General features: G+C 64.7%; 49 protein-coding genes (2 of these 49 running past the window's edge). 26 read left to right on the top strand and 23 right to left on the bottom strand.

The genetic code is table 11. The annotated features are described in order from the left end of the window. The 11 genes from ACS5PK_RS13435 to ACS5PK_RS13385 form a co-directional block, all read left to right on the top strand. Nucleotides 1–893, top strand: part of the annotated coding region (locus tag ACS5PK_RS13435; protein WP_439440758.1) for a condensation domain-containing protein (this coding region is incomplete at its 5' end). 779 nt of the annotated region lie to the left of the window's left edge; 893 of its 1672 annotated nt are in view. 22 nt (nucleotides 894–915) lie between these two features. Beyond that, nucleotides 916–2226 (top strand): type III PLP-dependent enzyme, encoded by a 1311-nt coding sequence (locus ACS5PK_RS13430; RefSeq protein ID WP_439440757.1) that lies wholly within the window; start codon nucleotides 916–918, stop codon nucleotides 2224–2226. Continuing rightward, nucleotides 2223–3515, top strand: coding sequence for an efflux RND transporter periplasmic adaptor subunit (locus tag ACS5PK_RS13425; RefSeq protein WP_439440756.1), 1293 nt, complete (start codon nucleotides 2223–2225; stop codon nucleotides 3513–3515). Before ACS5PK_RS13430 ends, ACS5PK_RS13425 begins: the two co-directional genes overlap by 4 nt. 182 nt (nucleotides 3516–3697) lie before the next feature. After that, complete coding sequence (locus tag ACS5PK_RS13420; protein WP_439440755.1) at nucleotides 3698–4435, top strand: ABC transporter ATP-binding protein; 738 nt, start codon at nucleotides 3698–3700, stop codon at nucleotides 4433–4435. A gap of 55 nt (nucleotides 4436–4490) precedes the next feature. After that, complete coding sequence (locus ACS5PK_RS13415; RefSeq protein ID WP_439440754.1) at nucleotides 4491–5648, top strand: ABC transporter permease; 1158 nt, start codon at nucleotides 4491–4493, stop codon at nucleotides 5646–5648. A 30-nt stretch (nucleotides 5649–5678) separates the two neighbouring features. Then, nucleotides 5679–6995 carry an ABC transporter permease gene (locus ACS5PK_RS13410; RefSeq protein WP_439440753.1) on the top strand — a complete coding sequence of 439 codons (1317 nt, stop codon included), beginning with the start codon at nucleotides 5679–5681 and terminating at the stop codon, nucleotides 6993–6995. A gap of 151 nt (nucleotides 6996–7146) precedes the next feature. Beyond that, a complete protein-coding gene (locus ACS5PK_RS13405) occupies nucleotides 7147–8454 on the top strand; it encodes an MFS transporter (RefSeq protein ID WP_439440752.1) in 1308 nt (435 codons plus the stop codon). Between the two features lie 193 nt (nucleotides 8455–8647). Beyond that, nucleotides 8648–9403 (top strand): guanitoxin biosynthesis pre-guanitoxin forming N-methyltransferase GntF, encoded by a 756-nt coding sequence (gntF, locus tag ACS5PK_RS13400; protein ID WP_439440751.1) that lies wholly within the window; start codon nucleotides 8648–8650, stop codon nucleotides 9401–9403. A gap of 970 nt (nucleotides 9404–10373) precedes the next feature. Continuing rightward, complete coding sequence (locus tag ACS5PK_RS13395; protein ID WP_439440750.1) at nucleotides 10374–10871, top strand: YybH family protein; 498 nt, start codon at nucleotides 10374–10376, stop codon at nucleotides 10869–10871. 152 nt (nucleotides 10872–11023) lie between these two features. Continuing rightward, nucleotides 11024–11962, top strand: a complete 939-nt coding sequence (locus ACS5PK_RS13390; protein WP_439440749.1) for a GGDEF domain-containing protein — start codon at nucleotides 11024–11026, stop codon at nucleotides 11960–11962. A 202-nt stretch (nucleotides 11963–12164) separates the two neighbouring features. Then, entirely contained in the window at nucleotides 12165–12455 is a 291-nt protein-coding gene (locus tag ACS5PK_RS13385) for a flagellar basal body rod protein (protein ID WP_439440748.1), read from the top strand. A gap of 125 nt (nucleotides 12456–12580) precedes the next feature. Here the strand turns inward: ACS5PK_RS13385 and ACS5PK_RS13380 are convergent, their stop codons facing one another. Continuing rightward, nucleotides 12581–13264 (bottom strand): glutathione S-transferase C-terminal domain-containing protein, encoded by a 684-nt coding sequence (locus ACS5PK_RS13380; RefSeq protein WP_439440747.1) that lies wholly within the window; start codon nucleotides 13262–13264, stop codon nucleotides 12581–12583. An 85-nt stretch (nucleotides 13265–13349) separates the two neighbouring features. Here ACS5PK_RS13380 and ACS5PK_RS13375 point away from each other — a divergent pair, with 85 nt between their 5' ends. Next, the gene (locus ACS5PK_RS13375) at nucleotides 13350–14066 is read left to right on the top strand and encodes a hypothetical protein (protein ID WP_439440746.1); all 717 of its coding nucleotides are present in this window, start codon (nucleotides 13350–13352) and stop codon (nucleotides 14064–14066) included. A gap of 38 nt (nucleotides 14067–14104) precedes the next feature. Here the strand turns inward: ACS5PK_RS13375 and ACS5PK_RS13370 are convergent, their stop codons facing one another. Next, nucleotides 14105–15181, bottom strand: a complete 1077-nt coding sequence (locus tag ACS5PK_RS13370; RefSeq protein ID WP_439440745.1) for a phosphotransferase — start codon at nucleotides 15179–15181, stop codon at nucleotides 14105–14107. Nucleotides 15182–15262: 81 nt separating this feature from the next. Next, nucleotides 15263–15967, bottom strand: coding sequence for a Crp/Fnr family transcriptional regulator (locus ACS5PK_RS13365; protein WP_439440744.1), 705 nt, complete (start codon nucleotides 15965–15967; stop codon nucleotides 15263–15265). A 251-nt stretch (nucleotides 15968–16218) separates the two neighbouring features. Here ACS5PK_RS13365 and ACS5PK_RS13360 point away from each other — a divergent pair, with 251 nt between their 5' ends. Beyond that, nucleotides 16219–18165, top strand: a complete 1947-nt coding sequence (locus ACS5PK_RS13360) for a type IV pilus assembly protein FimV (protein ID WP_439440743.1) — start codon at nucleotides 16219–16221, stop codon at nucleotides 18163–18165. Between the two features lie 16 nt (nucleotides 18166–18181). On the opposite strand, the gene ACS5PK_RS13355 is transcribed toward ACS5PK_RS13360, so the two are convergent. From ACS5PK_RS13355 to lptF, 5 genes are read right to left on the bottom strand one after another with little or no spacing between them, the layout of a single operon-like run. Continuing rightward, the gene (locus ACS5PK_RS13355; RefSeq protein ID WP_439440742.1) at nucleotides 18182–19345 is read right to left on the bottom strand and encodes a pyridoxal phosphate-dependent aminotransferase; all 1164 of its coding nucleotides are present in this window, start codon (nucleotides 19343–19345) and stop codon (nucleotides 18182–18184) included. Between the two features lie 28 nt (nucleotides 19346–19373). Beyond that, nucleotides 19374–20318 carry a CysB family HTH-type transcriptional regulator gene (locus ACS5PK_RS13350; RefSeq protein WP_439440741.1) on the bottom strand — a complete coding sequence of 315 codons (945 nt, stop codon included), beginning with the start codon at nucleotides 20316–20318 and terminating at the stop codon, nucleotides 19374–19376. A 15-nt stretch (nucleotides 20319–20333) separates the two neighbouring features. After that, a complete protein-coding gene (locus ACS5PK_RS13345; RefSeq protein WP_439440740.1) occupies nucleotides 20334–20720 on the bottom strand; it encodes a sirohydrochlorin chelatase in 387 nt (128 codons plus the stop codon). A 7-nt stretch (nucleotides 20721–20727) separates the two neighbouring features. Then, nucleotides 20728–21840 carry an LPS export ABC transporter permease LptG gene (lptG, locus tag ACS5PK_RS13340; protein WP_439440739.1) on the bottom strand — a complete coding sequence of 371 codons (1113 nt, stop codon included), beginning with the start codon at nucleotides 21838–21840 and terminating at the stop codon, nucleotides 20728–20730. Further along, nucleotides 21837–22943, bottom strand: a complete 1107-nt coding sequence (lptF, locus tag ACS5PK_RS13335) for an LPS export ABC transporter permease LptF (RefSeq protein WP_439440738.1) — start codon at nucleotides 22941–22943, stop codon at nucleotides 21837–21839. The genes lptG and lptF overlap by 4 nt, the downstream gene beginning before the upstream one ends. 28 nt (nucleotides 22944–22971) lie before the next feature. Between lptF and ACS5PK_RS13330 the strand changes: the two genes are divergently transcribed. The 4 genes from ACS5PK_RS13330 to ACS5PK_RS13315 all read left to right on the top strand — a co-directional run bounded on the left by ACS5PK_RS13330 (nucleotide 22972) and on the right by ACS5PK_RS13315 (nucleotide 27504). After that, nucleotides 22972–24432, top strand: a complete 1461-nt coding sequence (locus ACS5PK_RS13330; protein WP_439440737.1) for a leucyl aminopeptidase — start codon at nucleotides 22972–22974, stop codon at nucleotides 24430–24432. A 107-nt stretch (nucleotides 24433–24539) separates the two neighbouring features. Beyond that, nucleotides 24540–24971, top strand: coding sequence for a DNA polymerase III subunit chi (locus ACS5PK_RS13325; protein ID WP_439440736.1), 432 nt, complete (start codon nucleotides 24540–24542; stop codon nucleotides 24969–24971). Next, entirely contained in the window at nucleotides 24968–26011 is a 1044-nt protein-coding gene (locus tag ACS5PK_RS13320; protein WP_439440735.1) for a hypothetical protein, read from the top strand. Before ACS5PK_RS13325 ends, ACS5PK_RS13320 begins: the two co-directional genes overlap by 4 nt. Before the next feature lie 350 nt (nucleotides 26012–26361). Continuing rightward, nucleotides 26362–27504 (top strand): branched-chain amino acid ABC transporter substrate-binding protein, encoded by a 1143-nt coding sequence (locus tag ACS5PK_RS13315; RefSeq protein ID WP_439440734.1) that lies wholly within the window; start codon nucleotides 26362–26364, stop codon nucleotides 27502–27504. A gap of 263 nt (nucleotides 27505–27767) precedes the next feature. On the opposite strand, the gene lexA is transcribed toward ACS5PK_RS13315, so the two are convergent. Beyond that, a complete protein-coding gene (gene lexA / locus ACS5PK_RS13310) occupies nucleotides 27768–28460 on the bottom strand; it encodes a transcriptional repressor LexA (protein ID WP_439440733.1) in 693 nt (230 codons plus the stop codon). A gap of 109 nt (nucleotides 28461–28569) precedes the next feature. Here lexA and ACS5PK_RS13305 point away from each other — a divergent pair, with 109 nt between their 5' ends. Then, nucleotides 28570–29523: an asparaginase gene (locus ACS5PK_RS13305; protein WP_439440732.1), complete on the top strand. Its 954-nt coding sequence runs from the start codon at nucleotides 28570–28572 to the stop codon at nucleotides 29521–29523. An 84-nt stretch (nucleotides 29524–29607) separates the two neighbouring features. Here the strand turns inward: ACS5PK_RS13305 and ACS5PK_RS13300 are convergent, their stop codons facing one another. Together ACS5PK_RS13300 and ACS5PK_RS13295 are read right to left on the bottom strand one after the other, a co-directional pair. Then, a complete protein-coding gene (locus tag ACS5PK_RS13300) occupies nucleotides 29608–30033 on the bottom strand; it encodes an organic hydroperoxide resistance protein (protein ID WP_439440731.1) in 426 nt (141 codons plus the stop codon). A 40-nt stretch (nucleotides 30034–30073) separates the two neighbouring features. Next, nucleotides 30074–30562 (bottom strand): MarR family winged helix-turn-helix transcriptional regulator, encoded by a 489-nt coding sequence (locus tag ACS5PK_RS13295; protein ID WP_439440730.1) that lies wholly within the window; start codon nucleotides 30560–30562, stop codon nucleotides 30074–30076. Nucleotides 30563–30728: 166 nt separating this feature from the next. Here ACS5PK_RS13295 and ACS5PK_RS13290 point away from each other — a divergent pair, with 166 nt between their 5' ends. Continuing rightward, nucleotides 30729–31079, top strand: coding sequence for a DUF1304 domain-containing protein (locus ACS5PK_RS13290; RefSeq protein WP_439440729.1), 351 nt, complete (start codon nucleotides 30729–30731; stop codon nucleotides 31077–31079). Nucleotides 31080–31781: 702 nt separating this feature from the next. Here the strand turns inward: ACS5PK_RS13290 and ACS5PK_RS13285 are convergent. From ACS5PK_RS13285 to queF, 10 genes are all read right to left on the bottom strand, one after another. Further along, entirely contained in the window at nucleotides 31782–32339 is a 558-nt protein-coding gene (locus tag ACS5PK_RS13285; RefSeq protein WP_439440728.1) for a hypothetical protein, read from the bottom strand. A 13-nt stretch (nucleotides 32340–32352) separates the two neighbouring features. Next, entirely contained in the window at nucleotides 32353–34428 is a 2076-nt protein-coding gene (locus tag ACS5PK_RS13280) for an immunoglobulin domain-containing protein (RefSeq protein WP_439440727.1), read from the bottom strand. Between the two features lie 806 nt (nucleotides 34429–35234). Further along, nucleotides 35235–37184, bottom strand: coding sequence for an ABC-F family ATP-binding cassette domain-containing protein (locus ACS5PK_RS13275; protein ID WP_439440726.1), 1950 nt, complete (start codon nucleotides 37182–37184; stop codon nucleotides 35235–35237). A 7-nt stretch (nucleotides 37185–37191) separates the two neighbouring features. Beyond that, a complete protein-coding gene (prmB, locus tag ACS5PK_RS13270; RefSeq protein ID WP_439440725.1) occupies nucleotides 37192–38064 on the bottom strand; it encodes a 50S ribosomal protein L3 N(5)-glutamine methyltransferase in 873 nt (290 codons plus the stop codon). Then, nucleotides 38061–39242: a succinyl-diaminopimelate desuccinylase gene (gene dapE / locus ACS5PK_RS13265; RefSeq protein ID WP_439440724.1), complete on the bottom strand. Its 1182-nt coding sequence runs from the start codon at nucleotides 39240–39242 to the stop codon at nucleotides 38061–38063. Before dapE ends, prmB begins: the two co-directional genes overlap by 4 nt. Nucleotides 39243–39253: 11 nt before the next feature. Continuing rightward, nucleotides 39254–40414: a PilT/PilU family type 4a pilus ATPase gene (locus tag ACS5PK_RS13260; RefSeq protein WP_439440723.1), complete on the bottom strand. Its 1161-nt coding sequence runs from the start codon at nucleotides 40412–40414 to the stop codon at nucleotides 39254–39256. A 303-nt stretch (nucleotides 40415–40717) separates the two neighbouring features. Next, entirely contained in the window at nucleotides 40718–41542 is an 825-nt protein-coding gene (gene dapD, locus ACS5PK_RS13255; protein ID WP_439440722.1) for a 2,3,4,5-tetrahydropyridine-2,6-dicarboxylate N-succinyltransferase, read from the bottom strand. 81 nt (nucleotides 41543–41623) lie between these two features. Continuing rightward, a complete protein-coding gene (gene dapC, locus ACS5PK_RS13250; RefSeq protein ID WP_439440721.1) occupies nucleotides 41624–42832 on the bottom strand; it encodes a succinyldiaminopimelate transaminase in 1209 nt (402 codons plus the stop codon). Nucleotides 42833–42857: 25 nt separating this feature from the next. After that, entirely contained in the window at nucleotides 42858–43283 is a 426-nt protein-coding gene (locus tag ACS5PK_RS13245) for an SET domain-containing protein (protein ID WP_439440720.1), read from the bottom strand. 55 nt (nucleotides 43284–43338) lie between these two features. Further along, nucleotides 43339–43767 (bottom strand): preQ(1) synthase, encoded by a 429-nt coding sequence (queF, locus tag ACS5PK_RS13240; protein ID WP_269632891.1) that lies wholly within the window; start codon nucleotides 43765–43767, stop codon nucleotides 43339–43341. 345 nt (nucleotides 43768–44112) lie between these two features. Between queF and smc the strand changes: the two genes are divergently transcribed. Genes smc through ACS5PK_RS13205 form a run of 7 tightly spaced genes read left to right on the top strand, consistent with a single transcriptional unit; the run spans nucleotide 44113 to nucleotide 55933 of the window. After that, nucleotides 44113–47625 (top strand): chromosome segregation protein SMC, encoded by a 3513-nt coding sequence (gene smc, locus ACS5PK_RS13235; protein WP_439440719.1) that lies wholly within the window; start codon nucleotides 44113–44115, stop codon nucleotides 47623–47625. A gap of 52 nt (nucleotides 47626–47677) precedes the next feature. Continuing rightward, nucleotides 47678–48748 (top strand): cell division protein FtsZ, encoded by a 1071-nt coding sequence (locus ACS5PK_RS13230; protein WP_439440718.1) that lies wholly within the window; start codon nucleotides 47678–47680, stop codon nucleotides 48746–48748. A gap of 58 nt (nucleotides 48749–48806) precedes the next feature. Beyond that, on the top strand, nucleotides 48807–50117 hold the full coding sequence (locus ACS5PK_RS13225) for a hemolysin family protein (RefSeq protein WP_439440717.1): 1311 nt from the start codon (nucleotides 48807–48809) through the stop codon (nucleotides 50115–50117). A 31-nt stretch (nucleotides 50118–50148) separates the two neighbouring features. Beyond that, entirely contained in the window at nucleotides 50149–52518 is a 2370-nt protein-coding gene (gene ligA / locus ACS5PK_RS13220) for an NAD-dependent DNA ligase LigA (RefSeq protein ID WP_439440716.1), read from the top strand. 57 nt (nucleotides 52519–52575) lie between these two features. Beyond that, the gene (locus tag ACS5PK_RS13215) at nucleotides 52576–53247 is read left to right on the top strand and encodes a response regulator (RefSeq protein WP_439440715.1); all 672 of its coding nucleotides are present in this window, start codon (nucleotides 52576–52578) and stop codon (nucleotides 53245–53247) included. Continuing rightward, entirely contained in the window at nucleotides 53244–54680 is a 1437-nt protein-coding gene (locus ACS5PK_RS13210) for a sensor histidine kinase (protein WP_439440714.1), read from the top strand. Before ACS5PK_RS13215 ends, ACS5PK_RS13210 begins: the two co-directional genes overlap by 4 nt. Before the next feature lie 50 nt (nucleotides 54681–54730). Further along, a complete protein-coding gene (locus ACS5PK_RS13205; protein WP_439440713.1) occupies nucleotides 54731–55933 on the top strand; it encodes a serine hydrolase domain-containing protein in 1203 nt (400 codons plus the stop codon). A gap of 22 nt (nucleotides 55934–55955) precedes the next feature. Here the strand turns inward: ACS5PK_RS13205 and ACS5PK_RS13200 are convergent, their stop codons facing one another. Together ACS5PK_RS13200 and ACS5PK_RS13195 are read right to left on the bottom strand one after the other, a co-directional pair. Then, nucleotides 55956–56855 (bottom strand): DMT family transporter, encoded by a 900-nt coding sequence (locus tag ACS5PK_RS13200; protein WP_439440712.1) that lies wholly within the window; start codon nucleotides 56853–56855, stop codon nucleotides 55956–55958. A 4-nt stretch (nucleotides 56856–56859) separates the two neighbouring features. After that, on the bottom strand, nucleotides 56860–57311 hold the end of the coding sequence (locus ACS5PK_RS13195; protein WP_439440711.1) for an Ada metal-binding domain-containing protein. The gene runs 1087 nt beyond the window's last position; only the last 452 of its 1539 coding nucleotides appear in the window; its start codon lies beyond the right edge, outside the window — the gene reads right to left on this strand; it ends in the stop codon at nucleotides 56860–56862.

Genomic DNA, 57311 nt, shown 5'->3' with positions numbered 1-57311 from the left:
TCCTGGTCCACCACGGGCTGGTCGATGGATGGAATCTGGGTGGCATCATTAATCATGTATATGCTCGTGCGCTGGGCGTAAGTTCTGACCTCCCGAGTGCGAATAATTATCAAGAGTGGATATTGCATTGTTTGCGTCAGGCGGAAGGAAATAGCGTCGACGCAGTGAACGATAGGCAGTTTGCTAATGCAGTGGGTCTGCCATTGCCTCCTCGTTACTATCAGCGTCGCTCCCGCCTCCGTGTGCAGCAGCCAGCGTATTCGTTTGATAAGGAGACCTCTCAGGCCTTTTTCGCTGTGGCACGGCGAAACTCAGCAACGCCATACCTGCTGCTGGAGGCCGTGTGGGCAATGACATTGCAGCAACTGTCAGGCGCACTGCATGTGTCCTTTGTTTCACTGGATTCCGGCCGGGCATCTGCCCTAGCGGGGGTGGAAAGTCTGACGGCCAACACGCTGACGGAAAGCCCGGTGCTGGCTTCATTCAGCGAAAGGCCAGGCCTGGGTGGGCTGCTAAATCAACTGAAACTGCAACGCCAGGCGGCGCTGATGGGTGAGGCGAAGGTCTCTAATCAGGTGCTCGGGCGCTTCTATGACTCGCTGCTCATTTCGCGGGCCATGCCTGCGCATCATGCTGATGCGCCAAACAGTGATCAGGAACAGACATCACCGATCAGATTTATTGATCAGTACGATCCTTGCCCGTACCGTTTGGCTCTGGTGTATTACCAGTCGGAAGAAATATCTGGATTCTTTGAATACTTCACGGACGATCTGCCGTGCGAGGACTTTGATCGTATCTATCAAGTCTTCATGTCTACGGTGAAAGATGTCGCTTTCGGCAAAGTTCCTCAGTTTGTGAGTCGTGCTGAAAATGCAGGTGTTTGTGCATAGAACATAGAAACAATTGTCATTTATGAAAAATACTCCAATGGATTTGCGCGCCTTGTCTTCTGGTTTTATTGGTTTTGAAGGCATGAAGACTCCATACCTTGCAATTGACAGGGGGATGATATCGGAGCGGTATCGCCTTCTTTCTCGCTGTCTGCCAACTGTCAATGTTTATTATTCTGTGAAGGCTAATCCCGACGCTAGGATACTGAAGTATCTCGGCGAACTGGGGGCTAGCTTTGAAGCTGCAAGCTTGGATGAAATTCGTGCCTGCATTCGTGCTGGTGCAAATCCGGCGAGTATTCATTTTGGAAATCCGATAAAGATTCGGCAAGAGATCCGCCGAGCGTATCGGCTTGGCGTTAGATCGTACTCATTTGATTCAATGTCTGAGCTGGAGAAGCTTTGTGAGGAAGCTCCAGGCTCCATGGTCATTGCACGTCTTGCAACTGATGGCCGGGGAGCCGTCTGGGGGTTGACGCGGAAGTACGGAACTGATGTAGCCACAGCCACCGGGCTGCTAATTGAAGCGCATCGAAGAGGTATGGATGCTTGTGGTGTGTCATTCCACGTTGGATCCCAGCAATCAAGCCCGGATGCATGGCGGGTTGCCTTGGAAATGGCCGGTGAAGTGTTTGACGCGCTGCTAAAAGAGGATATTTCTCCTTCTGTGGTTAACTTGGGTGGAGGGCTTCCGGCTACTGGCTACCACATAAATGGTGGCGTTGAGGAATATGACTACGCCCACTATCTCGGAGAATTGGCTCAGCAGGTGGATGATTTTGCTCGGAGATTTGATCGTCCTTTCAAGTTCATTATTGAGCCAGGGCGCTTCCTTGTCGCAAATGCAGGGATGGTCGTCGCACGCGTCTTGATGGATGCATGGCGCAAGGCACCAGAAGGTCTTCAGCGCTGGTTGTATCTGGATGTTGGGAAATTCAATGGGCTGTATGAAGCTTCGGACATTCAATTGCCTTTCTATTGTGTTCGCGAGGGGTGCCGTATTGAACCAAGTGCTGGGCCAGGAACTGTACGGACAGTGCTGGCCGGGCCCACCTGTGATAGCGATGACATGCTTTTGCCGAAAGGGTCGGATGTACTGCTGGATTCGAGTATAGGTGAGGGGAGTTTTGTGGTTTTTCCAGCTGCCGGTGCCTATAGTACGAGTTATGCAACGATGTCGTTCAATGGCTTCAAGCCGATGGATGTTCATTGGATTGATGATTTGAATCCGACGAAGCTTTTGAATTCTCAACAGTCTCAGTTGTCCGTTGAACCACTTTTGTCTATTGAAGCGCCTGAATCTGTTGAGGCCGGTAAGTTAGTCGTCGCATGACGGGGGGCGAAAAAATGCAGAGAGAGCAGTTGTTGTCTCAATTGCGCATCGAGCGTGAGCCTCCAAGAGCGGGCCATTCGATATTTCGTATTTGGAAGCTTGGAATTGCGGTCGTGGCGGGCGCAGGACTGCTGAGTGCAGGGGCCTACGCCATGCTGAGCCGCCCCCAACAGGTGCAAGTCATGCGTGCGGTGCACGTGCCGGTATCCGCCAGCAGTGAGTCGGCGGTGCTGGAGGCAAGTGGCTACGTCATTGCAAGGCGGCAGGCCACGGTGTCTTCAAAGATAACAGGCAAGGTTAAGAAGGTCCTGATTGAAGAAGGACAGATCGTCCAGGCCGGCGACATCATGGCTTTGCTGGATCCCACTGATGCAGAAGACCAACGCGGCCTGGCGGCGTCGCAGCTCGCTGCGGTGGAAAGTCAGGTGGCAGGAATTGCTGCGCAGTTGCTCGAAGCGGAAGCTAATGTGCGTCGTCTGGGTGAACTGGCCGATCACCGGATGGTTTCCCGCGCGTCGCTGGACCAGGCAAGTGCTCAACGGGACAGTTTGCGCGCCCAATTGACAACAGCTGAGCGTAACGTACTTGTTTCAAGAATGCAGCTAAAAGCTACGGAGACGGCGCTTGAAAGTACCATTATCCGGGCACCGTTCACCGGGGTAGTTATTGCAAAGGCTGCCCAGCCAGGGGAGATCGTGTCCCCTCTCTCCGCAGGAGGAGGATTTACTCGCACCGGCATTGGCACCATTGTGGACATGCACTCTCTACTTGTGGAAGTCGATGTCGGTGAGGCCTATATCGGGCGCGTCAAGCCCGGTATGCCTGTGCAGTCCACGCTCAATGCGTACTCCGGCTGGAGGATCCCAGGAGAAGTTGTCCATATAGTTCCAACGGCCGATCGCGGTAAGGCAACGGTCAAAGTGCGGGTCGCGCTCCATGTTCAGGATCCGCGCGTGATGCCAGACATGGGTGCCAAAGTCAGTTTCTTTGAGGGAAAAGACAAAGATCCAGTGCAATCACAATCAGTCAATGCAGTTTCCCAAAGCATCGTGCCAAAACTTTCTATACGAGAACAGGGGAGCCAGAGTTACGCATTCGTGGCTGTTCAAAAGAAAAGTGGGTATGAGCTCGAGAAGCGATTTATCGAAGTGAAAAATGCCATTGATCAGCGTTGGCTTGTTCGTGATGGCATCGGTAGTGGAGATTTGGTCGTGGTCGACCCGGACGTAAGCCTGCGCAACGGTCAGCGAGTCCGTGTGACGTTGCTGAATGCAGTGGGAGAAAATTGACTCGCCAGGTGATTCATCGCAGCAGGGATGCAAATGATGCCAAGGAAGATGTCGATTGTGGGCAGCAATATTTGGTCGGATCTGTGTTGGGTGCTTAATTCGTGATGATGTGGAAATTTGCATCAAGTTTCTTCTCGAATTTTTGATGAAATTTTCGTGTTTAACTGATTCGGAGGTGTGAAGTGGAAAATATTATCAGTGTCGCCAATGTTGGCAAGACGTATGCCCGCGGTGGGCAGAGTGTGGAAGTGCTCAGGAATATCAACCTGGAAATTGCTGAGGGAGATTTTGTTGCGTTGATGGGGCCTTCAGGCTCCGGTAAGACAACTCTACTTAATCTGCTCGGGGGGCTTGATGAACCGACCGCCGGTGACATTCTCTTCAAAGGTGAGCGAGTCAGTTCGATGACGGCCGGTCAACTGGCCGACTGGCGAAGCCGGCATATCGGCTTTGTTTTTCAGTTTTACAATTTGATGCCTACGCTGACGGCCCTGAAAAACGTTGAATTACCGCTTTTGCTAAGCAACTTGAAAGCTGAGCAACGTAGAAAGAGCGCCCAGATCGCACTCCATTTGGTCGGCCTCGAGACACGTGCAAATCACAAGCCGTCAGAACTATCCGGGGGGCAGCAGCAACGCGTGGCCATCGCGCGTGCCATCGCATCGGATCCCGATATCTTGATTTGCGACGAGCCTACCGGCGACCTGGATCGAAGCGCAGCGGAAGAAGTGATGGCCTTGCTCGCTTCCCTGAACAGGGAGCATGGCAAGACCATCGTCATGGTGACTCATGATCCCAAAGCCGCGCAGCATGCTCGTCGAATAATCAATCTGGATAAGGGAACGCTGGCCGTCACCCAGGAGAAGCCAGTGCTGGCTGGCGAGGATCCTCGACGTTTTGCAGCAGAAGCACATGCTTGAAATGAGCATTCGCTAATTGTGGCGAAAAGAATGGCAATCAATTGAAATAGGTCCCATGAAATATCTATTCTTGCTATGGGCTGGGTTGACCAGGAGCCGTTCCAGAACTTCTTTGACCGTGGTTTCGGTGGCAATCGCTTTCATGCTTTTCGGCTTGCTTGATTCAGTGAGGGCCGCGTTTGATGCGAGCTCAAGCCTGAGTGGCCACAATCGCCTGATTGTGGCCTCGCGTACTTCAATCCTTCACCACCTGCCGGCTGCGCTTGGTGACCGGATAAGGAAGATCCCCGAGGTGTCGGCGGTCGCGCACTCAACCTTGTTCAATGGTATCTATCAGGACGTCCAGAACTTTTTCCCGAGTGTTGCAGTAGATCCCGGCTTGCTCGGTCAATATCCGGAGTATGAGATATCAAGAAAGCAGCTGGAGGATTTTGCCAAGCTTAGAGATGGCGCCATAGTCGGTGAAAGTCTTGCTCGTCAGTATGGCTGGAAGATCGGCGACAAAATCCCAATGCAGGCAGCTGAGTATCCAGCTCAAGGGTCGGCTGACTGGTCGTTTACCCTGGTTGGCACTTTTGCAGTAAAAGAGCGAAGCCGTGCTGCCGAGGAGAAACAGATGATGATTCGGTGGGACTATTTTGAGCAGGCCAATGACTATCTCAAAGGTGTGGTGGGTTGGTACACAATAACCTTACGGGAGGGGGCGGATGCCGGAAAGGTGAGCGCTGCAATCGATGCAATGACTGCAAACTCCGATCATGCCACCCGGACTCAGACCGAGCAGGCCTTCAGTCAATCCCTGCTAAAACAGATTGCTGATATTGGTCTGATTGTGACGTCGATACTATCCGCAGTCTTTTTTGCATTGATTCTCCTTGTCGCGAATACGATGGCGCAGGCCGTGCGTGAGCGCACTTCGGAAATCGCCACACTGAAGGCGATTGGTTTCCGGGATGGTCTTGTCATGCTGCTAATCATGGCTGAGTCACTGGCCATTCTTCTGCTTGGCGGTGGTATAGGCATGGCCCTGGCGACAGTGGTAACCCCGCTGCTTGGCGAAGCAAGTGGGGGCGCCGTATCCATCGCGGAAATTCCTGTGAGGACTTGGCTGAGCGCTGCAGGAATTGTCCTGATGGTTGGTTTGTTGGTCGGATTTGTCCCGGGGCGTCAGGCCATGAGGATAAATATCGTCACAGCCTTGTCCCGCCGTTGAATGTCGGGCTCACTCCAGAAAAGATAAGTCATGAAACGAATCAAAGCATATGTTCTCCGGCTGTGCGACTTGATTGCCTTGCTTGCGTTGCTGGGCGCCTGGATCGTGCTGCCATGGATGGCGCTGCTGGCAATTGGGGCTGTTGTACTTGTTCTTCTTGCTTTTACCCGACTTGGCCGCTTGGCGGGGGCTTTCGCTTGGCTAGGAATCTCTTCGATACCCATGCGATGGGGGAGCGCCACCGTCGTTGTCATGGGGACAGCAGCCGTCGTTGGTGTCATGGTAGCTATTCTTGCCATGGCGAATGGCTTCGAATCGATGATGAACCGAACCGGCAGTGAAAAATCGGCGATTATTCTGCGGCAGGGGGTTATTTCAGAGACCTCGTCAGCCTTAACGCTGGAGCAGATGCAGTTGGCATTGCAACTGCCTGGAATTGCGAAGGATGAGCAAGGAAACCCCATAGCCAGCGCTGAGTTTGGCCAAATGCTATCCATGTCCCTGGATCCTGGATCCGATGCTTCGGTCTATGTCCGCGGTATTGAACCTGCAGCCTGGAAACTTCGCCCCACTGCGAAAATTGTTGCTGGGAGGTCTTTCCGTCCGGGAACTTATGAAATTTTGGTTGGCGCGTCTGCGATGCGGAAGTTTGGTGCACTCTCCATTGGCTCGTCTGTCAATATATCAAATCAGCAGTGGACGGTCGTTGGAGCGTTTTCCACCGGGGATTCATTTGATTCAGAAATATGGACTGATGTTCATGCCCTGATGTCGGCAAACCACCGAACCAGCGTGCAGTCCATTACGGTGGGATTGGTTGATCCAGTTAAGTCGCTGGAAGCACTGCAGGTGGGGCTGCAATCTGACAAGAGGCTCAAGCTCGATGCGATGACGACCAGAGACTACTATCGAAAGCAGTCCGAGCGTTTCGTACAAATCATGTCGACCATGGGCGTCTTTGTGGCCGCCATCATGGCAGCTGGGGCTGTCTGCGGCGCCTTCAATGCGATGAGCGCAGCAATTTCCGGTCGGGCGAGGGAAATTGCAGCTCTGCGTGCAATTGGTTTCAGGGGTTTGCCGGTGATTCTTGGATTGATGGCGGAAACCCTGCTACTCGCGGCACTGGGGGGGGGGCTTGGAGCGGGCTTGGCCTGGCTTGGCTTCAATGGGTATACAGTTTCCACCCTGGGCGGAAATTTCAGCCAAGTTATGTTCCAGTTCCATGTCACCAGCGACATCATGGTGGAGGGAATGAAATGGGCGCTAGGTATCGGACTTATAGGTGGTCTGATTCCATCTACCGGCGCTGTCAGGCAACCTGTCATGAGCGCATTGCGCACTTTGTGATTCGATCTTTGCCTTGGGTTTGGTACCCGCGAACCTAGCAGTTAACGCTTCTGCATTGCAGGGTGGCTGAGTTTGGAGCAGTTTTAACGTGGCTCCTTCTCCTGAGTTGGTCGTGGGCATCTAGGGTTTAAATTTGCAAGCAAGGTATTCTATGAAATCACTATTTCTTCGATTTGGGTTCCTGCAAGCCTTCATGATGGCGATCAACGGAATTCTTGCGCCCATCTTGTACTTGCTCCTGGCTGGAAAGGGCTACTCCTTGGCGGAGGTAGGGGTATTGATTGCCATCACTACAGCCGCCACCATGCTCTGCGAGGTGCCATTCGGCATGCTCGCTGATCGCTATGGAAGAAAGATGGTTTTTCTTCTGGGGCAAACCGTACTTGTTGTCGCGACGATTGGGCTGTGGCAATCTAAATCGTTGGCATCGCTGAGCTTTTTTATGGCCTTGAGCGGTGTGAGCGCCGCATTGATATCAGGAACGCTGGATGCACTTTTCGTTCAGCAATTTCAAGCCCTTCCGCCGGATCAGTCGCCGCTCGGCCTGCAGCATGCACAAGCATATATTGGAATTTTCCAACTGCTTGGACTTGCGCTAGGGGCCGTCGTCGGAGGATGGCTGCCTGAATGGTTCCACTCATGGACGGATGCGACTCCATCTGTAGCTCTGTACGATATTAACTGCATCGTCATGGTGCCTCTGCTGCTGATCCACATCTTTGCAACCAGTCTGCTGATCAGGGATTCACGGTCGGTAGAAGGTGGAGGCGGGCAGACATCCAGCTTGAAGGTTTTTGTTTCGAACGCCGTTGAGGAGTTGAAGACGTCGCGAACCTTGCAAGTATTTATGCTCGCTCAATTGATTGGTGGAGGTGTGGCCATGAGTATCGAGACGCTCTGGCAACCTCGGGCGGCCCAATTGAGTGACGGTGCACACGGTACATGGATATTCGGATTGATGCTGATGATGAGCAGCATCGTCGGCGCAGTTGGCCAGAGCCTGTCCCTCCCGCTGGGGAAATTGGTCAAGAATCGCTATGACAAGCTGCTGCTTGCCGCGGAACTCATGCTGGCTGGGACTTTTGCCTTGCTGGCAGTGCAGCAAAGTGTTTCAGGATTTCTTGTCGCTTATGCATTGTTCTTCCTCGTTGCAGGAATTTCGATGGTGCCGTTCATGACGGTCTTTCATAGCGTGGTCTCGGAAGCCCATCGTTCAACGATGCTCTCTCTTAAATCCTTGGTAACCATGCTGGGCGGAACAATTGGTGCAGTTGTGTTTGGAAATATTGCCGGTGGCGAGGGAATCAGTACAGCCTGGATTTGGGCTGGTGGGGTCCTGCTGGTTTCTGTGCCAATATATTTGGTGCCTGCGGTTCGTGAGTTCTGTCAGAATCTCGCAACTGCCCTGAACCAAGGGGCGGAAGTGAAGGTGGAGGAATCGCAAGCAGAAACGGCATAAACAGAGTTGCCTGATTTCCCGCGATGAAGGGTGTCGTGAGTGATGTGGGGTAGGCTTTTGTCACTGTAATGCTGAAATCGCCGGAAAAAGAATATGGTGAAGGCTCGCGCTCAGTCCCGCTGTGCGAGCTTGATCACGCGGCGGAATATATATGGCATGCGTCGTCATGCCTGGGTTGATTATGCAGAATCAGATGAATGAATATGAACGGCTGTGGAATCCGTTGGATTACCTTAACCAGTACTACTCTGGTGCTCGGGTGTCTCCGGATGAGGTCGCGAATGCAAGGTTCGCAAGTAAGGTGCTGAAGTCGCTTGGGCGGGATTTCGACCGAGCACTCGAATTCGGCTGCGGGCCGACAGTGCATCATGCGGCGGCGGTCGCACCGTACGCCAAGCAGATCGATATGGCTGATTACCTCGACTCAAACCTTGATCAGGTGCGAAGCTGGAAGGAGGGGCGCAGCGGAGGGCATGATTGGGATCAGTATCTTGAAAATGTAGTTGCATCAGAGGTGATGGCGGATGCAAATGCGCTTTCAGAACGCAGGCGCCTCTTGCGCGAACGAATTGGATTGCTGCTGCAGGGTGATATAAGGTCCAAGCGGCCGATCGGTTCTGATAGCGTTTATGGGTTGGTATTTTCATACTATTGCATCGAGGCTGTTGCGGCTGACAAGCAGCAATGGTCTGAATTTTTCAGGAACCTTTGCGGTTTGGTGAAGCCGGGCGGAGTGCTCTTGCTTGGATCCATGCTTCATTGCACGGGATACAAGGTTTTTGACAGCAGCTTCAAGTCAGCGCCAATTGATGAACATGATATTGAGCGGGAGCTTGCTAGAAATGGATTCGATCCAGATCGTGCGGTATTGGAGGTCAATGCGAATGCAGGCTGGGGAACCCAAGGTTTTTCCAGCACCTGTTGTTTGCTGGCAGTCAAACAGTCCTGAGCAGGCCCTGTTGATCCCGCCGCCTCGCATGGACACTGGTGACGCAGGGCGGATGCCCATGGACAGCGTTCCCAGGAGGCTTGATCACTAGTAATTTCGAGGTGTGCGGGGAAGGCCTGCGATGGTCATGTGAGACTCTTTCAGAGCAAGGCTGGACGACATGGTTCGGCGCCAGCGCGTACCAGGATCGGTTCTTAGCCCTGCGGCACTGGCCTCGCCTGTTCGCTGCCATCGCGATGGCGGCTGACGAATGGTTTATGGATTGCGCGGCTGACGGCGCGGTGTCTAAGAACCAGAGCAGGTTCGGCGGCTTCACAGGGGACGGCTGATCAATCCTGTCCAGTAGGTGGTGCGCCTAGTTTCAGGCTCGTATCGCGCGGGACTCCCGATAAGCGATGGGCCATGCTGCATTGGCATGCAGCATGGCACGCGTGCGTCAAAATGGCGGCGGTGATGGCGGTGACCTGCAGGACGCGGCTGGAGGAGGGACTCCTGGCTGCGTGTGGCACTGGTGGAGGAGTTTCTTCAGGACCTGATGCGGCCATGTTCTGCCTGGGCAGCAAACCCGCCGGCTGGCGTTGACCTTGTGCTGCTTCACCCTGGCGCTCAGAGCTTGCAGCGTTGCAGCACACGGCCAATCGTTGCCGACGATGGATTCGATGGCGCCTCCCGCTGCAAGTCCCGCTGTAAGGATTGCTCGCCACGGTGCCCCAGTTCCAGGCTCACCGCCTGCACTCTGACTTTCGGGGGAGGGCCGTCGAAGCCTTCCTCACGGCCTCATGCTTTCTAGTAGTAGCCTCCGCCAAAGCTGGAACGGCTCACCTTTCTCAGTTGCGGGCAAGGGGCGCTAGAAGCCCTTCGGGCAGACCCGCGGCGAGCAACTGCTGAACATGACTTTCAGCCCATGCCGCGCTGTTCGAGGCATGGAATCATGCAGATCTCGTGCCACCTTGACCTAGGGAGCCTGCCAATGCGGCCACTGCTTGTGTACTCCTTGCGTCTGTGTCTCCTTGGGGGCGTGCTTGCCCCCGCCGTGCCGGCCCTGGCCGCACCGCCCGCCTCGGCTGATGTCGAACTGTGGCGCCGTGAATGCGCCTTTGCCGCCACCATGGCCCAGCGCGATCTGCAGGCCTTTGCTGGTTTCGTGGCAGACCCGGCCGTCTTTCACAGTGGCCCGACGCCCTTGAAGGGGCGGGACGCTGTCCGTACGTATTGGCAGCGCTTCTACGCCGAACCCGCCGCACCGTTCAGCTGGTATCCGGACCTGGCCGAGATGCTGGAGCCAGAGCGACTCGCGCATACCAGCGGCCCAGTCTTCGGGAATGATGGCGCCTTGATCGGACGCTTCCACACCCTCTGGCGCAAGGAGCCCGACGGTCAATGGCGTGTGCTGCTGGACCATGGCAGCCCGCCTGATGCCAGGGACCGCGAGCGTCACGCCCGGCCTGATCCTGAAGCCTGCCGTTGAGCAGTTGTCGCCGAGGGTGCCAGGCGTCTGTTCTGCGCAGGCGCAACTGTCCAGCGGAATTGGGCTTGTTCGGGGTTTCCATTGCCAGGCAAAAGCGTTACACCTAAGGGGTACGTGCCTGCGATCGGGCAGGCCGCTCCAAGGAGAAGCTGATGCAAGCCACGAACGAGGCCCAGGCCCATGGCTCGGAAACGACCGCCGCCCGCATGCGTGCCCTGATGGTGAGAGCGCCCAGCGCGCTGTGCTTTGTCGACCAGGGCAGCTTCCAGGTGGTCAGTGAGCAGTTCAATCACCTGTTCGGCCATGGTGACGACACCGACCTCTGCCTGCAGCCCACGCGCAGCATCTTCGTGTCCGATCTTTCGCATCAAGGCCTCATGGAGCGCATGGGCGCCGCCTTTGGTGCAGGGCGTCCGCTGGACGAGGAGATTGAGCATGTGCGCCGCGACGGCTCTCGCTTCTGGGGGCGGGTGCAGGCCACGCCCGTGCATTGGGACAAGCCGGCCGGCGAGGCTCTGTGGATCATCGAGGATGTCACGGCTGCGCGTCAGTTGCGCATGCAGCCCACCTGGACAGCCAAGCATGACGTGCTGACCGAGCTGGCCAACCGCCGTGAGTTCGAGCGCCGCCTGTCCGAGCATGTGGGTAGCCGTCGCCATGAGCCTGTTTCCGTGCTGTGGGTCGATGTGGACAAGTTCAGCGAGGTCATCCACGGCATGGGCACCGAGGTGGCCGACCATTTCCTCTACGGACTGGGTCAGATGCTGGTGACCAAGGTGCGGGCCTCCGACCTGGTGGCGCGGCTGGAGAACGATCACTTCGCAGTTCTGCTGCCGGACTGCGACCAGCACTATGCCCAGATCGTGGCGGACAAGGTCCGCTCCTCGATCGCGGCCTATCGCCTGCGCTGGGGGCTGCACCGTACGAGGGTGAAGGCTTGCGTGGGCGTGGTGCAGTTGCAGCCCACCCTGGAAACGGTTGATGCGGTGCTGGGCGCCGCTGCCCTGGCCTGTACCGAGGCCAAAGCCGCCGGAGGCGACAGCGTGCGCGTCTATGTGCCGGCAGGTACTTTCGAGGAGTTGGCCGGCTGAGGCCGGCGCCAGCCTTGGCAAGGCCCGCTTCGGCGGGCCTTTTTGCGTTTGGGGCGGTGAAAGTCGGCACAACGCGTCATTTCTTGGGCCTGTCGGTCAGCCATGCCTTCAAAAAACTCGCCGATTCTGAAGAGCAGGGCTAAAGTTCTGGCGTGGTCGGTCGATAAGGCGGCCAATCACGGTCCATCTTTCGGAGATCTTCATGGCCATCAGCTTGAGCACCGCGCTATCCGGCATGTCCGCAGCGAACGAGCGCCTGCGTGCCAGCTCCGAAAATCTGGCCGTCGCGGCCAGGCGACCGGAGTCCATGGATGGACAGGACCAGAAGCAGTCCGATACCTTGACGCGTGAGGCGACCAACGCCACGACCTCGGTGCAGATCGAGAAGGAGATCGTGGAGCAGCGCTCGGCCACCTATGCCTATGTGGCCAATCTGAAGGTGCTGCAGACTCAGGTGCGGGCCGAGGGCGCGCTGCTGGACATCAAGGCCTGAGGCTCCCCTACCGGCTCAAGGCTTGAGCCTCCCCTGGTGCTGTAAGCAAGACCTGCGCTGCTTGTGCTCGGTTCCATGAGCTGGGAGCCTTGGAAGTCCGTCACTCAGCGCTTGTCCGGTCAGGGTCAGCTGCCCTGCTGGCCGAAGAGGACCTGGCGCGCCTTGTCTGTGGTGAGTGGCTGGCGCTGGTCCGCAAGCACCTCCAGGCCGCGCAAAACGGCGGGTCTATTGGCGATTTCATCGAACCAGCCCCTGAGGTGGGGATAGTCCGACAGCTCCACGCCCTGGTTCTTCCAGGAGCGCAGCCAGGGGAAGACGGCGATGTCAGCAATGCTGTACTCCTTGCCTCCCAGATAGGTACTGGCGGCCAGGCGGCGGTTGATCACGCCATAGAGGCGCTGGGCCTCCTTGGTGTAGCGCTCGATGGCGTAGGGCAGCTTCTCTGGCGCGTAGAGCCTGAAGTGATGCGCCTGCCCCAGCATGGGACCCACCGAGCCCATCTGGAACATCAGCCATTGCAGCACCTCGTACTTGCCGCGCACATCGGCAGGCAGCAGGCGGCCGGTCTTGCCGGCCAGATAGAGCAGAATGGCCCCGGACTCGAACAGTGAGATTTCCTTGCCGTCAGGCCCGTCGTGGTCGACGATGGCCGGGATTTTGTTGTTGGGGCTGATCTGCAGGAAGTGTTGTTCAAACTGTGCACCGCTGCCGATATCTACTGGAACGACACGATAAGGCAGGGCACACTCCTCCAGCATGATGTGGACCTTGTGGCCGTTGGGCGTTGCCCATGTGTAAACGTCGATCATCGTCGCTCTCCTGTCTGCCGCGATCGCGGTGCTCCTGGATGCACACTGCCTGCCCATGGTAATCAAACAACTTCAGCATTGGTTCGTGGCGCGAGCAAACGCGGCACGCTGGAAACCCATCGCCGATTGGGCGGACTCGCTTGGCGGGCAGTTGCGTGTCGTGGCTGAAGGCCAGGGCTTCATACTGGATATGCCACCTGGCCGCGCAGGCGGTGCGGTGCGCATCGAGTGGGGGCCGTCGCAGCGGGCCTACATCCCCGGCCATGAGCTGAGGATCCGCTACGAGGCCCGCCTGCATGGGGATCTCCAGATGATGGTGATCGAGCAACAGCTGATGGAGCAACTGGAAGGTGCCGTCTTCGAGGCCTACACCGACACCCTGCGCACCCGCGTCGACACCGACACCCCGGAGGAAATGCGCTGGTTGGTGATGTTCCCCAAGCTCACCCAGATCAGCTCCAAGATCGTCCGCGCCCGTTTCGGCGTGCTGGGCGTGGCCCGGGAACTCCTGCATGTGTGGATCGAAGGGCGATTCAGTGAGGCGCTGGCGCGCGTGTCCCAGGACCTGGTGACGCCAGGCCGGCCTTTTGTGCTGATGAGCATGCGCGGCAATCTGTATCTGCGCATGGCCATGGAGGAGCCACGGCTGAATGACGTGCAGTCACTGCACAAGCTCTGCGAGATTGCGGCCGAGGCGGCCGAACGCGTGAGCCAGGCGCTGGGTGATTCCAGCCCCTGGCCCAGCGTGCCCTCCAGCACCACGATGCACGGGACTCTGCCGGAGCCTGATTCAACCCAGTGAGGGCCGTCCTTGGCCGGGCCCGATGCCCCACCCGGGTTTCAGGACGCTTTCTGCGCGAATTGCCAGGCCAGCTCCGCCAGCGGGCGGGCACCAGCGCCTGCTTCGCGGGCGCGCTCGCTGGAGGCCGTGCCTTCTTCTACCCGCTTGGCAATCCCTTGCAGGATGGCGGCGATGCGGAAGAGGTTGTAGGCCATGTAGAAGTTCCAGTCGCGCTGGACGGCCGCCACGTCGGCACGGCCGGTGCGCTCGCAGTAGCGGCGGATGTAGTCAGCTTCGGCCGGAATGCCCAGTGACGCGAGGTCCAGGCCGGCGAGGCCATGCGCCGCCCCGGCCTTGCGGATGTGCCAGGACATGCAGTGGTAGCTGAAGTCAGCCATCGGATGGCCCAGCGTGGACAGCTCCCAGTCCAGGATGGCAAGTACGCGGGGTTCGGTGGGATCGAACACCAGGTTGTCCATGCGGAAATCGCCATGGACCACGGAGACCTCTGCATCAGAGCGGGCGGCCTCGGGCACATGGGTGGGAAGCCAGGTGATGAGCGCGTCCATGGCCGGGATAGGCAGGGTCGTGGTGGCAATGTACTGCTTGCTCCAGCGCCCGATCTGGCGCTCGAAGTAGCTGCCCGGCTTGCCGTAGTCCGCCAAGCCTACGGCCTCGGGTCTGACGCTGTGCAGCGCTGCGATGACACGGTTCATCTCGTCATAGATGGCGCCGCGCTGGGCAGGCGTCATGCCCGGTAGGCCCTGGTCCCAGAGCACGCGGCCTTCCACAAACTCCATGAGGTAGAAGGCCCGGCCGATGACGGTTTCGTCGTCACACAGCGCCAGCATGCGCGGCACCGGCACCGCAGTCTGCCCCAGGGCTTGCATGACCTTGAACTCGCGTTCGATGGCATGGGCCGAGGGCAGCAGCTTGGCGACAGGTGCTGGCTTGGACCGCATGACGTAGGTGCCGCCAGGCGTGATCAGTTTGTAGGTGGGGTTGGACTGCCCGCCCTTGAACTGCTCGACCTGCAAGGGCCCCGCGAAGCCGGGCACATGGGCTGCGGCCCAGGCGGTCAGGCGCGTTGTGTCAATGGCCTGTGAGGGAGGGCGGGTGCCGATGAATTCGTCCATGGGGGTCCGATCGAAGGTGGAGAACAGGTTGCGTGAGCCGGCTGCAGGTGGCTCGGGCAAGACCTGACCCTACGCCGCCAATCAGCGCCCGGCGATGGCGAGCAGCTTTTCCTTGTTGAGAACGACCAGGCGGGTGGGCTCCACCCGAACCGCGCCGTCTCGCTCGAAGCCCTTGAGCTCCTGGTTCACGCGCTGGCGTGACGCGCCCAGCAACTGGGCCAGGTCTTCCTGCGCCAGTTGCAGGCCGATGCGGATCTCCTCGCCCTGCGCGATGCCATAGGACCGCGCCAGCAGGAGGATCTGCTTGGCCAGGCGTGCGGCCAGCGGGCGCGTATTGAGGTCCTCGACCACGTCGAACATCAGCCGCAGGCGCCGGCAGTTCAGGCGGAGCAGGGCTTCGTAGAGTTCGGTATGGCGCTCCAGCAGCTCCTTGAAGTCGGGCTTGCGCACCACCAGCAGCGTGGTCTCGCCATGAGCGGCCGCATCGTGCGTGCGGGGCAGGCCGTCGAACAGGGAGATGTCTCCGAACCAGGTGCCAGGCTCCACATAGGTCAGGGAGACCTGCTTGCCTGCAAGGGAAACCGAGCTGATGCGCACGGCGCCTTTGGCGACGCCCACCCATTCCTCCGCGGGTTCGCCTCGGCAGGACAGCATGGCGCCGTCTGGCACCCGCTTCACCACGGCCCTGGAGAGGATGTCGTTGCGAAGGGGCAGGGACAGCTTGGAAAACCACGAACCCGACTCAATATTGCTGCGTTCGGAAATTGTAAGAACAGTGCTACTCATGCTTTGTCACGGCTGCGACAGCCCCAGTACGACGTGATTCCGGCCTGAACCGGGCGCTCCACTCCCATTGTCCACGAAGCGTTAACAACTGGCGGGGCGTCGCGGAAACGCGGTGCTAGCGTGGCAATTCAGTGCTTGGCGAAGGAGCGGCTGGTGCTAGAGTCTGTTGCAAAGTACTTACAAGTCGCATGCTCCGAACAACGAAGCCAGAGGCGTCCCAGGCACGTTCCGCAAGCTCATGGTTGGCGGTGGTGGGCGTCGGCCTTTCTCTCGCCATGCCGTCCGCGGCGCTGAACGTGGGGGCGCCGCAGACGCATTCGGCACTGTTCCAGCCTTTGCGCCTGGTCTTTCCCTTGCAACTGCTGCCAGGCGAAGGTCTCAGCCCGGACTGTGTGAAGGCGGTGCTGGTTGCCGGGGAAACACGCTTGCCTGCCGATCAGGTGCAGGTGCAGTTGCTGGGGCGTACCGAGGGCGAGATCAATGCGGTGCGGGTAAGCAGCCTGATTCCCATTGATGAGCCGCTGGTCAGCGTCAGTCTGAGCCTGGGCTGCCCGACGCGCTACACGCGCCAGTTCACGGCATTGATCGACCCCCAGCCCTCTGGCATGCGCAGCGAGCCGCCTGCGATGCTGGAAGGGGATGAACTCTACTCACCGGCATTGCGCGCCGCGCTGGCAACACCCGGGTCCAAGGCGGGCGACTTGCTGGCGCCTGGTCGGGCGGTGCCGGCTCAGGGCGCTGCTCAGGCGCCAACGCAAATCCCAACGCAAGTCCCAACGCAGGCCCCAACTGCATCCTCTGCCTCGCAGCCTGAAGCGTCGCTGAAGAAGTCCACCAGCACCCGCGGGGCCGCTAAGCAAGCAGGCAAGTCCAGGGCTGTCCCCGCGGCTGAGGCCCATGCATCAGCGTCCTCGGCGCCGTTGGGTGGCAAGGCACCTCGGTTGCAGCTGGAGGCCCCCGAGGTGCTGGCCGCGGCCTCCTCGGAGCCGTCGCCCTCGGCGGTGCTGGAGTCGCAGCAGCAGGTGAAGCAGCTCGAAGTCGAGCTGGCTCGGGTGCGTGCCGAAGCGAAGGAAGTGCAGGACACCTTGAAGCAGCTCTCCGCCCAGTTGCGCCACCCACAAGGTGTTGATCGCAGCTGGTTGCTGATGCTGGCCGGGATCAGCCTGCTGCTGGCGGTGGCCTGCGCGTGGCTGTTCATGCAGTTGCAGAGCCTTCGCCGCGCCACACATGAGGCGTGGTGGGCCCATGTGCCGGAGGCCGGCTCGACTCGGGCAGGCGATAGCAAGGCCCCGAGCGCAGCCGCCATGGCGCTCGCTGCCGAGGCAGGGCCGACACCCACTGCCCACGACACCACCGCGGCGCTGCATGCCCAGCCCGAGCCAGCGGAGGATGCCGTGGGCCGGGATTTCCTCAACAGCGAACTCCCACCTATTCAGGAGGACACCGCGGCCACCCCCTTCGCGCGGACCGCGCCGGTGTCGGCCGAGGATGCCGAAGCAGTCAGCCTGCAGCTGCTGGACATGCCACAGGCCAACACCGACCTCCAGCCTCTGCAGACCTTGCCCGAACGCTCGGCGGTGGACGGGGTCAGCGTGGAGGAGTTGATCGATCTTGAGCAGCAGGTGGACTTCTTCATGGTGCTGGGGCAGCAGGAGGCTGCCGTCGAGCTGCTCTCACAGCGCCTGCATGAGAAGGGCCGGCATACCGCGCTGCCCCACCTGAAGCTCATGGAGATCCTTCAGCGCCATGGTGATCAGACCGGCTTCGAGCGCGTGGCCAATGAGTTCAGTGAACGCTTCCATGCCCAGGCGCCGGTTTGGAACGACGACATCGCCGCCGGCGAGGGCCTGCTGGCCTACGCGCAGGCCACCGAGCTGATCGTGCAGAGCTGGCGCGATGCCGCCATGACCATGCAGCTGATCCAGACCCTGCTGGCCCATGGTGACCCCGATGGCCGTGCCTTCGACCTGCCCGCCTATCGCGACATCCTCATGCTGTATGCCGTCGCCCGAGACATCTCCGAGCATGAGGTTCGTGGTGAGGACATCGACCTGTTCCTGCCTCTGGATGCCAGTCGCCAGGGCAGCCCCACGTCCATGATGGCCACCATGCCCTTTCAGCGCCGCGGTGCTCCCTCGCCGGTGGCGGGGCCTGTGGACCTGGACCTTGATCTCTCCAAGGGCGGCATCAAGGGCTGAGTCCCGCAGCCGTGGCTCAAAGCTGCCGCAGCTTGCCCAGGGCTGTCAGCAAGGTCTCGTCCTTCTTGGCGAAACAGAAGCGGATCAGCCTATCCTCGCCCGGCTCCGCGTAGAAAGCCGAGAGCGGGATGGCGGCCACGCCGATCTCCTGCGTGAGCCAGCGGCAGCATTCCTCGGGGGGCAGTGCTGAGGCGGCGCTCACGCCGCTGTAGTCCACGCACTGGAAGTAGGTGCCTTCGCAGGGCAGCAGGCGCAGGCGCGTCGAGGCCAGACCGGTGCGGAAGAGGTCCCGCTTGCGCTGGTAGAAGGCCGGCAGTTCCAGGTAGGGGCGCGGGTCGCGCATATAGGCGGCCAGACCATGCTGCATGGGCGTGTTGACGGTGAACACATTGAACTGGTGGATCTTGCGGAATTCCGCTGTGAGCGCAGCCGGCGCTGCCACATAGCCCACCTTCCAGCCGGTCACGTGGTAGGTCTTGCCGAAGCTGCTGACCACGAAACTTCGAGCCGCCAGCCCCGGGTGCATGGCGGCACTCTGGTGCTGCTGGGCATCGAACACCATGTGCTCGTAGACCTCGTCGCTGATCACCAGCACCTCGGTGCCGGCCAGCAGATCGGCAAGGCCCTGCAGATCCTCGGCGGGCCAGACGCGGCCACTTGGGTTGTGTGGCGTATTGATCATGAGGGCTCGGGTGCGCGGCGTCAGCGCGGCGGCAATGGCGGCGAGGTCCGGGCGGTAGCTCTCGGGCTTCAGCTTCACGCGGACCACGCGGCCACCCGCCAACTCGACGGCGGGGCCGTAGGCGTCGTAGCAGGGCTCCAGCACGATGACCTCGTCACCGGGATGCACGATGGCCAGCAGCGTACTCAACAGGGCCTGCGTGGCGCCGGCGGTGACGGTGAGCTCACGGTCAGCGTCGTAGTGGTGCCCGTACAGCGCCTCCATCTTGGCGGCGATAGCCTGGCGTAGCGCAGGCACACCACTCATCAGCGGGTACTGGTTCTGGCCCGACTTCATGGCCTGGTGCACAGCCTCGACCAGGGCCGGATCGCAGTCGAAATCCGGGAAGCCCTGGCCCAGATTGACGGCGCCATGCTGCTGGGCCAGGGCGGACATGGTGGCGAAGATGGTGGTGCCCACATGGGGCAGGCGGGACTGGATCGCGGGGGTGGGATTCATCGAGACGAAGAGAGCGTTCAGGGGGGGCTCAGAGGTCGTAGTCGCTGGCCTCGCCGTTGAGCGCCCGTTGCAGCAGGCTGCGGTTGAGGCGGTCGGACAGCAGTTCAGCGAAGGCGTAGACGTAGTTGCGGAGGAAGGCTCCGCGTTTGAAGGCGACGCGGGCGGTGTTGAAGCCGAAGATATGTCCGAGCGGCCGTGCCACCAGATCGCCGCCGGGCGGATCGTCCCGCACCGCCATCTCCGCGACGATGCCCACGCCCATGCCCAGCCGCACATAGGTCTTGATGACATCGGAGTCAATGGCCTCGAGCACGATGTTGGGGCTCAGCCGCCGGGCGGCGAAAGCCTTGTCGATGCGGGTGCGGCCGGTGAAGCTGGGGTGGTAGGAAATCAGCGGCTCCTGCGCCAGTTGCTCCAGGCTGGGGCGTTCCACCAGGGCCAGTGGATGCTGGGCGGGTACCACGAGCACATGCTGCCATTCATAGCAGGGCAGCGTGACCAGATCCTCGAACTCGGCCAGGGACTCCGTGGCCAGGCCCAGATCGGCGGTCTCGTCCAGAAGCATCCGGGCTACCTGCTCCGGATTGCCTTGGTGCAGACTGACCTGTACCTGGGGAAACTGCCGCCGCAGCTGCGCTACTGGCGCGGGCAGCACGTAGCGCGCCTGGGTATGGGTGGTGGCGATGCTGAACTTGCCGGCGTCCTGCTTGGAGTACTCCTCGCCGATGCGCTTGAGGTTGTTCACCTCGCGCATGATGATCTCTATGGACTTGAGCACCTGCAGGCCGGGTTCGGTGACGCGGCGCAGGCGCTTTCCGTGCCGCGAGAAGATGTCTACCCCCAGTTCTTCCTCTAGCTCAAGAATGGCTTTGGAGACGCCCGGTTGCGATGTGTAGAGTGCCTTGGCCGTCTCGGTGAGGTTGAGGTTGCGGCGCACCGCTTCCTGGACGAACTTGAACTGGTGCAGGTTCACGGCGGGGCTCCGGGGTCAGGTCTTGCTGCTGAGCTTGTGCAGGGGCGCCATGCAGGCCGCGGCCATGGCATCAATGACGCTGGGGATCTCGCCCAGCGGTGCCTGGAGCGACCACTGGACGCGTCCCCCATGCACGGCGCGCTGCTGATCCAGGAGCCCGGGAAGGTCTCGCTGCACATGGCCGCCGCTGCCCAGGAACATGGGCATCACGTGGATGTGGGTACAGCCCTGAGCGATGAGGCTCTCAGCCGCACCGGCGAAGTCCGGCTGCATGAATTCGAGAAAGGCCAGGGCGACGGGCTGGCCGGGGCGCTCCTGTTCGATGCGTCTGGCCACGGCTTCGAACGGGCCGGCCCAGCGAGGGTCACGCGCCCCGTGAGCGAAGAGAAGCAGTCCATCCATGGGCGGTTCAGCGGTAGCGCACCAGCCAGCCGAAGGCAGCCAGCGAGATGCAGAGATAGAGAAGGCTGGGCGCGGATGCCACGGCCCAGGGCGACCATTGCTTGAGCAGGCCCAGGTGGCCCGCCAGGTTGTTCAGCAGCACGAAGCTGATGCCACCCATGATGCCGCCGAAGACCTTGAGGCTGATGCCGCCCGAGCGGCCATGCAGGTAGGCGAAGGGCAGAGCCAGGCCCACCATAACGAAGCAGGCCAGGGGGTATAGAGCCTTGCGCCAGAACTGGATGTCGTACTGCTGGGCTGACTGCGCCTGGGCCGAGAGGTGCCGCGTGTAACGGTAGAGCTCCAGCGTGGACATGGACCAGGGAGGCAGCACCGCAGCGCTCACCACATTTGCACTCAGTCCGCCATGCCATTCCCATTCGTCCAGGTGGCTTTCCCAGACGCGCGCGCGCTGGCCGGCCTCGGCGGGTGTCCATTGGCTGCGTTCGACGTCGAACAGGCGCCAGAGCCCGTCCTTGTCGACCTGGGCGCGCTGGGCCTGTGTGCGGCTCAGCAGCCGGCCTTGTGAATCGAACTCGAACAGGCGCACGCCGCTGAGCTCTCCGCTGACCGAGGCCGACTTGACGTTGATGGAGAAGCTGCGCTCGCCCTCGGGCCCGGACTGCCTGTCCTTGAGCCAGACACCCGGCGTGCCGGCGGTGGCGGCTTCCTTGGGGTCGCGTCGCAGCAAATCGGCCTTCTTCTCAGCCCAGGGCGCCACGTAATCGCCCACCACGAAGGTCAGCGCGCCGAAGAGGGCTGCCAGTACGGCCAGCAGCCCCAAGGCGCGGCCCGGACCCAGCCCGCCGGTGCGCAGGATGGTGAACTCGCTGGACTGCGCCATGCGCGCCAGCGAGAAGATGCTGCCGATCAGCACGGCGATCGGGAAGATCTCATAGAAGTGCGAAGGCATCTCCAGCAAGGCCAGCAGGCTGGCCAGCATGGCGCCGCCGCCCAGCTTGTTGGCCCGGCCCAGTTCCTCGATGAAGCCGATGAAGAAGAACAGTGACAGGAAGGCCACGGCTACGAAGATCACCGCGGTGACGATATCGCGGTAGAGCAGGCGTCGAACGGTTCTCATGCGTTGGCCCCCTTAGGCTTGCGGGGGCCGCGCGCCAGGCAGAAGCGATTGCTGTTGTCCCGCCACCAGAGCAGCAGCAGGGCGAGCACAAAGGCCGTGCCGTGCAGGGCCAACAGGGCGCGGGGCAGGGTGGTGCGCTCGTTGGCCACCCAGGCCTGGGTCAGGTTGATCAGGTTGTAGTAGATGATGTAGCTCAGCAGGGCCACCAGCAGGTTCCAGTTGCTGGCGCGGCGCGGGTTGCTGGCCGACAGCCCGATGCCAAGAAGCACCAGGTTGACGGCACCCAGCGCCAGGCCCAGCCGCCAGGTGAGTTCACCGAGGTTGCGCGGCGTAGGCTTGCGCAGCAGGTCCAGGGTCATGGTGGCCTTGGGCGGCAGCTCGGTGTCGCCGCGCTCCACCTGCGTGTCCATCAGTACACGGTAGTGCTCGAAGCGGGAGAGCGTCTTGTCACCGCTGTCCTTGTCGATCTCATTGCGCTGCCCCTGCGAGAGCGTCAGGAAGCGGTCATTTCCCTGGAACTCGATCTGGCCGCGATGCGCCGTCGTGACCGATTCCTGTGCCTTCTGCTCGGTCAGGATGAAGACATTGCGGCCTACGCTGCCGTCCTTGCTGTCGCGGTCGATGAAGAACACCCGGCTGCCATCGCGGGAGGTCTGGAACTGGCCGGGTGAGACGCGGGACAGGTCCGACCGCTTTTCGTAGCGCTCCCGCAGTTGTTCGCTGTTCTGGTTGCCCCAGGGCCAGACGACCAACTGCAGCGCCACGACAGCCAGCAGCACTGGCGATGTCATGCGCAGCACCGGCTGCACAAAGCGCGACAGCCCGACACCGCTGGCGAACCAGATGGTCATTTCCGACTCGCGGTACATGCGGCCCAGGCACGCCACGATGGCGATGAACAGCGCCAGGCTGAAGATGATGGGCAGATAGCCCAGGCTGGTATAGCCCAGCAGCAGCAGCACATCCTGTGGCGCCACGCTGCCGCCGGCCGCCTGGCCCAAGGTGCGGATCAGCAGATAGGTGAGAACGACGGTCAGGATGACGATCACGGTCACGCCGAAGCTGCGCGCCAGATCCTTCCTCAGGGTGGAATCGAATAACATCCGAGCACTTTACTAATTGCACCGCATTATGGACTTCCGTACTCAGTCTGCATCCCTGGACGCCCTGGCCGGCATCAATGCCGACGCCCTGATCGTCGTGATCGCCGGTGAGGCCCTGCCGGCCAAGCTGGACAAGGCCGTGGCCGACGTGGCCAAGGACGCCATCAAGCTGGGCGACTTCGAGCTCAAGGCCGGCAAGACGCTGCTGGTGCAGCGCCCTGTCGGCCTGAAGGCTGTGCGCCTGGTGCTGGCCGCCGCCGGCAAGCCCAGCCTCAAGAGTGCCAAGGCGGCCGTAGCTGCCGCGCTGGGTCAGGTCAAGGTCCGCAATGCTGCCCATGCCGCCGTGATCTACCTGGGCTTTGAGGGCCTCGACGAAGTCCTGGCCGAGCAGACCGTGCTGGCAGCTTCAGATGCCGTCTACGTCTATCGCCATACCAAGCCCAGTGCCCCGGCCGCCTCCGCCCTGGGCAAGCTCACGCTGCTGGCCGACAAGGCCGTGGCCAAGGCCGTCAAGCTGGGGCTGGACCGCGGCCAGGCCATCGCAGCCGGCGTGGAGCTGGCCAAGGAATGCGGCAATCGCCCCGGCAACTACGCCACGCCCACGTTCCTGGCCGAGCAGGCCAAGGCGCTGGCCAAGAGCCATGGCGTCAAGGTCGAGGTGCTGGATCGCAAGGCCGTCGAAAAGCTGGGCATGGGCGCCTTCCTCGCCGTGGCGCAGGGGTCGGACGAGCCGTTGAAGTTCATCGTTGCCAGGTACGAGGGGGCTCCCAAGACCCAGGCGCCGGTGGTGCTGGTGGGCAAGGGCTTGACCTTCGACTCCGGTGGCATCTCGCTGAAGCCAGGCGCCGAGATGGACGAGATGAAGTACGACATGGGCGGTGCCGCAGGCGTGCTGGGCACGCTGCGGGCCGTGGCCGAGCTTCGCCCCAAGCTGAACCTGGTCGTGCTGATTCCGTCTTGCGAGAACATGCCCAGCGGCAAGGCGCTGAAGCCGGGTGATGTGGTCACGTCCATGGCGGGCCAGACCATTGAAGTGCTGAACACCGACGCTGAAGGCCGCCTGATCCTGTGTGATGCGCTGACCTATGCCGAGCGCTTCAAGCCGGCCGTGGTGGTGGACGTCGCTACCCTGACCGGTGCCTGCGTGATCGCTCTGGGTGGCGTGCGTAGCGGCATGTTCGCCAGCGATGACGAACTGGCCGCCGCCCTGTCCGCTGCCGGGGAGCAGGTGCTTGATCCTTGCTGGCGCATGCCGCTGGATGAAGAGTACGAGGAAGGTCTGAAGACCAACTTCGCGGATGTGGCCAATGTGGGCTCGCGCGCTGGCGGCGCCATCACAGCGGCTATGTTCCTCAAGCGGTTCACCAGCAAGTACCGTTGGGGCCACCTGGACATCGCCGGCACGGCCTGGAAGAGCGGCGCCGCCAAAGGGGGGACTGGCCGCCCTGTGGGCCTGCTGACCCATTTCGTGCTGTCTCACGCCAAGTGAGCGGTGCCACGTGAGGGGGGCGGTGCAAGTGTGCTTGCAGATCGGCTTGCAGGTGGGCATGCTCCGCGTCAGCCGGTATCCCCATGGGGGCTGCATCGGAGGCAGGCATGGCCGCTGAAGTGAGCTTCTATACCGGCGTCTCGGACCGCCTGCATTTCGCGACCCGCCTGCTCCGCAAGGCCTACGGCAGTGGGGCGCAGGTCCTGGTGTTGGGGCCCGCGTCCCTGCTGTCGCGCCTGGATGCTGCCTTGTGGACACAGGAGCCCACTGACTTCGTCCCCCACCTGCTGCTGAAGGGGGGCGTGGATGAGGGGTTGTTGCGTGCCACGCCCATCGTGCTGGCCGAGCGGCAAGATGCGGCGCCGCACTGCCGTACTGTGCTCAACCTGGGCGCCGACTTCATGGCTGACGTGGCCGCGCTGGACCGGGTACTGGAGGTGCTGTCCAGTGAGCCGGAACAGGTGCAGGCCGGACGCCGCCGCTACAAGGCCTATCGCGAGATGGGTCTGGACATCAAGCATCACGAGGTCAATGCATGAGCTCGACCGGCACCCGCGTGGTGCCCACTCTGACGGAAGTGCTGGACGAACAGCGCCTCTCCAAACCCAGCTCGAACCTGAGCACCGAAACCTGGCAGGACAGTCGCCCCGGTGACGAGGAGCTCGTGCCCATCAGCCTGGACTGGGGTGATGGGCCGGCGCTCGTCGACCCAGCCGACGAGACCACCACGGCGGGCGATGTGATGACGCCCTGGCACGTCGTTCAGCCGCGCGTCCCGGAGCTGCAGGGTGATGCGCCCTTCATCGACCTCTCCATTGATGTGGCACCAGTGCGTCCCCCGGCCCTGCATGAGCAGGTATTGGAGGTGTATGCCCCGCTGCCCGTTCTCCGTGATGATCGCGGCCCTTCCCTGGACGCAGGTTTGCTGTCCGCTGTGCCGGTGGGGGAGCTGCCAGTGGCCCGGTCAAGTGCCGAGGCACAGCCAGTGGCTGCTGATGCCGCCTCTCAGGGGCAGACCATGGCGCGGGATGAGCTCGCGCCTTGGTCTGCGGAGTTCGCGGCCAGCGAGGTTTCCGGCACAGCTCCTTCGGATGCGCCGGCTGCGCAATCGCTGGCAGCCTTACCGGCCTTGGGGGCCTTGGGGGCCTTGGGGGCCTTGGGGGCCTTGGGGGGCAGCAGGGACGCCGTGGCGCTGCCCGCGCCTGCTGCGGTCTTGTCCACCGGAGGCCGCGATACCCCCCGTGTGGAGCCTGCCGAGCCTTGCGAGGTAGCGCTGCAGCCCGTGCTGCGTCCGGACAGCCCGCCGGCCTTGCTGGATCCCGGGGCGCAGGCAGTCCGTCAGGGCAGTGAGCATGTGCCTGGCATCAGCGAAGAGCGGCTGCAGTTCATTCTTCAGCAGGCGCTGGATCGGCTGCTGCGCGATGAGCTGCCCAGCGCGCTGGTGGAGACCTTGATCCGTATGTCGCCGCAGCTGTCGGAGTCCCTGATCGAGTCGCTGAAGCCCAGCTTGCATCTGCACGTGTTGGAGGCGCTCAACGCCGAGCCCGTGACCTTGCCCGAGGCACGCTCTCTGGGCTGAGTGCGCGGTCCGGGGTGCAGGGCTCCGGTTGTGGGTATTGAGGGTGGGTGCACGGGCGCCAATTGGGGCAGGTGGCACCATCGTTGCCCCTGCATCGCTCAAAGGTGGTGCCCGCGCGAGGCGCCTGCTTGGCGGTCCCTCGAGAGTCCAGCCCTTGCTCCACGGATGGCACCGAGCAGCACGTCAACCGATCTGCCGACGTGGCGTTGGTAGGGTCGGCGCAACGCCAAGCTGCGCCCCGCAGTCTTCCATGCTTTCCCCATAGAGGGCGCCCCGGATTTGGAGTATGGTCTGCGGCGTTGAGCAATCGACAACATAAAGCTCTCCTTCTTCCAACTCGGAGGTTATTCATGCAAGTCAAGTTGAATGTGGTTGTGGGTGCTGTCGCCCTGCTGCTGGGCGGTGCTGCCATGGCTCAAGACCTGGTCGTGAAGATCGGTCACGTCGGTCCGACCAGCGGCGGCATTGCCCACCTGGGCAAGGACAATGAGTTGGGCGCCCGCATGGCCATCGATGAACTCAACGCCAAGGGCGTGATGATCGGCGGCAAGAAGGCCAAGTTCGAGCTGCTGGCCGAAGACGACGCAGGCGATCCGAAGCAAGGCACGGCCGCAGCGCAGAAGCTGATGGACTCCAAGGTCAACGGCGTGATTGGTCACCTGAACTCGGGTACCTCCATCCCTGCGTCCAAGGTGTACAGCGACGCTGGCGTGCCGCAGATCAGCCCCTCGGCGACCAACCCCAAGTTCACGCGCAATGGCTACAAGACCACGTTCCGCGTGGTGGCCGATGACGTGCACCTGGGTGGCACGCTGGGCAAGTACGCTGTGACGCAGCTCAAGGGCAAGTCCATCGCAGTGATCGATGACCGTACTGCCTACGGCCAAGGTGTGGCGGACGAGTTCGAGAAGGGCGTGAAGGCCTCCGGTGGCAAGGTGGTGGGCCGCGAGTTTACCAACGACAAGGCGACGGACTTCAGCTCGATCCTGACCTCGTTGAAGGGCAAGAAGCCCGACGTGATTTTCTTCGGCGGTATGGACGCTGTGGCCGGTCCGATGCTGCGCCAGATGAAGCAGCTGGGCATCGAAGCGAAGTTCATGGGCGGCGACGGCATCTGCTCGGGCGAGCTGCCCAAGCTGTCGGGCGGCACCATGGGTGACGGCCAGGTGGTGTGCGCCGAGGCTGGTGGTGTGGAAGGCGAATCCAAGAAGTCGATGGAAGACTTCAAGGCACGCTTCAAGGACAAGTACAAGGTCGAGGTGCAGATCTATGCACCGTACGTGTACGACGCGCTGAACGTGATGGTGGCGGCGATGGTGAAGGCGGGCTCGGCTGAACCCGCGAAGTACCTGCCGGTGCTGGCCAAGACCGAAGGCTTCAAGGGCGTGACGGGCACGATCAGCTTCGACGGCAAGGGCGACATCAAGAACGGCGCCCTGACCCTGTACACCTACAAGGGCGGTGCCCGCGAGCAGATCGCGGTCGTGCGCTAAGCACGCCTGCCCAGCAGGCTGAGCCTGCATGGGTCAGAAAGACAGACGCCCACTTCGGTGGGCGTTTTTCATGCGGCAGCTCGCTGGAATGCGGCAACTCGCTGGATGCCCAAACTTGGCAAGACCTGACCCCGTGATCTTGTGCCAGCGGTGCGCAATGGCTTGATGGCAGGCCTGCACCGAAAGGGCATCCAGGCGAAGAAACGCACGGTGGCCCGCTGCTACCACGCCCCCTCGGGCGCCTTGGCTGCGGTGCAGCGGCCTCAGAACTGATTGCGGATCAGTCCCACAGCCAGCCCTTCAATGGCGAAAGGTTCGTCACCAGTGACGATGATGGGCTGGAAGTCCGGGTTCTCGGGCAGCAGGCTGATGTGCTGGCGCTCTTTGCGGAAGCGCTTGACCGTGACTTCTTCTCCGATGCGTGCCACGACGATCTGACCGTTCTTGGCCTCGGCGCATTTCTGCACCGCGAGCAGATCGCCGTCCATGATGCCGATGTCCCGCATGCTCTGGCCACGCACGCGCAGCAGGTAATCCGGCTTCTTGGCAAAGAGGCCGGGTTCGACGCTGTACTGCTGCTCGATGTGCTCCTGGGCCAGGATGGGGGCACCGGCCGCCACGCGACCCACCAGCGGCAGAGTCAGCTGGGCCAAGCCCGGGATGGGCAATGCAAATTGCGCATCGCTTCTGAGGGATTCGCGCACTTCGCGGGCCCTGTTGAGGGCCTTCAGTGCCGCCCCCGGCAGGCGGATGCCGCGTGAAGTGCCGCCCACAAGCTCGATCACACCTTTGCGCGCCAGCGCCTGCAGGTGTTCCTCGGCAGCATTGGCCGACTTGAAGCCCAGCTCAGCGGCGATTTCGGCACGGGTGGGTGGCGCGCCGGTTTCCTCGATACTCTGGCGCACCAGATCGAAAATCTGCTGCTGCCGGGCGGTGAGTTTGGGGCTGGCGTCCACGGGCGACCTTTCGGTGGTTGAAACTTGGGCGCTTGGAATTCCGGCGCTTGAATTCATCAGAATCTGGATGTTCATCCAGTGGCTGTATTTTTATCCAGGACTTCAGAAATTGCAAAGCAAAGTTGCGGACTTGATCGTCATCCTGGGCACCGGCGGCACCATTGCCGGCAAGGCGGCCCAGGCCAATGACAACGTAGGCTACAAGGCGGGCGAGATTGGCGTCGAGGCCCTGATCGCTGGCGTGCCTGGCCTGTCAACGTTCAGGCTGGAGGCGCAGCAGGTCGCCCAGCTGGACAGCAAGGACATGGATTTCCAGACCTGGCGCCGACTGGCCCTGGCCGTGGAAGCGCAGCTGACGCGCGATGAAGTCCGCGGCGTGCTGATCACGCATGGCACGGACACAATCGAGGAGACGGCGTATTTCCTGCATCGAGTGCTGGCGCCCCGCAAGCCGGTGGTGCTGACCGCCGCCATGCGCCCCGCAACAGCCCTGCAACTGGACGGCCCCCAGAATATGCTGGACGCCGCCCATCTGGTGAATGATGCGGCCGCTGCCGGGGTGATGGTGTGTGTGGCGGGCCAGGTCTACGCTGCCGACCAGGTACAGAAGGCGCACAGCTACCGCGTGGACGCCTTCCGCGGCCGCGACGGCACGGTGCTGGCGCAGGTGGAGGAGGGCCAGGTGCGCTGGTTGTCTCAGGCTCTGCCGGGGCCTCTCGCCATAGGGACCGCAGCGCTGCCGACTGAAGGCGCCGCATGGCCTCGCATAGAGATTGTGCTCAACCATGCCAATGCCGATGGCCGCCTGGTGCGCCTGCTGGTGCATGAAGGGGTCGAGGGCCTGGTGGTGGCCGGTACGGGCAACGGCACCTTGAGTGCGGCCCTGGAGCAGGCTCTGCTGGATGCGCAGGCTGCCGGCGTCCAGGTGCTGCGCAGCACACGCTGCGATGGCGGGCCCGTGGCCGAGAACGGACGGGGGCTCCCGTCCGCGGGCGCGCTCAGCCCGGTCAAGGCACGCGTCGAGTTGCTGCTGCGCTTGCTGGGCACGCCGCCGCAGTCCTGATCGATCCTGCTGGTGCAGGCTGCTCGCCAGCGAAAAGCCGGCCCCTAGGACCGGCTTTCTTCATGGGGTCAGGTCTTGACAGACTCAGACCAGGGTCAGGCTGACGTCGATATTGCCGCGGGTGGCATTGCTGTAGGGGCAGACCTGGTGAGCGGCGTCAACGAGCGCCTGGGCGGCGGCGCGCTCCATGCCGGGCAGGCTGATGCGCATGGACACCTGGATGCCGAAGCCCTGGGGGATGGGGCCGATGCCGACGTCGCTGGTGATGGAAACGTCGTTGGGCACGGCGATCTTCTGCTTGGCAGCCACGGCCTTGATGGCGCCGATGAAGCAGGCGGAATAGCCGGCAGCGAACAGCTGCTCCGGGTTGGTGCCGTCGCCGCCCGCACCGCCGAGCTCGCGCGGTGTGGAGAGGTCGATCTTCAGCTTGCCGTCGCTGGATTCGGCCGTGCCTTGGCGGCCGCCGGTGGCGGTGGCAGTGGCGGTGTAGAGCACTTTTTCGAGAGCCATGATGGGTCCTTTCGTGGAGTTGCCGTGAGGCGGGGGTGATTCAGGCGGCGTCCTGGGCGCTGCGCTGGAGCTGATCGCGCAAGGCATGCAGGCGCCGGGTGAGGGCCTGCAGCTCGTCCAGCGAGCAGGCGCTGGCGCAGGCCAGGGTTTCGGGAATCCTGCGGGCCGGTGCCTTCAGGGCACGTCCGGCGCGGGTGAGGTTCAGCAGCACGCGGCGTTCGTCCTGCGTGTCGCGCAGGCGGACCAGCAGGCCGGCCTGCTCCATGCGCTTCAGCAGGGGCGTCAGGGTGCCGGAGTCCAGCGAGAGCCGCTCGCCCAGGGCGCTGACGGTCTGCCCGTCCTGCTCCCAGAGCGCCAGCAGCACCAGGTACTGCGGGTAGGTCAATCCCAGCGGCGCCAGCAGGGGCTTGTAGAGCTTGGTCATGGCCAATGAGCTCGAATACAGGGCGAAACAGAGCTGGCTGTCCAGCCGCAGCCACTCGTCGTGCGCGTCGGCGGCCTTGCCGGTGGAGGTCTTGCGTGATGCCATGGCATGAACTATAGTCAACAATTTAATTGCACACAATTAAAAAGGTCTTTCGGCACGCCGCCGCCGGGCTGGGGATATCCCGCGTGCCGCAGGTGACATGAAGCCTGGGGCGGCTGTGCCAAGATCGCACTCCAGACAACCGCGCGTCGCGGGAAGGAGTATTCGCATGCATGCACTTGCCGCCGTGCTGGTGGCCCTGGTGGGCCTGATCCACGTCTACATCCTGGTGCTGGAGATGTTCTGGTGGACGAGCCCGAAGGGGCGCAAGGCCTTCGGGCTGACGCCCGAATTCGCCGAGTCCACCAAGGTGCTGGCGGCCAACCAGGGGCTCTACAACGGCTTCCTGGCCGCCGGCCTGTTCTGGGGCCTGGCCCGGGCCGACGTGCCTGCGCAGTTCTTCTTCCTGGGCTGCGTCTTCGTGGCCGGGCTCTACGGTGCGGCCACGGCCAGCCGCAAGATCCTTTTCGTTCAGAGCCTGCCGGCGGCGCTGGCGCTGGCGGCGGTGCTGCTTGCCTGAGGCATAGGGCCGCTCCAAGCTGTGAGGCCGGTGAGTCAGGGGCGCTGGGCCTGGAACCTGTCCACGAGGTCACGGGCACTCGTCGCCATTCGTGAAGGGACGCTCCCGCGCGTTCCAGTTCTTCGATGTGGCTGGGGATCGCCGTCGCGCCGCAGGTGGGTGGAAGCGGCGTCTGCATCTTGCCGCCGTACCAGGGGGCGGGTCGGGTGATGCTCCGCCTGCAGCGCCTGCTGCGGGCCCGTCATCCGCCAGCGTTGGCCACTCACACCCCGCCCTGATGCGGCGGCCCTTGCCGACAAGGGCAGTGCGGCTGGCGGCCGGGATGGCCTCTACGTGACCCTTCTGTCCATACCTGAAGGCCGTCGGGCGCGGCGTGCCATCCTCAGATTCCTGAACGCTTGATGTCGACCAGGCCGAACGAGCCCCCGAAGCAGCGCCGCACTCGGCCGCCGGCGTCGGGCCCCCGTTCGGCACAACGAAGCGCAGTTCATCGAGGATGCGGATGCATTGGCAGGCCGGCAAGACGATGGTCTTGCCGACAGCCTCAGGCTACATCGCACAGCAAGAACACCGGTTGGATGCTGCCTTGCGCTTGGCCGTTTGCATGACCACTGGGAAGACTCGAACTCGCTCTGTCGAGCAGCAGGCAGGACACCGTCTCGACCAGAGCTTGGCCGTGGACAGAGGCGGGCGGCGAGGGGGTTATGGGCCGTCTGTCACGATGGCGTTCTCGCTGATGAACGCCAGGCGATTTCCGGGCAGAGTGATCAGGCTACGGGGTTTGCCTATGGCGCCATTGAGTCCGGGACGCAGGGCCTGAACCCCAGTACCCATGACCGTGGAGACATAGCCAGAGGGCGTCACCTTGCGGATCCTGGCATTCTCGGTGTCGGCGACGTAGAGGTTACCTTCATCATCGAACGCCATCGAGTCTGGTCGCTTGAAGGTGGCGTTGTTGCCATCGCGGAACTCCTGGAATGAGGGAGCCGAGCTTTCCTTCCCGGCGAGACTGATGGTCGTGCCGTCTGGCTGCAGTCTGAGGATATGTCCGGTGCTTACAGCGAAGGCGATCATGCCCTTGCGGTCACGGGCGAATGCGGTCACCTCGCAGTCGGCACGGTCCGGGAACACTGGACCCGAGCCGACGCATGGAGCCTTGACGTCCAGTGCGGAGACGAGATTGGTCACAGCGTCCAGTTTCCAGATCCGGGCACACCTCGAGTCGGCAATCAGCAGATTGCCCTCGGGGTCGAGCGTCATGGCGGACATTTGACTAAACCCGAATGCGAGCTGGGTGCCGAGCCGGCCCTCGTAGGCGCAAGAAGGCATGTTGCCACCACCGGCCAGCAGGGTCTTCGTGCCGTCCGTCGCCTGACGGTACAAGAGAGTACCGATGATGTAGAACAAATTTGCCGTCCGGATCTCGCATCCATTGCTTGATGCCATGGGGCAGCGAGGATGCCGCATCGGTCATGACGCCGAATCGGTCGATCTGAACCGTGCCGTAGCTGGAGCCGTTCATCAACACATAGCCCCTGGGGTCTGCCCTCAGGACGCCAGGATAGAACTGTGCTCGGCCCGGTCCGAAGACAGTGACTCGGCCGATATAGGGCGACTTGCCAGCAATCGTTCTGACCGTACCATTGGCGTCAATCGTCCGAATGGTTCCATTTTCGGAGGCGAAAACGATGTAGCCGGCGGGATGCCACGCAAAGTTGACGACTGTCGGGACGAGGGCAAGCGAACCCGGGCCGTCCACCTCGCTGACGTCACCGACCTTCGAGCCGGCCAGCCAGTTGGTGTTGCCTTGCTGGTCCACCTTGTAGATCTGGCCACTATTGTTCCAGAAGTAGAGCTTGTCCTCCGGATCGAAAGCCATTGCGTAGATGTCATCCTGGCAAATGGTCAAGCGCTGGCCGACCTTCGAACAACCGTATGAACCGGATCCAAGCCAAAGGCTCCGGGTGTTGGTCTTCACATCGAGGCGCCAGATTTGTCGACCCGCGGCCACGTAGATGTTGCGTTGGCTGTCGAGGGCGACAGCACGAATCTGCCCTCGCAGCCGCTCGTTGATGCGATCGATGAGGACGACGACGCCCTTCGTCGGGATCAGGCGGTAGAGATGATCGCCGTTGAAATCAGTCATCAGAACGCTGTCATCGGCATCTACGATCAAGTGCTCGCCTTTGGAGAGGCGAGAAGACGGCAAGGCATCAAGGCGCTCCGGTACCGGGTCACTCCCGATTCGATACGTCCCGTTGTAGGTGCTGTACACCAGTCGTCCGAAGCTATCCAGGCCGACGTTGCGCGGTGTGCCCAGTACCTGGGGCATCGTGGCCCGCGGTTCGAAGTAGGCTCCGGGGATTCCTGCAACCGTCGACGTCGTGCCATCAGGTCGGACGGCGCGGATGACGTTCGCCGCGCGGTCTGCAACGTAGATCACGCCATCGCGCCCCACCGTCAGGTTGTTCCGCTCATTACCGAATCGTGCGTCAGCCCCGACGCCGTCTGCATAGCCCAATCCCCCCGTGTCACCTGCAAGGATCCTTACTTGGGCTTGAACGTTGACGAGCACCGGCGCCGTGACTGCCGTCCCTGCTTCGTTGGTTACCCGCACCCGCAGCATCGCATTGGCCCAGGCGAGCGTCGACTTTTCCACTCGGAAATCGCTGCCCGTCGAGCCGGATATTGCCTGCCAGGTGGCGCCGCCGTCGTCACTGCGCTCCCATTGATAGGAGAACGGCGGCGTGCCGCTCGTGACGACACTGGCGAACAGGGGTTCGCCTACTCTGGCGGACACCGTCTTCATGTCTTTGGGGACGCGCGGCGGACTGGCACTCACGCTGAGCTTGGCTGGCGTCGATAGAGCCGCGCCATAGGGGCTGTTCACCGTCACGCTGAACGTCTTGCCGTTGTCGGCATGGCTCGCCACCATGTTGTAGCTTGAGGCCACTGCGCCAGGAATCGCGACGCCGTTGGCAAACCACTGGTAGGTGAGCGTGCCGCTGCCCGATGCCACGACCGAGAAGCTGGCGTTGCTTCCGTCGGGGACCGTCAAGTCCACCGGGCTGCTCGTGATCTTGACGCTGACCGGATTCACCTTGAGTGCCGCGGCGCTGCTGATGGTGTCGCCACCCGCATTGCTGACTCGGACGGCATAGCTGGCGCCAGAGTCGGCAAGCTCCACCTTGGCAAGCGTCAAGCTGGCGTCGACCGCGCCAAGAATCGGTTGGCCGTTTCGCAACCACTGGAAGGTCAGTGGTTTGGATCCAGTCGCTTCGACGGTGAATGCTGCCGGGCTGCCGTCGCTGACCGTAACCGGTTCCGGCGCCCTGGTGATGTTCGGCATGATGGCCTTGACCGTGACTACTGCCCCGGTACTGGCGGCGCTGCCGGCTGCATTCGTAACCGTAACGCTGTATACAGCGCCGCTGTCCGCCGGACTCAAGGGTGGAGTCCAGTACGTCGCACCCGTCGCGCCGTCGATGACGCGGCCGTTGCTCGACCATTGATAGCTGAGCGGTGCGTCGCCCGAGGCGGCAACGCTCAGGTTCGCTGATTGCCCGTCATTGACAGTGACGTCCGTCGGCCCAAGCGTGATGCTGGGGGCCTTCGGGGCGGGCGTGGGGGCAGGCGCTGGTGTGGGTGTTGGTGTTGGTGCCGCGCTGGAACCGCCCCCGCCCCCCCCCGCCACATCCAGACAAACCGACAATGCACGCGATCGCCAGCAATCGCGTGCCTGCGTAAAGGCTCCGCATTCCTCACTCCCCTCATTCATGGTTGAAGCTGCCGAACGTCTGTCGGCAGCTGCCCCATTATCCGGGGCTCCGAGGTCGCTTCTCCTGAGGATTCCCTCGATTCGGGGCCGCGGCGTGGGTTTCCCCGTCCATTGGCAGAGGTCGGCTCCGATTCTCGATGGCGGCCTTGTGGCCTTCTGTTGTCGGGGCGCACGACGATCCCCTGCCTTGCCCTGCGCACAGGCAGGCTCGAATCGGCCCTGACCGGTTACTGGCAGCCCATTGCCTGCATCACGTCCAGAGGTGCTGCTTGAATCAGGACAAGATCATGAGGACAGCGTCCGCCAGGCTCCGTCCGTTGAGTCCTTCGGGTGCTTGCGAGATCCGGCGTCGAGTAGGGCAAGGCGTCCGGCCGTAATCAAAGCCCAGCCGCCGCCGTCAGGCCCTCGATCTGCTCGCTGAGCTCCAGCCAGCGCATTTCCAGCTCGTCGATCTCGTCGCCGACGGCCTTCAGGCGCCGGCCGCTCTCGGCGATGGCCGCCGGGGCGAGGGCACCCGTGGACAGCTCGGACTCCAGGGACTCGCGCTCCTGGGCGAGCTTGGCCAGTTGCCTGTCGATGGACTCGATCTCCTTGCGCAGCGGCCGCGTCTGCTCGTTGAGCTTCGCGCGCGCCTGCGCGGAGGCCTTGCGGTCCTCGCGCTGATTGGCGGGTGCCGTGGCGCTCGAGGACTTCTGCGCCTCGGTTGTGCTGCGGCTGGCCTCTTTGATGGCCTTGGCCGCCTCGCGGGCCGTCTCCAGCAGCCAGCGCTGGTAGTCGTCCAGGTCCCCGTCGAAGGGCAAGACCTGACCCTTGGCGACCAGCCAGAACTCGTCGCAGACCTCGCGCAGCAGGGCGCGGTCGTGGCTGACCAGCATCACCGTGCCCTCGAACTCGTTGAGGGCCATGGACAGCGCCTCGCGGGTCTGCAGGTCGAGGTGGTTCGTGGGCTCGTCCAGCAGCAGCAGGTTGGGGCGCTGCCAGACCAGCATGGCCAGCACCAGCCTTGCCTTCTCGCCGCCGGAGAGGCTGCCCACGGCCTGGTTGACCATGTCGCCCGTGAAGCGGAACTGGCCCAGGAAGTCACGCAGCTCCTGCTCGCGCGCCTGCGGGCTGACCTCCTTGGCCAGGCGGATCATGTGGGCCAGTGGGCCTTCGTCGGGCCGCAGCACATCCATCTCCTGCTGGGCGAAGTAGCCGATGGCCAGGCCCTTGCCCTCGGTGAGCGTGCCGCCCAGGGCCTTCTGCATGCGGGCGACGGTCTTGACCAGGGTGGACTTGCCCTGGCCGTTGGCGCCCAGGATGCCGATGCGCTGGCCGGCCAGCACGGTGCGGTTGATGTCGCGCACGATGGTGGTCTCGCCGTAGCCGCAGGCCACGTCGCGCAGCGAGAGCATGGGGTTGGGCAGGGAGACGGGCTCGCGGAACTCGAAGGCGAAGTCGGCGGAGGCCAGCACCGGCGCCAGACGCTCCATACGTTCAAGCGCCTTGACACGGCTCTGCGCCTGCTTGGCCTTGGTAGCCTTGGCCTTGAAGCGGTCGATGAACTTCTGCAGGTGGGCGATGCGGTCCTGTTGCTTGTCGAAGGCCGCCTGCTGCTGCTCCATGCGTTCGGCGCGCATGGCCTCGAAGGCGGTGTAGTTGCCGCCGTAGCGGGTCAGCTTGGCCTCGTCCAGGTGCAGGGTGACGCGGGTGATGGCGTCCAGGAATTCGCGGTCGTGGCTGATGATCAGCAGGGTGCCTTCGTAGCGCTGCAGCCAGGCTTCCAGCCAGACCAGGGCGTCCAGGTCCAGGTGGTTGGTGGGCTCGTCCAACAGCATCAGGTCGGCCGGGCACATCAGCGCGCGGGCCAACTGCAGGCGCATGCGCCAGCCGCCGGAGAAGCTGTTCACCGGCGCGTCCACCTGCGCGCCCTTGAAGCCTAGGCCCATCAGCAGGGCCTGGGCGCGGGAGCGGGCATCGAAGGCGCCGGCATCGCTCATGGCTACATGGCCTTCGGCGATGCCGTGGCCGTCGCCTGCCGCTTCGGCTCGGGCCAGCATCTCGCGAGCGGCCATCAGGCGCGTGTCGCCTTCCAGCACGAAGTCGGTGGCAGAGGCGTCAGTCTCTGGCATGTGCTGGGCGACCTCGGCCATGCGCCAGTGCTTCGGCACCTCGACGTCGCCGCGGTCGGCGTGCAGGCGGTCGGTCAGCAGGGCGAAGAGGCTGGACTTGCCTGCGCCATTGCGGCCCACGAGGCCGATCTTCTCGCCAGGTTGCAGCACCACGCTGGCATCGTCCAGCACGACCTTGGTGCCGCGTCGCAGCACCACATTCTTCAAGGTGATCATGTCTTGTTCAGTTCAGACCGGCGAGCAGGGCTTCGCGAGTCACGAGCAGCACCTGGTCTTCGCCGGCGCTGCATTCCATCCAGGCCACTTCCAGGCGCGGGAAGGCGGCTTCGAAAAATTCGCGCTCATTGCCGATCTCCAGCACCAGCACGGCATTCGCCTTCATCTGCTGCGGCGCGCTGGCGAAGAGCTTGCGCACGAAGTCCATGCCGTCGCTGCCACCCGCCAGGGCCAGCTCGGGCTCGGCGCGGTACTCGGCGGGCAGGGCGGCCATGGACTGGCTGTTGACGTAGGGCGGGTTGCACAGGATGAGGTCGTAAGGCCCCTGCGCCGGGACGAGGGCGTCCCCCTGCAGCAGGCGGACGCGTTCGCCCAGGCCGTGCCTGTCCACGTTGATGCGCGCCACGGCCAGTGCGTCCTCGGAGAGGTCGATGGCATCGACCTGCAGCTCAGGCCAGGCCATGGCCGCCAGGATGGCCAGGCTGCCATTGCCGGTGCACAGGTCCAGGGCCCGCGTGGTGTGCTCGGACAGCCAGGGGTCGATGGTCGCCTCGGCAATCAACTCGGCGATGAAGCTGCGCGGCACGATGGCGCGCTCGTCCACGTAGAAGGGCACGCCTTGCAGCCAGGCCTCGCGGGTGAGGTAGGCGGCGGGCTTGCGTGTGCGGATGCGCTCGTCCACCAGGGCTTCGATGGCCGCCAGCTGCGCGTCGTCCAGGGCGTCGTCCTCATGGTCGCCCAGGCCGTCCAGGGGCAGGCCCAGCTTCCACAGGGCCAGCCAGGCGGCCTCGTCAAAGGCATTGGTGGTGCCATGCCCAAATGCGACGCCCGCCTTGACGAGGCGGGCGGCTTGGGCTTCGATGCAGTCGATCAGCTTCACAGCAGCAATTGTTCCAGACAGAGGCAGTAGATGGCGGCCAGCGGGCCAACCTGGTCCACGGGCACGTATTCGTCGATTTTGTGGATGCTGGCGTTGAGGGGGCCGAATTCGGCCACCTGCGGGCAGACCTTGGCGATGAAGCGGCCATCCGAGGTGCCTCCCGTGGTCGACAGCTCGGTCTGCACGCCTGTCACCTCGTGGATGGCCATGCCGAGGGCTTCGCTGAGGCGCCCAACGGGCGTGAGGAAGGGCTCGCCGCTGAGGTTCCAGTCGAGCGCGTATTCCAGGCCGTGGCGCTCCAGCAGGGCATGGACGCGAGCCTTGAGGCTGTCCGGCGTCGACTCGGTGGAGAAGCGGAAGTTGAAGTCCAGTACCAGCTCGCCGGGAATGACATTGGTGGCGCCGGTGCCGGCAGCGATGTTGGAGATCTGGAAGGTGGTGGGCGGGAAGTAGCTGTTTCCGCGGTCCCATTCGGTGGCGGCAAGTTCAGCGAGCGCTGGGGCGGCCTGGTGCACCGGGTTGCGTGCCAACTGCGGGTAGGCCACATGGCCCTGCACACCAAGCACGCGCAGGCGGCCGGACAGCGAGCCGCGCCGGCCGTTCTTGACGGTGTCACCCAGCAGCCGGACCGAGGTTGGCTCGCCGACGATGCAGAAGTCCAGGCGCTGGCCACGTGCCTTCAGGCGCTCCACGCAGACCACCGTGCCGTCCTTGGCGGGGCCTTCCTCGTCGCTGGTCAGCAAGAAGGCGATGCCCCCGGCCGGCGCCGGGTGGCGCTCCAGAAAGGCCTCGCAGGCCGTGACCATGGCTGCCAGGGATGTCTTCATGTCCGCCGCACCACGGCCATAAAGCCGGCCCTCGCGGTAGCTGGGCACGAAGGGGTCGCTGGCCCAGGCGCTCAGGGCGCCAGTGGGCACGACGTCGGTGTGGCCGGCGAAGACCAGCACGGGACCTTCGCTGGCGGCACCTGGGCGCAGCGCCCACAGATTGCTGACGCGGGCATCTTCTGGACCGCTGTCCATGCGCTCCAGCTGGAAGCCCAGCCGGACCAGGCGTTCGCCCAGCAAGGCCAGGCAGCCTTCGTCGCGCGGGGTCACCGAGGGGCGGCTGATCAGCTGCTCCAGCAGTTGCAGGGTGGGTTCGGCCAGGCGCTGTGCCAGCTCGCTTGCATCAGTCATGCCGCTGGGCTTCATTCCGTGCGCACATCCAGGGTGATGGAGGTGAAGCTGGCCGTGTCGTCGGCCGGCTCTTCCTTCTTCTTGTTGCCATCGCCCTTGCCCAGGGCCGGGCCCTCGTTCTGCAGGCGCCACAGCAGATTCGTGGGCGAATCAGCGAAGGCGAGACCTTCTTCCTTGCTGATGATGCCTTCCTTGATCAAGTGGGCGAAGTGTTCTTCGAAGGTCTGCGAGCCTTCGGCGATGGACTTCTCCATGGCTTCCTTGACGCCGTTGAAATCGCCCTGCTCGATCAGCTCGGCCGTCAGCTTGGTGTTGACCAGGATTTCGGTGACCGGCACGCGGCCACCGGCCTGCGCGCGCACAAGGCGCTGGGACACCACTGCCTTCAGGCCGGCCGCCAAGTCGTTCAGCAGGGCGGGGCGGCTCTCGGGCGTGTAGAAGGACAAGATGCGGTTCAGCGCGTGGTAGCTGTTGTTGCCGTGCAGGGTGGCCAGCACCAGGTGTCCCGACAGGGCGTAGGAGATGGCCGCGGTCATGGTTTCGCGGTCCCGGATTTCGCCGATCAGGATGCAGTCCGGCGACTGGCGCAGCGCATTCTTCAGGGCCACGTGCAGCGAGGCGGTGTCACGGCCCACTTCACGCTGGTTGACCACCGAGCGCTTGTTGCTGAACAGGAATTCGACTGGATCCTCGATGGTCAGGATGTGGCCCGCCATGTTCTGGTTGCGCTGCTCCAGCATGGCGGCCAGCGTGGTGCTCTTGCCGGTGCCGGTCGCTCCCACCATCAGGATCAGGCCGCGTTTTTCCATCACCAGCTTGGAGAGGATGGGCGGCAGGTTGAGGCTGTCCAGCGAAGGGATCACATGCGGGATGTGGCGGAACACCGCCGCTATGGAGCCGCGCTGGCGGAAGGCGGACAGGCGGAAGCTCCCCACCTTGGAGATGGACACGGCCATGTTCAGCTCGCCGGTCTCGTCCAGTTCGGCCAGGTTGCGCGGGTCCAGCACTTCGGCGATCAGCTGGCGTGGCTGGCTGGGCGTGAGCAACTGGTCTGAGAGCTGCAACATCTGGCCGTTGATGCGGATCAGCACCGGCATATTGGCCGAGAGATAGATGTCCGAGGCGCCCTTGTCCGCCATCAGGCGCAGGATGCGCTCCATGTTTCCGCTCATGCCGTCTCCACCCCAATCAGAAAATCAAACGGGCTTCGCCGCCCCAGGAGGCGCGCGAAGCCCGAATCATCGCTTAGTTTTCACGAAGTGAAGAGGTGCGAACCATTCAGTTTTACCTGACTGGCGTTACCAGTTGCTGCTGCGAACAAGCCCAACTGCCCGATGGGCAGGCGATGCGCAAAGCCCGCCCGGGGCTCAGCTGGTGGGCGAGTTGCGCAGGAACTCCGCGAAGGGAGTCAGGCCGTAGCGACGCACTGACTTCGGCGGAGGTGGTCTCGTCGAAACGCAGCGCCTGTGCATGCCTCAGGCGCGCAGCAGTTCGTTGATGCTGGTCTTGGCACGGGTGCCGGCATCGACCTTCTTGACGATGATGGCGGCGTAGAGGCTGTACTTGCCGTCGGCCTTGGGCAGGGAGCCGCTGATCACCACCGAGCCGGCGGGCACGCGACCATAGGTGACCTCGTCCTTTTCGCGGTCGTAGATGGGGGTGCTCTGGCCGATGTAGACGCCCATGGAGATCACCGAGTTCTCCTCGACGATCACGCCCTCGACCACCTCGGAGCGGGCGCCGATGAAGCAGTTGTCCTCGATGATGGTCGGGTTGGCCTGAAGAGGCTCCAGCACGCCACCGATGCCCACGCCGCCACTCAGGTGCACGTGCTTGCCGATCTGGGCGCAGGAGCCCACGGTGGCCCAGGTGTCGACCATGGTGCCTTCGTCCACGTAGGCGCCAATGTTCACGTAGGAGGGCATCAGCACCACGTTCTTCGCCATGAAGCTGCCGCGGCGGGCCACGGCGGGCGGCACCACGCGCACGCCGGTAGCGCGCAACTGCTCCTCGCTCAGTCCTGCGAACTTGGTCGGGACCTTGTCGAAGAAGGCCAGGTCGCCGCTGCCCATGGCGCGGTTGTCATTGAGGCGGAAGGACAGCAGCACGGCCTTCTTAATCCACTGGTGCACCGTCCACTGGCCCACGGCCTGGCGCTCGGCCACGCGCAGGCGGCCGGCATCCAGCTCGGCCAGCACATGATCCACGGCCTCGCGCACGGCGGCGGGGGCGCTGCTGGGGCTGAACTGGGTGCGGTCTTCCCAGGCTTGGTCGATCAGGGTCTGCAGGTCTTGGCTCATGGTGTTCTCGAGTCAGGGAGAGGTGGGGGGAGGGCGCCGCGCGGGTCGGCGCCGGATGCGCGAGCGGGCGCCAGGAGAGGGTCAGGCCTTGTAGGCGCGGGTGAACTCGACGATGCGGCGAGCGGCTTCCAGGCATTCGGCCTCTTCGGCCACCAGGGCCAGGCGGATGCGGCCGCGGCCCGGGTTGACGCCGTGGGCCTCGCGGGCCAGAAGGCTGCCGGGCAGAACCGCCACATTGTATTGAGCGAGCAGTTCCAGCGTGAAGCGGACGTCATCGCCGCCCGGCACGCCCGCCCAGAGGTAGAAGCTGGCATCGGGCAGGGCCACGTCCAGCACCTCGGCCAGCAGGGGCGTCACCGCGGCGAACTTGGCGCGGTAGGCCTCGCGGTTGGCTGTCACGTGGGCCTCGTCGCTCCAGGCGGCGACGCTGGCGGCCTGCACCATGGGGTTCATGGCGCTGCCGTGGTAGGTGCGGTAGAGCAGGAACTTCTTCAGCAGCGCGGCATCGCCGGCCACGAAGCCCGAGCGCAGGCCCGGCACATTGGAACGCTTGGAGAGGCTGGTGAAAGCCACCAGATTGCGGAAGTCCGGCCGGCCCAGTTGCGCGGCGGCCTGCAGGCCGGAGAGCGGGGCTTCCTCGCGGAAGTAGATCTCGGAGTAGCACTCGTCCGAGGCGATCACGAAGCCATGGCGGTCCGACAGCGCGAAGAGCTCGCGCCATTCCTCGAGCGGCATGACGGCGCCCGTCGGGTTGCCGGGCGAGCAGACGTAAAGCAGCTGGGTGCGGGCCCAGGTGGCCTCGTCGATCTGGCGCCAGTCGGCCGCGAAGTTGCGCGCCGGGTCGGAGTTGGCGAAGGCGGGCCGCGCGCCGGCCAGCAGGGCGGCGCCCTCGTAGATCTGATAGAAGGGATTGGGGCAGACGACGGTGGCGCCGGGACGCGAGGCGTCGATCACCGTCTGGGCGAAGGCGAAGAGCGCCTCGCGTGAGCCGTTGACGGGCAGCACCTGGGTGGCTGGGTCCAGGGCGAGGCCGTAGCGGCGCTGCAGCCAGCCGCAGATGGCCTCGCGCAGCCTGGGCTCGCCGGCGGTGGCTGGGTAGACGGACAGGCCCGAGAGATGCGCCATCAGCGCGTCCTCGATCAGCTTGGGCGCGGGGTGCTTGGGTTCGCCGATCCCGAGGCTGATGGGGCGCAGGGCCGGGTTGGGCTGCAGGTCCTTCGTGAGGGCGCGCAGGCGCTCGAAGGGGTAGGGCTGCAGCTTGTCCAGCAGAGGGTTGTGAGGCGTTTGCATCCAGCGGGGCGCCGCTCGTGGCGGCTCAGAGTCGACCCTGGCAATTGTCAGCCCCGCAGCGGCATTCCAGCCGGCCTTCATGGTGGGTGAGGCCGTAGGACACGGTTATTTCTTCGCCAATCGCGATTTCGCGCAGGGCGAAGAAGCGCACCTCGCCGTCCGCCACCTCGATGCGGGCATTGGCCGTGCAGCTGTGGTTGGTGAAGCGCATGGCGTCGGCGGAGCGGCTGGCGTCGATGGCGCGCGAGGGCGAGAGCTCCACCAGCATCAGCCGCTGGCGGCCCTGGGCGCGGCGCCGGGCCTCGGCCACGGTGATGGGCTCGCCGGTGAGGTCGCCGATGTGGCGGCCTGCGTCGATCGGCTCGTCCGCGAAGACACCGAAGCCGTCGATGCGGCTGCGCTTCACGCGGACGGCGGCGTACTGGTGCAAGGGGCTGGTGTCGAAGGCCATCTGGACTGCAATGAAGAAGGGGGCCGAAGCCCCCTCGATGCGGCGATGCCCTGGCTTACAGCAGGCCGGTCTCGGCGCCGTGCTGGGGCAGGTCCACGCGGGGCTGGGGCTTCCAGCCCTTCTTGCGGTGCTCGACGACGACGTTGGTGTAGATGCCGCCGCGCACATACCACTTGGCGGTGATGCGGATGAAGCGCGGGTTGGTGACCTTCACGATGTCTTCCAGGATGGTGTTGGTCACCTTCTCGTGGAAGGCGCCCTCATCGCGGTAGGACCACATGTACATCTTCAGGCTCTTGAGCTCGACGCAGTACTCGTCCGCGATCATGTCGATCGTGAAGTGGGCGAAGTCGGGCTGGCCGGTCAGAGGGCAGAAGCAGGTGAACTCGGGCACCTGGAACTGGATGACGTAGTCGCGCTGCGGGGCCGGGTTGGGGAAGACGTGCAGCTCCTTGCTGGGGCGCGAGGGCGGGTTCACAGGCATCTCGCGCATCTTGGGCGCGGCCTTGGCAGCGGCCTTCGCGGGCTTGGTGGCTGCCTTGACGGTGGCCTTGGCGGTGGGCTTGGCAGCGGCGGCGCCGGCAGCGGTCTTGGTGTTCTTGCTCATGAGGGATTCCATGCCGTCGCCCGCCACTGACACGAGGGGCAGCACAGGCGCGTGGGGGAGGGATTTCGGGGAGGTGCGCGATGTTATCATCCGGCCCCGAGATTTGCCCCTGTTGAGGGGCATTTCTGTAAATAAATCAACGCCTTAGCTTCTGCTTCAACGCCGGCTTCGGCGCTACGCCTCGTGCGGACTTCGGGATTCTTAGAGCCAGCCTAGCCGTCCATGCGCCTGAACTCGATCAAGCTCTCGGGCTTCAAGTCCTTTGCCGAGCCCACCAATTTCCAGCTGCCGGGGCAGCTGGTGGGCGTGGTGGGGCCCAATGGCTGCGGCAAATCCAACATCATGGACGCCGTGCGCTGGGTGCTGGGCGAAAGCAAGGCCAGCGAGCTGCGTGGCGAGTCCATGCAGGACGTGATCTTCAACGGCTCCGGCAACCGCCGCCCGGCCAGTCGCGCCAGCGTGGAGCTGGTCTTCAGCAACGAGGATGCGCGGGCCGGCGGGCAGTGGAACCAGTTCGCGGAGATCGCCGTCAAGCGCGTGCTCACGCGTGAGGGCGGCAGCAGCTACTTCATCAACAACCAGCCCGTGCGCCGCCGCGATGTGCAGGACGTGTTCCTGGGCACCGGCCTGGGCCCGCGCGCCTACGCCATCATCGGCCAGGGCACGATCAGCCGCATCATCGAGTCCAAGCCCGAGGAACTGCGCCTGTTCCTGGAGGAGGCCGCGGGCGTCTCCAAGTACAAGGAACGCCGCCGCGAGACCGAGAACCGGCTCAAGGACACGCGTGAGAACCTCACGCGCGTGGAGGACATCCTTCGCGAGCTGAACAACAACCTCGAGAAGCTGGAGCGCCAGGCCGAGGTCGCCGCCAGCTACCGGGCCCTCCAGGACGCCGGCACGCTGAAGCTGCACCAGCTATGGTTTCTCAAGCACCGCGATGCCGCCACCGAGCAGGACCGCGTCAAGAAGGAGCACCTGGACGCCGTCAATGCGCTGGAAGCCCGTCTGGCCGAGCTGCGCGCCGTGGAGGCCGAGCTGGAGACGGTCCGCCAGGCCCATTACGCGGCCGGTGACGAGCTGCATGCCGCGCAGGGCCGCATGGCCGAGGCGCAGCTGGAGGTGAGCCGGCTGGAGGAGCGCATCCGCTACGTGGTCGAGGGCCGCCAGCGTGTCGAGAATCGCCTGATCGAGCTGCAGGCCCAGAACCAGCAGTGGGAGGAGCGTGCCGCCCAGGCCGAGGCCGAGCTGGAGGACATCGCCGCCAAGATCGCCGAGGCCGAGGAGCAGAGCGAGATCCTCGCCGCCCAGGCCGAGGAGCAGGCCATGAACCTGCCCAATCATGAAGATGCGGTGCGGGCGCACCAGGCCCGGGCCAATGAGCAGCGGGTGCAGGTCAGCCAGGTCCAGCAGCAGATCCAGGTGCTGGCCGCCGAGAGCCGCAACATCGACGAGCAGAACCGCCAACTGCGCACCCGCCGCGAGCGCCTGGCCACCGAGAGGCAAGGCCTGACCCTTCCGGACCAGGGCCGCCTGGAGGAACTGAAGCTCCAGAGCGTCGGCGCCGACGAGCAGCGCGACCTCGCCGATGCCCGTCTGCACGAGCTGCAGGAGCAGGTGCCGCAGCTGGACGAGTCCCGCCGCGCCGCCCAGGACGACGCCAACCGCCAGCTCGCGCGGCAGGCCGATCTGTCCGCGCGCCTGGAGGCGCTCAAGGCCCTGCAGGAAAAGGTGCAGACCGAGGGCAAGCTCAAGCCCTGGCTGGCCAGGCACGGCCTCGACGGCCTGGCCGGCCTGTGGACGCGTCTGCACATCGAGACCGGCTGGGAGAACGCCCTGGAAGCTGCCTTGCGCGAGCGCATGGGCGCGCTGGAGGTCGGTCGCCTTGAGACGGTGCGCGCCTTCGCCACCGACGCGCCGCCGGCCCGCCTGGCTTTCTACTCGCCCCCGGCGGCGGCCATCGCCAACACCCACGAGACCCTGCCGCGCCTCACCGACCTCCTGCGCCTGGACGACGCCGGCCTGAAGGCCCTGCTCAACGACTGGCTGGAGGGCGTCTACACCGCCGCCTCCATGGACGAGGCCCTGGCCGGCCGGGGCAAGCTCTCGCACGGCGAGGTCATCATGACCCGCGAAGGCCATGCGGTGAGCCAGTTCGCGGTGAGCTTCTACGCGCCGGACTCCGAGGCCGCCGGCCTGCTGGCCCGCGCGCAGGAGATCGAGAACCTGGGCCGCGAGCTGCGCGCCCAGACCCTCATCGCCGATGATGCCAAGACCCAGCTGATCCGCGCCGAAGCCGCCTACACCGAGGCCTCTCAGCGTCTGGCCGCGGTGCGCCGCGAGGCCAGCGAGTCCCAGACCCGCGCCCATCAGCTGCATGTGGAGCTGCTGCGCCTGTCTCAGCAGGCCGAGGCCGCCAGCACCCGCAAGGCCCAGCTGGAAGACGAGATCGCCGAGATCGATGCCCAGGCCGAGGAACTGCAGGAACGCCGCATGACCGGCGAGGCCCGCTTCGAGGAACTGGACCTGCAGCTGGCGGACACCCAGGAGCGCCATGCGCAGCTGGAAGAGGGCGTGATCCAGGCCGAGCGCAAGCTGGCCGAGGCCCGCGAGCAGCTGCGTGCGTTGGAGCGCCGCGCCCAGGAATCGCAGTTCGCCGCCCGCGGTCTGGCGGCGCGCCGCGGCGAGCTGCAACGCGGCATCGAGACCGCCGGCCAGCAGATCGCGCAGAACAAGGCCTCGGCCGAGAACCTGCAGCACGAGCTGGAGACCCTCAACGATGCCGCCGCGCAGGCCGGCCTGCAGGACGCCCTGGCCCTCAAGATGGAGCGCGAGCAGCAGCTCGCCGCCGTGCGCTGCAGCTATGACGACCTCAGCCTGCGCCTGCGCCGCGCCGAGGAGCAGCGCCTGAGCTTCGAGCGCAGCCTGGAGCCCCTGCGCGAGCGCATCACCAAGCTGCAGCTGGACGAGCAGGCCGCGCAGCTGGGCGGGGCCCAGTACCTGGAGCAGCTCAGCGCCGCGGGCGTCGACCTTGAACAGCTGGCGAAGACGGTGGAGGAGGGCGAGGTCAAGCTGTGGGGCCTGCAGAGCGAGATCGACCGCATCAACCGCGAGATCGCCGCCCTGGGCGCCGTCAACCTGGCCGCGCTGGACGAGCTCACCGCCGCCCGCGAGCGCAAGACCTTTCTGGACTCGCAGTTCGCCGACCTCACCAGCGCCATCAACACCCTGGAAGACGCCATCCACAAGATCGACCTTGAGACGCGCGACCTGCTGTCCGCCACCTTCAACCAGGTCAACGAGCATTTCGGCCGCATGTTCCCCAGCCTTTTCGGCGGCGGCAATGCCAGGCTGGTGATGACGGGCGACGAGATCCTGGACGCCGGCGTGCAGGTCATGGCCCAGCCGCCGGGCAAGAAGAACAGCACCATCCACCTGCTCTCGGGCGGCGAGAAGGCGCTGACGGCCATTGCCCTGGTGTTCGCGATCTTCCAGCTCAACCCGGCGCCCTTCTGCCTGCTGGACGAGGTGGATGCGCCGCTGGACGACGCCAACACCGAGCGCTATGCGCGCCTCGTGGCGCAGATGAGCGCTGGCACACAATTCCTCTTCATCTCGCACAACAAGATCGCGATGGAGATGGCGGAACAACTGATCGGGGTGACCATGCAGGAGCAAGGCGTGTCCCGTATCGTGGCGGTGGACATGGAAGCCGCCCTGACCATGGCAGAGAGCTGATGACGATGTTTGCAGTGGACCGCGTGGAGTTTGTCGAGATGGGGAGCCTGGCATGACGCTCACCGCGATGTTGGCCATCCTGGGGGGGCTGGTGCTGGCCGCCGTGATTGCCCATGGCGCCTGGACCGCCCGCAAGGCCGGCCCCCGGCGCGCCGATCCGTCCCAGGAACCCGGACTCGGCGAGCGCCAGGAACCTGGACTCGGCGATGCCCGGGCCGCTGTCGCTGACTCATTCGCCGAGGACCCCGGGCTCGCCGATACCGTGCCCATGCCCGGCCGCCAGCTGCTGCCCCGCAAGCCTTCCGTCCGCATCGACGCCTTGATCGACGCCATCGCCAGCGTCACGGTGGAGCTGCCGGTGAGCGGCGAGCTGGCGCTGTCACACCTGCCAGGCAGCCGCCGCGCCGGTACCAAGCCTTTCCAGATCGAAGGTCTGAATGCCGAGACGGGCGAGTGGGAGCTGCCCATCCCGGGACAGCGCTATGGTGAATTCCAGGCCGGCGTGCAGATGGCCAATCGCAGTGGGGCCCTGAACGAGATCGAGTATTCGGAGTTTCTGCAGAAGGTGCAGGGCTTTTCTGACGGCATCACCGGCTTCCTGCAGGCGCCGGACATGCTGGACGTGGTGGCCCGTGCCCGTGAGCTGGACCAGTTCGCCAGCGAGCACGATGCGCAACTGGCCGTAGTGCTGCGCGCCCGGTCCGCCGCCTGGACCCTGGGCTATGTGCAGCAGATGGCCCTGCGCCATGGCTTCGTGCCCGGGGCCATCCCGGGCCGCCTGGTCATGCCTGCGGCCGAGGAGGGCGCGCCGCCCGTGCTGCTGCTGAGCTTCGAGCCGCAGGCCGCCCTGGCCGAGGACCCGGCGGCCAGCAGCCTTCGCGAGCTGACCCTCTCGCTGGACGTGCCGCAGACGCCCGAGTCCCTGGAGCCCTTCGCCGCGTGGCAGGAATCGGCACGCCAGCTGTCCCGCGATTTCGAGGCCGACGTCTGCGACGATCGGGGCCAGGTCTTGCCCCTGATGGCCTTCCAGACTATCGGGCAGGAGCTGTCCACGCTTTACAAGGCCCTGGCCTCTCGCGATCTGGCTGCTGGCAGCCTGGCCGCGCGCCGCCTCTTCAGCTGAGCTCCCGCCCGGCCAGGGCGGCGACTACACTGGAGGCCCGCCACTGTCCCTGCCGCCCTTGAGCACCAGCCTCCTGCTCATCGCCCTGCTGATCGCCGCCAGTGCCTTCTTCTCGATGGCGGAGCTGTCCTTGGCCGCCTCCCGCCGACTGAAGCTGCGCCAGCTGGCCGACGAAGGTGACCCGCGCGCAGAGCGCGTGCTGCAGGTCCAGGAGCAGCCCGGCCATTACTTCACCGTGATCCAGATGGGCGTCAACACCGTCGCCATCCTGGGCGGCATCGTGGGCGAGGGCGCTTTCACGCCGCATTTCGCGCAGGCCCTGTCCTTCGTGCTCTCGCCTGAGCAGGCCCAGACCTTCGGCTTCGCGGCTTCCTTTGCCGTGATCACCGCGCTGTTCATCGTGCTGGCGGACCTGGTGCCCAAGCGCTTGTCCATGAACGAGCCCGAGCGCGTGGCCCTGGTGCTGGTCGGGCCCATGCTGGCGCTGGTCGCCATGCTCAAGCCCCTGGCCTGGGCCTTCAGCAGCCTCACCGAAGGCCTGATCCGCCTGATGGGTCGGCCGGCGACGCGCGACAACAGCATCACCCACCTCGACATCCTGGCCCTGGCCGAAGCCGGCAACGAGGCCGGCGTGGTGGCCGATGCCGAGCAGCAGGTGATCGAGAACGTCTTCGAGCTGGACACCCGCACGGTGGAGAGCAGCATGACCACCCGCGAGCGCGTGGTCTTCTTCAGCCTGGACGACGACGACGCCCTGGTGCGCAACCGCATCGCCGAGGAGCCACACTCGACCTACCTGGTCTGCGATGGCGAGATCGACCAGGTGGTGGGCTATGTGGACGCCACCGACCTCTTCCAGCGCGTGCTGCGCGGCGAGCGCATCGAGCTGCGCGGCAGCAGCGGGCTCATCAAGAAGGTGCTGATCGTGCCGGATCGCATCACGCTATCCGAGGTGCTGGCCCAGTTCCGCCAGGCTCACGAGGACTTCGCCGTCATCGTCAACGAGTACAGCCTCGTGGTCGGCGTGATCACGCTGAACGACGTGATGAGTACCGTCATGGGCAGCCTCGTGAGCCCGCACGACGAGGAGCAGATCGTGCGCCGCGAAGACGGCTCCTTCCTCGCCGACGGCATCACCCCCATTCCTGATGTGCAGCGCGCCTTGGGCCTGGAGGCCTGGCCGCATGCAGGCCAGTACGACACCCTGGCCGGCTTCCTGATGGTGATGCTGCGCCGCATCCCGAAGCGGACCGACCACGTGCTGTGGGAAGGCTGGCGCTTCGAGGTGATGGACGTCGACAGCCACCGGGTCGACCAGGTCATGATCGCTCGCGAGGAAAGCCCTGCATCCGGGGTGAGCCCGGGCTGAGCGGGGCCAGGCTTGGGCACAATCGCTGCCCATGAGCCAGAACGATCTCTTCGCCACCGCCCCAGAAGGTGAGGCCTCGCCCGCCGAACGCGCCGCGCAGCTGCGCGAGCAGCTGAACCACCACGCCCACCTCTACTATGTGCTGGATGCGCCGGAGCTGCCGGACGCCGAGTACGACCGCCTTTTCCAGGAGCTGCAGGCCATCGAGGCCGCTCATCCCCAGCTGCTGACGACCGACTCGCCCACCCAGCGCGTGATTGGCCGCGTGCTGGACGGCTTCACGCCGGTGCAGCATGCGGTGCCCATGCTGTCCATTCGCACCGAGACCGATACCGAGGCCAGCGGCGCCGAGAACTTCGACGCCCGGGTGCGCCGTGAGCTGGGCCTTGACGAGAGCGCCGCGCCGGTCGAGTACGCCGCGGAGCTGAAGTTCGACGGCCTGGCCATGAACCTGCGCTACGAGCAGGGCGTGCTGGTGCAGGCGGCCACCCGTGGGGATGGTGAAACGGGCGAAGACGTCACCCAGAACATCCGCACCATCGGGCAGATCCCGCTGCGCCTGAAGGGCCTAGCCCCCGAAGTGCTGGAGGTGCGCGGCGAGGTCTACATGCGGCGCGACGACTTCGAGCAGCTCAACGAGAGCCAGCGCGGCAAGGGCGAGAAGACCTTCGTGAACCCGCGCAACGCAGCCGCAGGGGCGGTGCGCCAGCTGGATCCTGCCATCGCTGCGCAACGCCCTCTGAGCTTCTTTGCCTATGGCCTTGGAGAGGTGCGCGGCTGGGCCGTGCCGACCACGCACAGCTGCCTGCTCGATGCCCTGGCGGCCTTCGGGCTGCCGGTCTGCGCTGACCGTGCCATCGTGCAGGGTGCAGCCGGCCTCGTGGCCTTCCACCGCCAGATGGGCCAGCGGCGCGATGCCTTGCCCTTTGACATTGACGGCATCGTCTACAAGGTCAACAGCCTGGCCCTGCAGCAGCGCCTGGGCTTCGTGACCCGCGAGCCGCGCTGGGCCGTGGCCCACAAGTACCCGGCCCAGGAGCAGATGACGCGCCTGCTGGACATCGACATCCAGGTCGGCCGCACCGGCAAGCTCACCCCCGTGGCCAAGCTGGAGCCCGTCTTTGTGGGCGGCACCACGGTCAGCAATGCCACGCTGCACAACGAGGACGAGGCCCGGCGCAAGGATGTGCGCGTGGGCGACACCGTCATCGTGCGCCGCGCCGGTGACGTGATCCCCGAGGTGGTGGGCGTGGTGCTGGACCGCCGTCCGGCCGACGCCAGCGCGCCCTTCGACCTCTACCAGCGCCTGGGCGGCCATTGCCCGGTCTGCGGCAGCGGTATCGCGCGCGAGGAGGGCGAGGCCGACTGGCGCTGCACCGCCGGCCTGTTCTGCCCAGCCCAGCGCAAGCAGGCCCTGCTGCACTTCGCCAGCCGCCGAGCCATGGACATCGAAGGCTTCGGCGAGGAGATCGTCTCCGCCCTGGTGGACGGTGGCCTGGTCAAGACCCCGGCCGACCTCTTCCTGCTCAAGCGCGAGCAACTGATCGGTCTGCGCCTGGCTGGTGGCAGCACGCTGCAGACCCTCAGTGCAGACAACCTGCTGGCCGCCCTGCAGGCCGCGCGCGCGCCGGCCCTGGGCCGCTTCCTCTTCGCTCTGGGCATCCGGCATGTGGGCGAGAGCACCGCGGCGGCCATTGCCAAGTTCTACGGCAGCTGGCAGGCCTTCCTCGCCACCGGCCGGCACACGCCGCGCCTGATCCCGGACATCGGCAAGGAGGTCGCCGACTCCATCGCCGCCTTCAATGCGGAGCCGCACAACCGTGAGGTGGTGATGGCCATGACGGGCGAGGAGGCCCAGGTGCAGCCCTCCGTGCTGACGCCGGCCGTGCGCGTCCCGCTCAAGCAACTGCTGGCCCTGGTCAAGGCGGTGGACGGCGAGGAGGGCGGCCGGCGGCTCAAAGGCATCGGCGGCGGCACCATCGAGCGCCTGGCCGAGGCCTGCGGCACGCCCCAGGCCCTGCTGCAGGCGACGCAGGCCGACCCCGCGCTGGAATCCGCCCGGCTGGCCTTCGGCGAACTCCTGGTCCAGGCACCCTGGGCCGCGACGATGGCAGAACTGGCGGCGCTGGGCAATGTCTGGGAGACCACCGTGGCCACGCCCGAGGGGGCGGCCGGCGTGGCCGGGCTCACCTTCGTACTGACCGGCACGCTGCCCACGCTGTCGCGCGACGCTGCCAAGGCGCTGATCGAGGCGGCGGGCGGCAAGGTCAGTGGCTCGGTCTCCCGGAAGACTCACTACGTGGTCGCGGGCGAGGAGGCCGGCTCCAAGCTGGACAAGGCCCGCGAGCTGGGCGTCACCGTGCTGGACGAGGCTGGCCTGCAGGCCTTGCTCGCCGGCTGAGTCCTGCCTGTCTGGCGGCACTCCCCGCCAGCGGCCGTGCTGTAGACAATCGCGCCCATGCACATCCTGTTGATCGAGGACGATCTGGACCTGGGTGCGGCCTTGCAGACCGCCCTGCGCCTGGAGGGCCACAGCAGCGTCTGGCTGCGCCGTGCGGGCGATGCGCCGCTGAAGCTCGATCCCGCCGAGCAGGACGCCGTGCTCCTGGACCTGGGCCTGCCCGATGGCAGCGGGCTGGAGCTGCTGCGACGATGGCGTTCTCAGGGGCAGGTCTTGCCTGTCGTGGTGATGACGGCCCGTGCGGCCCTGGACGACAAGCTCGCCAGCTTCGACGACGGCGCGGACGACTACGTGGTCAAGCCCTTCGAGATCCCCGAGCTGCTGGCGCGGCTGCGTGCCGTGCTGCGCCGCGGCGCTCAGCAGGCCGATGACCGCTGGTGCTTTGGCGCACTGGTGCTGGAGCCCCGCCTGCACCGGGCCAGCCTGGACGGCGTGCCCCTGGCGCTGTCGCCCCGCGAGTACCAGCTGCTGTTGGAGCTGGCTCGCGAGCGGGGCGGCGTGCTGCCCAAGACCGTGCTTGCCCAGAGGCTGGCACCGCTGGGCGAAGCCCTGAACTTTGCGGCACTGGAGGTGCATCTCTCCAATCTGCGGCGAAAGATCGGGCCCGAGCGCATCGGCACCGTGCGCGGCGTGGGCTACTGCCTGCAGGCCGGGAGCGGCCCGGCATGAGGGCCTGGAAGCTCTGGCAGCCCAGCCTGGCACGGCGCCTGCTGATGGCGCTGCTGGGCGCCTTCGCCCTGGTGGCTGGCGTGCTGGTGCTGCAGGAATACCTGCAGTTCAAGCGTCAGATGAGCGAGCAGCCGGGCATTCGCCAGTTGGCCGACCTGATGCGTTCCGGGATCGCGAACGAGCCGGATGGCCCCACGGCGGGCCGCGTGCTCGCCGGTCAGATCACCCATCTGAATGCCCTGCGCCGCCAGACTGGCGTGCTCCCCGAGGATCTGCTGCTGCAGCTCTACGACCGCGAGGGGCGTCTGGTCTATGCCAGCGGACCCGGCGAGCCCATCGCCCAGCCGGGTGTGGCGGAGCAATGGCTTCAGGGGCGGCGCCACTGGACCTGGCGCGAGGATGGTGAGCGCTGGTCCCTGCGCCTGGCTGAGCCGACCTTGCCTGATGTGGACCTGCTGGGCTGGTTGGCGCGCGGCTTGGGCGGCTCGATGCTGCTGGCTTTCCCGCTGGTGCTGATCCCGCTGTGGCTGGCCGTGCACACCGGGCTGCAGCCCCTGCGTCGCTTTGCACAGCGGCTGGGCGGCCTGGAAGCCGACCAGGCGCTGGCGCCGCGCGAGCTGGACCTGCGCTACGCGGAGCTGCGCCCGCTGGGCCTCGCCTTCGATGGCCTGATGGCGCGCCTGCGCCAGCGCAGGGCCCGCGAGCGGGCCTTTGTGCAGGATGCTGCGCATGAGCTGCGCACACCGCTGGCCGTGATCGCGGCACAGACCCATGTGTTGGTCCAGTCCGCAGACGAGCAGGGGCGCCAGGAGGCGGGCGAGCGGCTGCTGGCGGCCATCCGCCGGACCTCGCACCTGTCGCAGCAGCTGCTGGACCTGGCGAGCCTTGATGGCAAGACCGAACGCCCGCACCAGCGCCTGGACCTGGTGCAGGCGAGTGCGCAGTTGCTGGCAGACCTGCATGGGCGGGCCCGCGAGCGCGGACTGACGCTGGTGCTGGAGGCGCCCGAGCAACTGCCGCGGGTGCTGGATGTCGCGGCCTTCCAGACCGTGCTGCACAACCTGCTGGACAACGCCCTGCGCTACGTCCAGGCCGGAGGCCAGATCGTGCTGACACTTGCCGGCGAAAGCGGTGGCGGACCTGGGCCTGTGCCGCCGCGCGGCAGCGAAGCGTCCGGCGAATGCGAAGGCTGGACCCTGACGGTGTCGGATGACGGCCCCGGCATTGCGCCGGAGCACCGGAATCTGGTCTTTGAACGCTTCTGGCGCGGCCCGGATGTCGCCGTTGCCGGAAGCGGCCTGGGACTGGCCATCGTGCAGCAGGCGGTGAACCGGCTGGGCGGGCGGATCAGCCTGGCCGCGGGGCCGGACGGGCTGGGCTGCACCTTCACGCTGAGCGTCCCCCGTGCCCCGACGCTCTTTGGCTCTTCTTAAGGTCCGGCGGCCAAGAATTCCGTCCATCCATTTGACAGAGGGAGACGAGGATGGACAGCACAGGATTTCAGACGCGCCGCCAGCTGCTGGCATGGCTGGGCATGGCCGGTGTCGGCCTCGGCCTGCAGGCCTGCGGCTCGGGCAGCGACGCCGCTGAGCCCAGCGAGCGCCAGCGCCAGGCCCTGCGCCTTCAGGCACAGGCCGAGGCCTGCGTGAAGGACGGGCTGGTGGGGGTGGTGATGGGGCGACAGGACGGCGTCAATGCCGAGGCCCTGCGCGCCGCCGCCGGCCGGACCCAACTGAGCGGTGGCCAGGCGCTGAAGGGCGATGAGCGCTTCATCGTCGGTTCCAACACCAAGGCCATGAGCGCGGCCCTGGCTGCCCGCTGCGTGGAGCGCGGCCTGCTGCGCTGGGACAGCCGCCCGGCCGAGCTGCTGTCGGGCTTGGCCGCCAGTCAGCATCGCGGCTATCAAGACCTGACCCTGTCAATGCTGCTGGACCACCGCGGCGGCCTGCCGGCCTTCACGGACGACGCTGACCTCGAGCGCTTCGGCGCCTATCTGCAGGGCTACGCCGGCACGCTGCCGGCCACGGAGACCGGCCGCAGGCGCTTCTTCGTCGACTGGCTGCTGGCCCAGGCGCCGGCCGCTCGGCCCGGGCAGGACTTCCGCTATTCCAACGCCGGCTATGCGGTGGCAGCGGCCCTGCTGGAAGCGGCCAGTGGGCAGGACTTCAAGGCGCTGTTCGCTCGCGAGCTGTCCGACCCCCTGCAACTGGACGTGGCCTGGGGCGCCCCCGTCGGTGCCGGCCAGCCCCAGGGGCATGCGGGCGCTTCGCCTCAGCAACTGAGTGCGCTGCCCACGACGCCGGACGAGCAACTGGCCTGGCTGGCCGTGCTGGCGCCTGCCGGCGAGGCCAACCTGGCCGCTCCCTCCTATGGCCGCTGGCTGCAGCTGCACCAACTGGCCTTGCAGGGGCGCAGCAGCGCGCTGCCGCACAGCTACATCAGCCGCCTCCAGGCCCTGCGGCCCGGTGACTATGCCCTGGGATGGTCAGTCACTCAGTTCGAGGGCCGCAGCCTGCTGCTCCACACCGGCGCCAACGCGGGCTTCATGAGCCTGGCGGCCCTGGCCCAGGATGGCAGCCAGCACCTCTTCGCCTTGAGCAATACCTTCGGCCTGCGCGCCGACGGCAGCAGCTGGGTGCTGGAGCGGCTCAATACGGCCGCGATCGCCCTGTTGATGCCGCTCTGAGGCTGGCCCGGTGCCAGTCCTGTCAGGTCGACCGCTGCTGCGGCAGCTTCAGCACCCCGATGGCCAGGGCCGTGCCCAGCAGCACGATGGCGCAGCCCGCTGCCATGTGCAGGGTGAAGGATTCGCCCAGGAACACCGCGCCCCACAGCACCGCGAAGACCGGGATCAGGAAGGTCACCGACAGCGCGTAGCTGGGCCCGGCGCGCTGCATCAGCCGGAAGTAGAGGATGTAGGCCAGGCCCGAGCACAGCAGAGCCAGGGCGATGGCGCTGAGCCAGGCCGTCTGACCGGGCATCTGTGCCGGCCACTGCGCGGCGGCCGGCACGGCCAGCAGCAGGGCGGCGAAGGCCTGGCTGCCGGTGGCTACGGCCAGGGGGCGCGTCTGGCCGAGGTACTTCTTGGTGGCGCTGGCGGCAAGGCCGTAGCAGCAGGTCGCGCCCAGGCAGGCCAGGATGGCCCAGCCGCTGCCGCCGGGCTTGAAGCTGGCCTGCTCCCAGGCCAGGAATACCACGCCGGCAAAGCCCACCAGCAGTCCCAGGCGGCGGCCGGTGTCCAGGCGCTGGCCCAGCCAGATCGAGGCCACCAGGGCGCCCCAGATGGGCGTGGTCGCGTTCAGGATGCTGGACAGCCCGGCTGTGATGGACAGCGCCGCATAGCTGAAGAAGGCGAAGGGCAGGGCGCTGTTGAGCAGGGCCACCAGCATCAGCGGCCGCCAGTCCCGGCGCAGCTCCTGCAGCCCTGCGCGGCCGCCCTGCCAGGCCAGCAGGGGCAGCAGGAAGAGCCCCGCGCCTGCCACCCGGACAAAGGCCAGTGCCAGTGGCCCGAACGCGGGCGCGCCCAGGCGCAGAAAGAGGAAGGAGGCGCCCCAGATGGCCGCCAGCAGGGTCAGTTCGGCCACGTTGAGCCGGGCATGGTCTTGCATGGTGTCAGTTCTTGCTTCGCGGGGATTGGGCCGCGTGGTGCCACAGCTGCAGCACGGCATAGGAGCGGAAGGGGCTGAAGGCCAGGGCATGCTGGGCCAGGACCTTGGGCGACGGGGGCGTCTGGCCGGGCTGGGTGAGCTGCTGCTTCAGGACCACGTCGCCCGGCGGGAAGAGGTCTGGCGCGCTCCAGCCGCGCATCAGCATGTACTGCGCAGTCCAGGGGCCGATGCCGGGCAGGGCCTGCAGCTCGGCCAGTGCTGCCTCCTGCGTGCCTTGCTGGCGGGCATAGGCCAGCGTCGGCCAGTGCTGCGCCAGGGTGATCAAGGCCTGGGCCCGTGTGCGGATGATGCCCAGCTCGGCGATGGCCTCCACCGGCAGACCGGCGATGCGCTCGGGGCTGGGGAACAGGCGCTGCACCTCGGGCGTGCGGTGGCCTTCGGGCAGCAGCTCGCCGA

Origin of the sequence: Roseateles sp. DB2 (genome assembly GCF_051857535.1) — a bacterium.
In the GTDB taxonomy this organism is placed as follows: domain Bacteria; phylum Pseudomonadota; class Gammaproteobacteria; order Burkholderiales; family Burkholderiaceae_C; genus Roseateles_B.
This window is presented reverse-complemented; position numbering and strand designations above follow the sequence as displayed.

Coding starts and splice junctions, on each gene's coding strand:
- ACS5PK_RS13280 (WP_439440727.1), bottom strand. CDS start 34,428: ATGCCGAACATCACCAGGGCGCCGGAACCGGTTACGGTCAGCGACGGC.
- ACS5PK_RS13205 (WP_439440713.1), top strand. CDS start 54,731: ATGGACAGCACAGGATTTCAGACGCGCCGCCAGCTGCTGGCATGGCTG.
- dapE (WP_439440724.1), bottom strand. CDS start 39,242: ATGACTGATGCAAGCGAGCTGGCACAGCGCCTGGCCGAACCCACCCTG.
- ACS5PK_RS13210 (WP_439440714.1), top strand. CDS start 53,244: ATGAGGGCCTGGAAGCTCTGGCAGCCCAGCCTGGCACGGCGCCTGCTG.
- ACS5PK_RS13385 (WP_439440748.1), top strand. CDS start 12,165: ATGGCCATCAGCTTGAGCACCGCGCTATCCGGCATGTCCGCAGCGAAC.
- ACS5PK_RS13390 (WP_439440749.1), top strand. CDS start 11,024: ATGCAAGCCACGAACGAGGCCCAGGCCCATGGCTCGGAAACGACCGCC.
- ACS5PK_RS13215 (WP_439440715.1), top strand. CDS start 52,576: ATGCACATCCTGTTGATCGAGGACGATCTGGACCTGGGTGCGGCCTTG.
- ACS5PK_RS13230 (WP_439440718.1), top strand. CDS start 47,678: ATGACGCTCACCGCGATGTTGGCCATCCTGGGGGGGCTGGTGCTGGCC.
- ACS5PK_RS13345 (WP_439440740.1), bottom strand. CDS start 20,720: ATGGATGGACTGCTTCTCTTCGCTCACGGGGCGCGTGACCCTCGCTGG.
- ligA (WP_439440716.1), top strand. CDS start 50,149: ATGAGCCAGAACGATCTCTTCGCCACCGCCCCAGAAGGTGAGGCCTCG.
- dapC (WP_439440721.1), bottom strand. CDS start 42,832: ATGCAAACGCCTCACAACCCTCTGCTGGACAAGCTGCAGCCCTACCCC.
- ACS5PK_RS13330 (WP_439440737.1), top strand. CDS start 22,972: ATGGACTTCCGTACTCAGTCTGCATCCCTGGACGCCCTGGCCGGCATC.
- ACS5PK_RS13380 (WP_439440747.1), bottom strand. CDS start 13,264: ATGATCGACGTTTACACATGGGCAACGCCCAACGGCCACAAGGTCCAC.
- ACS5PK_RS13295 (WP_439440730.1), bottom strand. CDS start 30,562: ATGGCATCACGCAAGACCTCCACCGGCAAGGCCGCCGACGCGCACGAC.
- ACS5PK_RS13430 (WP_439440757.1), top strand. CDS start 916: ATGAAAAATACTCCAATGGATTTGCGCGCCTTGTCTTCTGGTTTTATT.
- ACS5PK_RS13320 (WP_439440735.1), top strand. CDS start 24,968: ATGAGCTCGACCGGCACCCGCGTGGTGCCCACTCTGACGGAAGTGCTG.
- ACS5PK_RS13365 (WP_439440744.1), bottom strand. CDS start 15,967: ATGAGTAGCACTGTTCTTACAATTTCCGAACGCAGCAATATTGAGTCG.
- ACS5PK_RS13260 (WP_439440723.1), bottom strand. CDS start 40,414: ATGAGCGGAAACATGGAGCGCATCCTGCGCCTGATGGCGGACAAGGGC.
- ACS5PK_RS13405 (WP_439440752.1), top strand. CDS start 7,147: ATGAAATCACTATTTCTTCGATTTGGGTTCCTGCAAGCCTTCATGATG.
- ACS5PK_RS13325 (WP_439440736.1), top strand. CDS start 24,540: ATGGCCGCTGAAGTGAGCTTCTATACCGGCGTCTCGGACCGCCTGCAT.
- queF (WP_269632891.1), bottom strand. CDS start 43,767: ATGCCTGTGAACCCGCCCTCGCGCCCCAGCAAGGAGCTGCACGTCTTC.
- ACS5PK_RS13300 (WP_439440731.1), bottom strand. CDS start 30,033: ATGGCTCTCGAAAAAGTGCTCTACACCGCCACTGCCACCGCCACCGGC.
- ACS5PK_RS13245 (WP_439440720.1), bottom strand. CDS start 43,283: ATGGCCTTCGACACCAGCCCCTTGCACCAGTACGCCGCCGTCCGCGTG.
- lptF (WP_439440738.1), bottom strand. CDS start 22,943: ATGTTATTCGATTCCACCCTGAGGAAGGATCTGGCGCGCAGCTTCGGC.
- ACS5PK_RS13415 (WP_439440754.1), top strand. CDS start 4,491: ATGAAATATCTATTCTTGCTATGGGCTGGGTTGACCAGGAGCCGTTCC.
- smc (WP_439440719.1), top strand. CDS start 44,113: ATGCGCCTGAACTCGATCAAGCTCTCGGGCTTCAAGTCCTTTGCCGAG.
- ACS5PK_RS13290 (WP_439440729.1), top strand. CDS start 30,729: ATGCATGCACTTGCCGCCGTGCTGGTGGCCCTGGTGGGCCTGATCCAC.
- ACS5PK_RS13355 (WP_439440742.1), bottom strand. CDS start 19,345: ATGAATCCCACCCCCGCGATCCAGTCCCGCCTGCCCCATGTGGGCACC.
- ACS5PK_RS13315 (WP_439440734.1), top strand. CDS start 26,362: ATGCAAGTCAAGTTGAATGTGGTTGTGGGTGCTGTCGCCCTGCTGCTG.
- ACS5PK_RS13370 (WP_439440745.1), bottom strand. CDS start 15,181: ATGGACGAATTCATCGGCACCCGCCCTCCCTCACAGGCCATTGACACA.
- gntF (WP_439440751.1), top strand. CDS start 8,648: ATGAATGAATATGAACGGCTGTGGAATCCGTTGGATTACCTTAACCAG.
- ACS5PK_RS13285 (WP_439440728.1), bottom strand. CDS start 32,339: ATGACGCTCGACCCCGAGGGCAATCTGCTGATTGCCGACTCGAGGTGT.
- ACS5PK_RS13425 (WP_439440756.1), top strand. CDS start 2,223: ATGACGGGGGGCGAAAAAATGCAGAGAGAGCAGTTGTTGTCTCAATTG.
- ACS5PK_RS13200 (WP_439440712.1), bottom strand. CDS start 56,855: ATGCAAGACCATGCCCGGCTCAACGTGGCCGAACTGACCCTGCTGGCG.
- lptG (WP_439440739.1), bottom strand. CDS start 21,840: ATGAGAACCGTTCGACGCCTGCTCTACCGCGATATCGTCACCGCGGTG.
- ACS5PK_RS13395 (WP_439440750.1), top strand. CDS start 10,374: ATGCGGCCACTGCTTGTGTACTCCTTGCGTCTGTGTCTCCTTGGGGGC.
- ACS5PK_RS13410 (WP_439440753.1), top strand. CDS start 5,679: ATGAAACGAATCAAAGCATATGTTCTCCGGCTGTGCGACTTGATTGCC.
- dapD (WP_439440722.1), bottom strand. CDS start 41,542: ATGAGCCAAGACCTGCAGACCCTGATCGACCAAGCCTGGGAAGACCGC.
- ACS5PK_RS13275 (WP_439440726.1), bottom strand. CDS start 37,184: ATGATCACCTTGAAGAATGTGGTGCTGCGACGCGGCACCAAGGTCGTG.